Raw genomic sequence first — 45,068 nt, 5'->3', positions numbered from 1 at the left:
CCAGCCCCGACACCAGCTCCTCACGACCGCCACCGACCACCACCGCCCGGTGCTCGAACACCGACCGCGTCGCCGCCAACGACCACGCCACACCCACCGGATCCACCGACGACCGCGCCGACACCCACTCCCGAAGCCGATCCGCCTGAGCCGCCAACGCCTCCGACGACTGCGCCGACACCGGCCACGCCACCGGCCCGGCCGGCTCCAGCACCGCCACCGCCCCGGCCTCACCGGCCGGCTCGTCCAGGGCGTCCGCCTCCTCGGCGACCGCGGCCGGCGCCTCCTCCAGGATGACGTGCACGTTGGTACCGCTCATCCCGAAGCCGGACACACCGGCCCGGCGGACGTGCTCGCCGGTGGGCCACGCCACCGGCTCGGTCAGCAGCCGCACCTCGCCCGCCGACCAGTCCACGTGCGGGGTCGGCTCGTCCACGTGCAGCGTCTGCGGGAGCTGCTCGTTCTGCAGCGCCAGCACCATCTTCATCACCCCGGCCACACCGGCCGCGGCCTGGGTGTGCCCGATGTTCGACTTCACCGAGCCCAGCCACAGCGGCCGGCCCTCCGGCCGGTCCTGGCCGTAGGTGGCGATCAGCGCCTGTGCCTCGATCGGGTCGCCCAGCGTGGTCGCCGAACCGTGCGCCTCGACCACGTCCACGTCGGCGGGCGACACCCGGGCGCTGGCCAGCGCCGCGCGGATCACCCGCTGCTGGGAGGGGCCGTTGGGGGCGGTCAGACCGTTGGACGCGCCGTCCTGGTTGATCGCCGAACCGCGGATCACCGCGAGCACCTTGTGCCCGTTGCGCCGCGCGTCCGACAGCCGCTCCACCACGAGCATGCCCGCGCCCTCGGCGAAGCCGGAGCCGTCGGCCGCCGCGGCGAAGGACTTGCAGTGCCCGTCCATCGAGATGCCGCCGGCCTTGGCGAAGGCCACGAACACCCCGGGGGTGGCGGTGACGGTGGCCCCGCCGGCCAGGGCGAGCGAGCACTCACCGGAACGCAGCGCCTGGGCGGCCAGGTGCAGCGCCACCAGCGAGGAGGAGCACGCCGTGTCCACCGTGACCGCCGGGCCCTCCAGGCCGAAGGTGTAGGACAGCCGGCCCGAGAGCACGCTGGTCGCGTTCCCGGTCACCAGGTGGCCCTCGACGACCTCGGTGCCCTCCAGTTGGACGTCGGTCGCGTACCGGGAGCTGTAGCCGCCGACGAAGGCGCCGGTCTGGCTGCCGCGCAGCGTCGCGGGGTCGATCCCGGCCCGCTCGAACGCCTCCCAGGAGGTCTCCAGCAGCAGCCGCTGCTGCGGGTCCATCGCCAGCGCCTCACGCGGCGAGATGCCGAAGAACCCCGCGTCGAAGGCGCTGGCGTCCTGGACGAAGCCGCCGGCCTGGGTGTACGACTCGCCGTGCGGGTCGGTGTCCGGGTAGAGGCTCTCCAAGTCCCAGCCGCGGTCGCGCGGGAACGGGCCGATCGCGTCCGAGCCCGAGGCCAGCAGGCGCCACAGCTCCTCCGGGCTGGCCGCGCCGCCGGGGAAGCGGCAGGCCATGCCGACGATCGCGATGGGCTCGTCCGCGGCGCCGGTGGCCACCGGCGCCGCGGGTGCCGCGACGGCGGGCAGGTCGCCCGCCAGCTCGCCGCGCAGCAGCGTGGCGAGCGCGGTCGGGGTGGGGTAGTCGAAGACCAGCGTCGCGGGCAGCCGCAGGCCGGTCTCGGCGTTCAGGCGGTTGCGCAGCTCGACGGCGGTCAGCGAGTCGAAGCCGACGTCGGTGAACGGGCGGCCGGTGTCGATCGCGTCCGCCGAGGCGTGCCCCAGCGTGGCGGCGACATGGGCGAGGACGAGGTCCAGCAGCACCCGGTCCCGCTCGGGGCCGGAGACCGCCGCGAGCCGGCGCCGGAGCGCCTCGGCCGCGTCGGCGCCGGTGCCGGTGGCGGCGGCCGAGACGGCCGTGCGCCGGACGGACACCCCGGCCAGCGTGCGCCACAGCGGCGGGACGTCCGCGCTGCCGGCGGCCTGCGCCCGCAGCGCCGCCAGATCGAGGCGGGCGGGCATCAGCACCGCCTCGTCCCGGGCCAGCGCCACGTCCAGGACGACCAGGCCGTCCTCGGCGCCGAGCGGGACGAAGCCGCGGTCGATCCGCGACAGCGAGGTCCGGTCCAGGTTCCGGCCGATGCCCGCCTCGTGCATCCACGGGCCGAGCTGCAGCGACATCCCCGCGAGGCCGGCGGCCCGGCGGTACCCGGCCAGGGCGTCCAGGAAGGAGTTCGACGCCACGTAGCTGGCCTGGCCGGCCGCGCCGAAGGTGGAGGCCGCGGACGAGAACAGGACGAAGCGCTCCAGGTCCAGCCCGGCCGTCAGCTCGTGCAGGTTCCAGGCCGCGTCGACCTTCGGCCGCATGACGGCCGTCAGCCGCTCCGGCGTCAGCGACGCGATCACGCCGTCGTCGACGACGCCCGCCGAGTGGACCACGGAGCCCAGCGGGTTCTCGGCCGGGATCCGGTCCAGCACCTCGGCCAGCGCGTCCCGGTCAGCCGCGTCGCACGCGACGATCCGGACCCAGACGCCCAGCTCCGCCAGCTCGGCCGCCAGCGCGGCGGCTCCGGCGGCGGCCGGGCCGGAGCGGCTGGTCAGCACTACACCACCGGCCCGGCCGGTCGCCACCAGGTGCTTGGCGACCAGCCCGCCCAGCGTCCCGGTGCCGCCCGTCACCAGCAGCGAACGCGCCGCCGGGTCGGCCACCGGGTCGGCCGGCCAGATGACCGGCTCCAGCTCGCCCGAGGGGCGGGTCAGGCGCCGGCCGTAGGCGGCCTCGCCGCGGATCGCCAGCTCGGGCTCGTCGCCGCCGACCACGGTGGTCAGCAGCGCGCTTCGGGCGCCGTCCTCGACGGCCGGGAGGTCGGCCAGGACCAGCCGGCCCGGGTTCTCGGCCTGGGCGGACCGCAGCAGCCCCCGTACGGAGGCCGCCGCCAGGTCCGTCACCGCCTCGCCGCCGGCGTCCACGGCGCCCCGGGTGACGACCACCAACCGCGCGGTGTCCAGGCGTGGTTCGTCCAGCCACTCGCGCACCAGCCGCAGTGCCTCGGCACCGGCCCGGCGCACCGTGTCCGGGAGGCCGGCGCCCTGGTCCGCGTCCCCGCCGAGCAGGGCGTCCGCGCACAGCAGGACGGTGCCGGGAGCGGCCTCGCCCGTCTCGACGGCGGCGGCCAGCTCGGCGATGCCGGCGAAGGCGCGCACCGGCACAGCGGCGGCGCCCAGCTCGTCGACCAGCCCGAAGCGGTCGGCGCCGATCAGCGCCCACTCGCCGGCCGGGGCGGCGCCGGCGGGCACCTCGGTCCACTCCTGGACGAACAGCGAGTCGTTCAACTCGTTCTGCGCGGAGCGCAGCTGGTCCATCGCGACGAGTCGCTTCACCAGCGACCCCACCGACACCACGGGTGCGCCGGTGGCGTCCGCGGCGGTCAGCGACACACCGCCCTGGGCGTCCTGGCGCAGCCGCACCCGCAGCACCGACGCGCCACCGGCGTGCAGCTCGACGCCGGTCCACGCGAACGGCATCGGCACCTGGCCCGGCTCGGCCTCGACGACCGGCTCCGCCAGCAGCGAGGCGTGCAGGGCGGCGTCGAGCAGCGCCGGGTGCAGGCCGAACGCGCCGGCCTCGGCCGCCGCCTCCTCGGGCAGCGCCACCTCGGCGAAGACGTCCTCGCCCCGGCGCCAGGCGGCCCGCAGGCCGTGGAACGTCGGGCCGTACACCTCGGCGAGGTGCACCGCGTACACGTCGGTGATGTCCACCGGTGCGGCGTCCTTCGGCGGCCACACCAGGAAGTCCTCGTCGGTCCGCCCGGCCGCGGTGGCGGGGGCGACCACACCGCTCGCGTGCAGGACCCAGGCCTGCGGGGCGGCCGTCTCCTCGGGGCGGGAGAACACCTCGACCCCGCGGCGGCCCTCGGCGTCGGGCGCGGCCACGACCACCTGGAGCTGGACCCCGCCGCGGTCGGCGGGCAGCACCAGCGGTGCGTGCAGCGTCAGTTCCTCCAGCAGGCCGCAGCCCACCTGGTCACCGGCGCGCACCGCGAGCTCCACGAAGCCGGTGCCGGGCAGCAGGACGACGCCGCCGACGGCGTGGTCGGCCAGCCAGGCGTGCGTGCGCAGCGACACCCGGCCCATGCACACCAGGCCCGCGCCACCGGCCAGTTCCACCACCGCGCCGAGCATGGGGTGGCCCACCGCGCCCAGGCCGAGCGACAGCGCGTCGCCGCCTCCCGGGCGCGCGGAGCGCAGCTCGCCCAGCGTGCCCTTGGGCCAGAACCGTTCGTGCTGGAAGGCGTAGGTCGGCAGGTCCACTCCCGGTCCGGCCGGGAGCACGGCGGCCCAGTCGACGGCCGCGCCGCTGACGAAGGCCTCGGCGAAGGAGGTGACCAGGCGGGTCGCACCGCCGTCGTCACGGCGCAGGGTGCCGCAGACGGCGGCGGGCACCGCGCCCGGCCCGGCCTCCTGGGTGACCTCCTCCAGCGACTCCGTCATCGCGCCGAGCAGCACCGGGTGCGGGGAGACCTCGACGAACACCCGGTGCCCCTGGCCGGCGAGCGTGCGCACCGCCCGGTCGAAGTGCACCGTGGCGCGCAGGCTGCCGTACCAGTAGGCGGCGTCCAACTCCTCACCGGTGAGCGTCTCCCCGGTCATCGCGGACACCATCGGGATCCGGCCCGGGCGCGGTTCCACCGCGGCCAGCACGGACGTGATCTCCGCTTCCAGCCGCTCGACCTGCGCACTGTGCGAGGCGTAGTCCACCGCGACCATCCGGGCGCGCACGCCCTCGGCCTCGAACTCCGCCTTCAGCTCCTCCAGCGCCTCGGGCTCGCCCGAAACCACCACCGCCGACGGCCCGTTGACGGCCGCCAGCGCCAGCCGCTCACCGAACCGGGCGATCCGCTCCTCGACCACCGCGGCACTCCGGCTCACCGACAGCATCCCGCCGAGCCCGGCCAGCACCTTCAACGACTTCGAACGCAGCACCACCACCCGGGCGCCGTCCTCCAGCGACAGCATCCCCGCCACGGTCGCCGCGGCGATCTCGCCCTGCGAGTGGCCGACCACCGCCTCGGGCGCCACCCCGGCGGCCTCCCAGACCGCCGCCAGCGAGACCATCACGGCCCACAGCGCGGGCTGGACGACATCCGCCGCCTTCAGCTCCGGCGCGCCCTCGGCGCCCGCCAGGACCTCACCCAGCGACCAGTCCACATACGGCGCCAGCGCCGCCTCGCACTCCGCGAGGCGCGCCGCGAACACCGGGCTCGACCGCGCCAACTCCTGGCCCATGCCGAGCCACTGCGAACCCTGACCGGGGAAGACGAAGACCGGCCGCGCGTCGGCCCGGGCCACGCCCGCGACGACGGCGCCGCTGGGCACGCCGTCGGCCAGGCTCTCCAGCCCGGCCGCCAGCTCCTCGCGGTCCCCGCCCACGACCACGGCGCGGTGCTCGAAGGTCGCGCGCATGGTCGCCAGCGACCACGCCACGTTCGCGGGCTCCGCCTCCGGCCGCGCCGCCACCCAGTCCCGCAGCCGGCCGGCCTGCGCCGCCAGCCCCTCGGCCGAGCGGCCCGACACCGGCCAGGCGCCGGCGCCCGAGACGACCCGCGGCGCGGCCTCCACCGGCTCGGCCGCGTCCTCCTCGGCGGGTGCCTCCTCCAGGATCAGGTGGGCGTTGGTGCCGCTGCCGCCGAAGGACGACACGCCCGCGCGGCGGACCCGCTCGCCGGCCGGCCACGGGACGGACTCGGTCAGCAGCTCCACCTCACCGGCGGACCAGTCGACGTGCGGGGTGGGCTCGTTGACGTGCAGCGTCCGCGGCAACCGGCCGTTGCGCAGCGCCATCACCATCTTGATCACGCCGGCCACCCCGGAGGCGGCCTGGGTGTGTCCGAGGTTGGACTTCACCGACCCCAGCCAGAGCGGCTGCCCGCCGCCGCGCTCCTGGCCGTACGTCGCCAGCAGCGCCTGGGCCTCGATCGGGTCGCCGAGCTTGGTGCCCGTGCCGTGGGCCTCCACCGCGTCGATGTCGGCGGCGGACAGCCGGGAGCTCTCCAGCGCGGCGCGGATCACCCGCTGCTGCGAGGGGCCGTTGGGGGCGGTCAGACCGTTGGACGCGCCGTCCTGGTTGATCGCCGAGCCACGGATCACCGCGAGCACCTTGTGCCCGTTGCGGCGCGCGTCGGAGAGCTTCTCCACGACGAGCATGCCGGTGCCCTCGGCCCAGCCGGTGCCGTTCGCGTCGTCGGAGAAGGCGCGGCAGCGGCCGTCCACCGACAGGCCCTGCTGGCGGGAGAACTCGACGAACATGCCGGGCTGCGCCAGCACGGTCACACCGCCGGCGAGTGCCATCGAGCACTCCCCGGCGCGGATCGCCTGGCAGGCCAGGTGCAGCGCGACCAGCGAGGAGGAGCACGCCGTGTCCACCGTGACGGCGGGGCCCTCCAGGCCCATGACGTAGGAGACCCGGCCGGAGAGCACGGCGGTCAGGTTGCCGGTCATCATGTGGCCTTCCAGCCCGGCCGTGCCCCCTTCCGCCAGCTCCAGGTTCACCAGGTAGTTCGAGGTGAAACCACCGACGAAGACGCCCGTCCGGCTGCCCTTCAGCGTTCCCGCGTCGATTCCCGCGCGCTCCAGCGCCTCCCAGGCGACTTCGAGCAGCAGGCGCTGCTGCGGGTCCATCGCGACGGCTTCCCGCGGGCTGATCCCGAAGAACGCGGCGTCGAATCCGCTGGCGTCCTTCACGAAGGCCCCGGACTGGGTGTACGACCGGCCGGACTTCTCCGGGTCCGGGTCGTAGATGCTCTCCAGGTCCCAGCCGCGGTCGGTGGGGAACTCGCCCACCGCGTCACCGCCGGCCGCCAGCAGCTCCCAGAGGTCCTCCGGGGTCTCCACGTTGCCCGGGTAGCGGCACGCCATGCCGACGATCGCCAGCGGCTCGTACTCGCCGGCCTCCAGCTTGTGCAGGCGCTTGCGCGTCTCCTGGAGCTCGGCCGCGGTCTTCTTGAGGTAGTCGAAGAGTTTCTCTTGGTTATCCACAGTGACCCCTTACCAAAACATGCCGTCAATTAGCGCGAAGTAACTAGTTGGACAGACCAAGTTCCTTGTCGAGAAACTCAAACACCTGGTCGGGTGTCGCCGATTCGAGTTCAACCTCGCCGCTGCCGGATTCCGCTTCGCCCTGCTTCTCGATCCACTTCGACAGAATGCTCTGCAGCCGCCTCGTGATTCGCTCGCTCGTGTCCTGGTCGGGTGCCGGACCGGACAGGCTGGATTCGAGCCGGTCGAGGTCGTCGAGCACCGGCACCGAGTCCGCCTCGTCCGGGGCGAGTTCGGTGCGCAGCCAGGCGGCCACCGCCACCGGGGTGGGGTAGTCGAAAATCAACGTAGCGGGCACCCGCAGTCCGGTCGCGGTGTTCAACCGGTTGCGGATCTCCACCGCGGTCAGCGAGTCGAACCCGAGGTCCTTGAAGGCCTGCTGGGCCTGGACGCCGTCCGCCGACACGTGGCCCAGGACCACGGCCGCCTCGGCCCGTACGAGGTCCGACAGCAGCCGCTCCTGCTCGGCCCGGTCCAGGCCCGCCAGCCGCCGGCCCAGCTCGCCCTCCCCCGCGCCGGCCGCCTCGGCGGGCCGGGCGGCGGCGGCGGTGGCGATCCGGCGGACCTCCGGCAGGTCCCGCACCAGCGGGGCCTTCGGCAGGTCCACCGCGGTCTGCGCCAGCAGGGCCCAGTCCACGTCCATCACCGTCACCACGGCGTCGGGGCCGCGCAGCGACTCGTCCAGGGCCCGGACCGCCAGCTGCGGGTCCATCGCCGACATCGGGAGCTTCTTCATCCGCTCCCGGATCGCCTCCTTGGACTCCGCCAGGCCGCCGCCGCCCCACTGACCCCAGGCCACCGACAGACCGGTCAGCCCGCGGGCCCGCCGGTTCTCGGCCAGGGCGTCGAGGTGGGCGTTGGCGGCCGCGTAGTTGCCCTGCCCGGCGGAGCCGAGGGTCGACGCCGCGGAGGAGAACAGCACGAAGGCGTCCAGGTCCAGGTCGGCGGTCAGCTCGTCGAGGTGGGCGGCGCTCGCGGCCTTGGCGGCCAGCACCGTCTCCAGTCGGGCCGGGGTGAGGCGGTCGACCACGCCGTCGTCCAGGACGGCGGCGGTGTGCAGCACCGAGGACAGCGCCGGACCGGTCTTCCCGATCCGGTCCACCAGCCCGGCCAGCGCCGCGCGGTCGCTCACGTCGCAGGAGACGACGTCCACCGCGGTGCCGCGCTCCGCCAGTTCGGCGACCGTGGCCGCGACCCCGGCGGCCGCCGGGCCGGAACGGCCCGTCAGCACGACGCGCGGCGCGCCCCCTTCGGCCAGCCAGCGGGCCACGTGCCCGGCGATGGCGCCGGTGCCGCCGGTGATCAGCACGCTGCCGCGCGGGGTCCAGCGGTCCTCACCGGCCCGCACCCCGGCGGCCCGGCTCATCCGGCGGCCCAGCATCCCGGCCGGGCGGATGGCGACCTGGTCCTCGCCGCAGCCGGCGAGCACCGCGACCAGCCGGGCGCCGGCCCGGTCGTCCAGCACCTCGGGCAGGTCGATCAGACCGCCCCAGCGGTCCGGGTGCTCCAGGCCGACGACCCGGCCGAGGCCCCAGACCTGTGCCTGCGCCGGAGCGGTCGGCAGCTCGCCGGGCGTGGCCGCGACCGCGCCGCGGGTGGCCGGCCAGAGCGGTGCCTCGATCCCGGCGTCGCCGAGCGCCTGGATGAGGGTCAGGGTGGCGGCCAGCCCGCCGGTCACCACCGGGTGGTCCGGCAGCGGTGTCCCGTCCAGCGCCAGCAGCGACAGCACGCCGGTCACGCCGGACGGCTCCGCGCCCGCCTCCCGGAGCGCCCGGGCGAGCAGCGCGGACAGGACGGCACGGTCCGTCGTCCCGGCCGGGACCTCGACCGGCACGACCTCGGCCCCCCGCACACCCAGCGCGACCGCGCAGCCCTGCGCCAGGTCGCCGGCGGTGTCCGCCTCGGGCACCGCGACGAGCCAGGTGCCGGTGAGCACGCCCGGGTCGGGCTCGGCGACCGGTGCCCAGCCCATCCGGTAGCGCCAGCTCGCGGTGGTCGAGCGGTCCAGGTCGTGGCGCCGCCACGTCGTCAGCGCGGGCAGCAGTTCGCCGAGCAGCTCGCGTCCGTCCTCGATCGCCAGGGTGTCCGCGAGCTGCTCCAGGTCGCCGCCCTCGACGGCCGCCCAGAACGCGGACTCGGCCGGTGTGGCCGCCCCGTCCCGGCCGGTGGCCGGGCCGCCCGCCGGCAGCGCCGACGGGACCTTCGGCCAGAAGCGGTCGTGCCGGAAGGCGTACGTCGGCAGGTCCACCCGCCGGCCGGCCGGGAGGACGGCCGTCCAGTCGACGGCCGCGCCGTTCACGAAGGCCTCGGCGAGCGAGGTCAGCAGGCGCTGGGCGCCGCCGTCGTCACGCCGCAGGGTGCCGCAGACGGCGGCGGGCACGGCGGCCGCGCCCGCCTGCTGCGCGACCTCCTCCAGGGACTCGGTCATCGCGCCGAGCAGCACCGGGTGCGGGGAGACCTCGACGAACACCCGGTGCCCCTGACCGGCGAGCGTGCGCACCGCCCGGTCGAAGTGCACCGTGGCGCGCAGGCTGCCGTACCAGTAGGCGGCGTCCAACTCCTCACCGGTCAGCGTCTCCCCGGTCATCGCGGACACCATCGGGATCCGGCCCGGGCGCGGTTCCACCGCGGCCAGCACGGACGTGATCTCCGCTTCCAGCCGCTCGACCTGCGCACTGTGCGACGCGTAGTCCACCGCGACCATCCGGGCGCGCACGCCCTCGGCCTCGAACTCCGCCTTCAGCTCCTCCAGGGCCTCGGGCTCGCCCGAAACCACCACCGCGGACGGCCCGTTGACGGCCGCCAGCGCCAGCCGCTCACCGAACCGGGCGATCCGCTCCTCGACCACCGCGGCACTCCGGCTCACCGACAACATCCCGCCGAGCCCGGCCAGCACCTTCAACGACCGCGAGCGCAGCGCCACGACGCGGGCGCCGTCCTCCAGCGACAGCATCCCCGCCACGGTCGCCGCGGCGATCTCGCCCTGCGAGTGGCCGACCACCGCCTCGGGCGCCACCCCGGCGGCCTCCCAGACCGCCGCCAGCGAGACCATCACCGCCCACAACGCCGGCTGGACGACATCCGCCGCCTTCAACTCCGGCGCGCCCTCGGCGCCCGCCAGGACCTCACCCAGCGACCAGTCCACATACGGCGCCAGCGCCGCCTCGCACTCCGCCAACCGTGCCGCGAACACCGGGTTCACCGCGGCCAGTTCACGGCCCATCCCGACCCACTGCGAGCCCTGGCCGGGGAAGGCGAACACCGGCCGCGCGTCGGCCCGGGCCACCCCCGACACCACCGACCCCGCGGACACGCCCGCCGCCAGGCTCTCCAGCCCGGCCGCCAGCTCCGCGCCGTCCCCGCCCACGACCACGGCCCGGTGCTCGAACAGCGACCGGGTCGCGACCAGCGACCAGGCCAGATCGGCCGGCTCCGCCCCGGGCCGGGCGGCCACCCACTCGCGCAGCCGGCCCGCCTGGCCCGCCAGCGCCTTGGGCGAGCGGCCCGACAGCACCCACGCGCCGGCCCCGGACGGCGCCGGCGCCGCGGGCTCGACGGCGTCGGCCGCCCCGGCCGCCGGTGCCTCCTCCAGGATGATGTGCGCGTTGGTGCCGCTGATCCCGAACGAGGAGACGCCCGCCCGGCGCGGCCGCCCGTTCGCCCGCCACGGCACCGGCTCGGTGAGCAGCCGCACGTGCCCGGCCGACCAGTCGATGTGCGGAGACGGCTCGTCCACGTGCAGCGTCCGCGGCAGTTCCTCGTGCTGGAGCGCCAGCAGCATCTTCATCACCCCGGCCACCCCGGCGGCCGCCTGGGTGTGCCCGAGGTTGGACTTCACCGACCCCAGCCAGACCGGACGGTCCTCGGGGCGGTCCTGCCCGTAGGTCGCCAGCAGCGCCTGGGCCTCGATCGGGTCGCCGAGCTTGGTGCCCGTGCCGTGCGACTCGACCGCGTCCACGTCGGCGGCCGTCAGCCCGCCACTGGCCAGCGCGGCCCGGATCACCCGCTGCTGCGAAGGCCCGTTGGGGGCGGTGAGGCCGTTGGACGCGCCGTCCTGGTTGATCGCCGAACCGCGCACCACCGCGAGCACCGGGTGCCCGTTGCGGCGCGCGTCGGACAACCGCTCCACCACGAGCATGCCGACGCCCTCGGCCATGCCCATCCCGTCGGCGGACGCGGCGAACGCCTTGGACCGGCCGTCCACGGCCAGCCCGCGCGCCTGGGAGAAGGCGATGAAGCCGTCCGGGGCCGCCATGACGGTGATGCCGCCCGCGAGCGCGAGCGAGCACTCCCCCGCCCGGACCGACTGGCAGGCCAGGTGCAGCGCCACCAGCGACGAGGAGCACGCCGTGTCCATCGTGACGGCGGGCCCCTCCAGGCCGAAGGTGTAGGACAGCCGGCCCGAGAGCACGCTGGTCGCGTTCCCGGTCATCACATGCCCGTCGATGCCCTCGAACTCGGACTCGCCTTCGAGGCTCATCCCGGCGTACCCAGACCCGTAGCCGCCGACGAAGGCGCCGGTCAGGCTGCCGCGCAGGGCGGCCGGGTCGATCCCGGCCCGCTCGAAGGCCTCCCAGGACACTTCGAGGAGCAGCCGCTGCTGCGGGTCCATCGCCAGCGCCTCGCGCGGCGAGATCCCGAAGAACGCCGGGTCGAAGCCGCTGACGTCCCGGACGAAGCCGCCCTCGCGGGTGTAGGACGTCCCGGCGTGCTCGGTGTCCGGGTCGTACAGGGCGTCGAGGTCCCAGCCGCGGTCCTGCGGGAACGGGCCGATCGCGTCCCGGCCCGAGGCCAGCAGCTCCCACAGCTCCTCCGGGCCGGCGGCGCCGCCGGGGAACCGGCAGGCCATGCCGACGATCGCGATCGGCTCGTCCGCCACCGCGGCGGACGGCCGGACCGTCGGGGCCGCGGCGGGCAGGCCGCCCGCGAGCTCGCCGCGCAGCAGCGCGGCCAGCGCGACGGGGGTGGGGTGGTCGAAGACCAGCGTGGCCGGCAGCCGCAGCCCGGTCTCGGTCCGCAGCCGGTTCCGGAGCTCCACCGCGGTCAGCGAGTCGAAGCCCAGGTCGGTGAAGGCCCGGGTGGGCTCGACCGCCTCGGCGGAGGCGTGCCCGAGCACTGCGGCCACGTGCGCCCGGACCAGGTCCAGCAGCGCCCGGTCACGGTCCTGGCCGGAGAGCCCGGCCAGCCGATGCCGCAGCGCCTCGCCGGCCTCGGCCCCGGTCCCGGCCGCGGCGGCGGCCCGCCGGACCCGGCCACCGGCCAGCGCCCGCCACAGCGGCGGGACGTCCCCGCTGCGGGCGGCCCGCGCCCGCAGGTCCGCCAGGTCCAGCCGGGCCGGCACCAGGACGGCCTCGCCGCGGGTGAGCGCCTCGTCCAGCACGGCCAGGCCCTCGTCCGCGCCCAGCGCCGCGACCCCGGACCGGCTGATCCGGGTCAGCAGCCGCTCGCCCAGCTCCCGGCCGATGCCCGCCTCGTGCACCCAGGGGCCCCAGGCCAGCGACAGGCCCGCCAGGCCGGCGGCCCGGCGGTACCCGGCCAGCGCGTCCAGGAAGGAGTTGGCGGCGACGTAGTTGCCCTGCCCCGGTGCGCCGAAGACGGCGGCGGCCGAGGAGAACAGGACGAAGTGCGCCAGGTCCAGGTCCCGGGTGAGTTCGTGCAGGTGCCAGGCGGCATCGACCTTCGGCCGCATGACCGCCGCCAGCCGGTCGGCGGTGAGGGTGCCGATCACGCCGTCGTCGATGATCCCGGCGGCGTGGAAGACGGAGCCCAGCGGGCGGTCGGCCGGGATCGTGGCCAGCAGCGCGGCCAGCGCGTCCCGGTCCGCCACGTCGCACGCCACGATCCGGACCGGGGCGCCCAGCTGCGCCAGCTCGGCCGCCAGTGCGGCCACGCCGGGGGCGGCGGGGCCCGAACGGCTGGTCAGCACGACGCCGTTGACCTGCCCGGTCACCACCAGGTGCCGGGCCACCAGGCCGCCCAGGGTGCCCGTCCCACCGGTCACCAGGAGCGTCCGCGGGCCGTCGGCCGCGCGGCCCGCGAGGCGTTCAACCGCTGCTCCAGCGCCGGACGGACGGCCCAGCCGCCGGCCCAGCACGGCCGTGTCACGGAGGGCCAGCTCCGGTTCGCCGGTGGCGAGGGCGCCCGGGAGAACGGTGATCCGCTCGGCCGTACCGGTGGCGGGCAGGTCCACCAGGACCAGCCGGCCGGGGTTCTCCGACTGCGCCGAGCGCAGCAGACCCCGGACGGCGGCGGCGGCCAGGTCGGCCACGGCCTCGCCCTCCCCGGCGGCCACGCCGCCCCGGGTGACGACCACCAGCCGGGCGTTCTCCAGGCGCTCCTCGGCCAGCCACTCCTGGGCCAGCGCCAGCGCGTCGGCGGTGCGGCGGCGGGCGGCCCCGGCCACGTCGCCGTCCTCGGCCTCCTCGGCCCCCGCACAGACCAGCACGACCTGCGGCTCGGCCTCGGCCGCCTCGGCCGGACCGGTGAAGGACCGGACCGGCACACCGGCCGCGGCCAGCGCCTCGACCAGACCGAACCGGTCGGCGCCGATCAGCGCCCAGTCCCCGGTCGGCACCTCGGCCACCGGGACCTCGGCCACCGGGGCCCACTCCTCCACGAACAGCGCGTCCGACACCCCGCTGTCGGCGGCCCGCAGCTGCGCGGCCGACACCGGCCGGCTGACCAGCGACTCCACCGACACCACCGGGGAGCCCGCCGGGTCCACGGCCGTCAGCGCCAGCGCGCCCCGGGCGTCCCGCCGCAGCCGCGCCCGCAGGACGGTCGCCCCGCTCGCGTGCAGCTCGACGCCCGTCCAGGCGAACGGCATCCGGACCTCGCCCGGCCCGCCGTCCGCGTCCGCCGGGGCCGTGTCCTCCAGCAGCGCGGCGTGCAGGGCCGCGTCGAGCAGCGCCGGGTGCAGCCCGAACGCACCCGCCTCGCGCGCCACCGGCTCCGGCAGCGCCACCTCGGCGAAGACGTCCTCACCGCGCCGCCAGGCGGCCCGCAGCCCGTGGAACGCCGGACCGTACACCTCCGCCAGCCGGACGGCGTACACCTCGCCGACGTCGAGCGCGGTCGCGCCCTCCGGCGGCCAGACCGACAGCTCCCCGGGGGCCGGCCGCTCCGCCGGGGCCGGGGCCACCGCTCCGCTCGCGTGCCGCGTCCAGTCCTGCTGCGGGTCGGACACGTCGGGGCGGGAGAACACCTCGACCGCGCGGCGACCCTCGGAGTCCGCGTCGGCCAGCACCACCTGGACCTGGACCCCGCCGCCGTCGGCGGGCAGGACCAGCGGGGCCTGGAGCGTCAGTTCCTCCAGGAGGCCGCAGCCCACCTGGTCACCGGCCCGGACCACCAGCTCGACGAAGCCGGTCCCCGGCAGCAGCACCGTCCCGCCCACCGTGTGGTCGGCCAGCCAGGGGTGGGTGCGCACGGAGAGCCGCCCGGTGCAGACCAGGCCCGCGCCGCCGGCCAGTTCGACCGCCGCGCCCAGCAGCGGATGGTCCACCGCGCCCAGGCCCAGCGACGCCGCGTCCCGGCCCGCACCCACCGGCGACAGGGGCAGCATCCCCTGCGGCCAGTACCGCTCGCGCTGGAAGGCGTACGTCGGCAGCTCGACCCGCTCGGCGGCGGGGAGGACGGTGCGCCAGTCCACCGGAGCGCCCTGCACGAAGGCCTCGGCGAGCGAGGTGACCAGCCGGGTCACGCCGCCCTCGTCACGGCGCAGCGTGCCGCAGACCGCGGCGGGCACGATGCCCGGGCCGGCCTCCTGGGCGACCTCTTCGAGCGTGTCGTTCATCGCGCCCAGCAGCACCGGGTGCGGAGTCACCTCGACGAACAGCTGGTGCCCCTGACCCGCCAGCGTGCGCACCGCGCGGTCGAAGTGCACCGTCGCCCGCAGGCTGCCGTACCAGTATGCGGCGTCCAGCTCCTCACCGGTCAGCGTCTCACCGGTCATCGCGGACACCATCGGCACCCGGCCCCGACGCGGAGCCACCGCCGCGAGAACCTCGGTGATCTCCGCTTCGAGGCGGTCCACCTGCGCCGAGTGCGAGGCGTAGTCCACCGCGACCATCCGAGCCCGGACGCCCTCCGCCTCGAACTCCGCCTTCAACTCATCCAGCGCCTCGGGCTCACCCGAAACCACCACCGCCGACGGCCCGTTGACAGCCGCCAGCGACAGCCGCTCACCGAACCGGGCGATCCGCTCCTCGACCACGGCCGCCGACCGGCTCACCGACAACATGCCGCCCAGGCCCGCCAGGACCTTCAGCGACCGCGAACGCAGCGCCACCACCCGGGCGCCGTCCTCCAAGGAGAGCATCCCGGCCACCGTGGCTGCCGCGATCTCGCCCTGCGAATGCCCCACCACCGCAGCAGGCGTGACACCGGCGGCCTCCCAGACCGCCGCCAGCGACACCATCACCGCCCACAACGCCGGCTGGACGACATCCGCCGCCTTCAACTCCGGCACACCCGCCAGGACATCGGCCAGCGACCAGTCCACATACGGCGCCAGCGCCGCCTCGCACTCCGCCAACCGCGCCGCGAACACCGGGCTCGACAGGGCCAGTTCACGGCCCATCCCCACCCACTGCGAACCCTGCCCCGCGAACGCGAACACCACCCGCGCACCCGGCCGCGCCACACCCGACACCACCGACCCCGACGGCACACCGGCCGCCAGACTCTGCAGGCCCGCGACCAGCTCCGCGCGGTCGGTACCGACCACCACCGACCGGCGCTCGAAGGCCGACCGCGTCGTCGCCAGCGACCACGCCATCTCTGCCGGCTCCACCGACGGCCGCACCGACACCCACGCGTGCAGCCGCTCCGCCTGCGCCGTCAGCCCCTCGGCCGACTGGCCCGACACCAGCCAGGCACCGGCCCCTGACACCACCGGCGCCACGGCCTCGACCACCTCGGCGGCCTCGACGACCGCCGGCGCCTCCTCGACGATGACGTGCGCGTTGGTCCCGCTCATCCCGAACGAGGAGACCGCCGCCCGGCGCGGCCGCTCCCCCACCGGCCACGGCACCGACTCGGCCAGCAGCCGCACCTCACCCATCGACCAGTCCACGTGCGAGGAGGGCTCGTCCGCGTGCAGCGTCTTCGGCAGCTCCTCGTACTGCAGGGCGAGGATCATCTTGATCACGCCCGCCACGCCGGCGGCCGCCTGGGTGTGCCCGATGTTGGACTTCACCGAGCCGAGCAGCAACGGCCGCCCCTCCGGCCGCTCCCGGCCGTAGGTGGCCAGCAGCGCCTGCGCCTCGATCGGGTCGCCCAGCGTGGTCCCCGTCCCGTGCGCCTCCACCACGTCCACGTCCGCGGCGGTCAGCCGGCCACTGGCCAGCGCCGCCCGGATCACCCGCTGCTGCGACGGACCGTTCGGCGCCGTCAGACCGTTGGACGCGCCGTCCTGGTTCACCGCCGAGCCGCGCAGCACCGCGAGCACCTTGTGCCCGTTGCGGCGCGCGTCCGACAGGCGCTCGACCACGAGCATGCCCGCGCCCTCGGCCCAGCCGGTCCCGTCGGCGTCCTCGGAGAACGCCCGGCAGCGGCCGTCGGCCGACAGCCCCTGCTGCCGCGAGAAGTCGATGAACATGCCGGGCGTGGCCATCACCGTGGCACCACCGGCCAGCGCGAGCGTGCACTCGCCCGAGCGCAGCGCCTGGGCCGCCAGGTGCAGTGCGACCAGCGAGGACGAGCACGCGGTGTCGATGGTCACCGCCGGGCCCTCCAGGCCCAGCACGTAGGAGACCCGGCCGGACAGCACGCTGGTCGCGTTCCCGGTCAGCAGGTGGCCCTCGACACCGGCCCCGCCCTCACCCGCCAGGGTGAAGCCGTACCCGGACGCGTAGCCGCCGGCGAAGACGCCCGTCGCACTGCCGTGCAGCGCCGCCGGGTCGATGCCCGCCCGCTCCAGCGCCTCCCAGGAGGTCTCCAGCAGCAGCCGCTGCTGCGGGTCCATCGCCAGCGCCTCGCGCGGCGAGATCCCGAAGAACCCGGCGTCGAACTCCGTGGCGTCCCGCACGAAGGCGCCCTGCGCCACGTACGAGGTGCCCTCGCGTTCGCCGTCCGGGTCGTAGACACCGTCCAGGTCCCAGCCGCGGTCGGTCGGGAAGGCGCCCACCGCGTCACCGCCCGAGACCAGCAGCTCCCAGAACTCCTCGGGGCTGCCGGCCCCGCCCGGGAAGCGGCAGGCCATGCCCACGATCGCCAGCGGTTCGTCCACGGCCGCGGCCGCCACGAGGACCGGCCCCGGTCCGGCCGCGTCCCCGGTCAGTTCGCCCCGCAGGTAGCCGGCCAGCAGCAGCGGGGTGGGGTAGTCGAAGACCAGGGTGGCGGGCAGCCGGATGCCGGTCGCCACGCCCAGCCGGTTGCGCAGTTCGACGGCGGTCAGCGAGTCGAAGCCCAGGTCCTTGAACGACCGCCGGTCCTCGACCGCGTCCGCGGAGGCGTGCCCGAGCACGACGGCCACCTCGGCCCGGACGATGTCGGTGAGCGCCCGCTCCTGCTCGGCCCGGGTGAGCCCGGCCAGTCGCCGGGGCAGTTCACCCTCGGTCCGGGTGCCGTCCCCGCTCCCGGCGCCCCGGGCGGTCAGCCGGCGGACCTCCGGCAGCTCGCGGAAGAGCGGTGCCTCCCGCAGGTCCGCCGTGCCCTGCGCGGACGCCAGCTGGGCCCAGTCGACGTCCATCACGGTGACGACGGCGTCCGGCCCCTCCAGTGCCCCGCCCAGGGCGCGGGCGGCGAGCTGCGGGTCCAGCGGCGGCATCGGGCCGCGCTCGACCCGCGCCCGGGCCGCCGCGCTGGACTCGGCGAACCCGCCGCCGCCCCAGGCGCCCCACGCGACCGACAGGCCCGGCAGGCCGCGGCCGCGGCGGTTCTCGGCGAGGGCGTCCAGGTAGGCGTTGGCCGCCGCGTAGTTGCCCTGACCGGCGGCGCCCAGCGTGGACGCGGCCGAGGAGAACAGCACGAAGGCGTCGAGATCGAGGTCCGCGGTCAACTCGTCGAGCAGCAGCGCGCCTTCGGCCTTCACCCCGAGCACGGACGCCAGGCGCGCTGCCGAGAGGCGGTCGACCACGCCGTCGTCCAGCACCGCGGCGGTGTGCAGCACCGAGGACAGCGCCGGACCGGTCTCCCCGATCCGGGCCAGCAGCCCGGTCAGCGCCGACCGGTCGCCGACGTCGCACGCCACGACGTCCACTCCCGTACCCCGGGCGGCCAGTTCGGCGGCCGTGGCCGCGACCCCGGCGGCCGCGGGGCCGGAGCGGCTGGTCAGCACCAGCCGCTCGGCTCCGCGCTCGGCCAGCCACCGCGACACGTGCCCGGCGATGGCGCCGGTACCGCCGGTGATCAGCACGCTGCCGCGCGGCGACCAGCGGTCCCGGTCGCGAGTCTGCCCGGCCCGCTTGAGCCGGCGGCCGAGGATCCCGTCGGCCCGGATCGCGACCTCGTTCTCCTCGGCACCGGCCAGCACCGCGACCAGCCGGGCACCGGCCCGGTCGTCCAGCACCTCGGGCAGGTCGATCAACCCGCCCCAGCGCTCGGGGTGTTCCAGACCGACGACCCGGCCGAGCCCCCAGACCTGCGCCTGCACCGGGTGGGGCAGCGCCTCGCCCGGACCGGCGGCCACGGCTCCGCGCGTCGCCGGCCAGTGCGGCGCGCCGATCCCGGCGTCGCCCAGCGCCTGGACGAGCGCCAGCGTGGCCGCCAGCCCGGCGGTCACCCCCGGGTGGTCCGGCACGCGCGTCTCGTCCAGGGCCAGCAGTGACAGCACACCGGAGACGGCGGAAGGCTCGACCGCCGCGGCCAGCAGCGCGGCCACCTCGGCCCGGTCCACGGCCCCGGCCGGGACCTCGACCACGACGACCTCCGCACCACGGGCGGCCAGCGCGGCCGCGCACGGCTGCTCGCCCGCGCCGGCCGGCACCACCACCAGCCACGTCCCCGACAGCACCCGCGCGTCGGGCTCCGCCACGGCCGACCAGGCCGTCCGGTAGCGCCAGTCCGTGGTCACCAGGCGGTCCAGCTCGCGGCGCCGCCAGGACGCCAGCGCCGGCAGGACCTCGGCGAGCTGCCGCTGGTCCTCGATGGCCAGCGTGTCGGCGATGCTCGCCAGGTCCCCGTCCTCGACGGCCGCCCAGAACCGCGCCTCCCCCGCCGTTCCCGCACCGTCGCCGCCGCCCGCCGCCGGCGGCGTGAGCGGCACCACGCCCTCCGGCCAGAAGCGCTGCTGACGGAAGGCATAGGTGGGCAGCTCGACAGGCTTCCCGGCCGGCAGAACCGAACTCCAGTTCACCGGCACGCCGTGCACGAAGGCGCGGGCGAGACCCGTGACGAAACTCGCGACGCCCTCCGCGTCACGGCGCTGGAGGGGGACGAACACGGGCTCGTCCCCGTCGATCCCCGCCACCGCGTCCGGGCCGAGTGAGGAGAGCGACCCGTCCGGGCCGACCTCGACGAACACCGAGACACCCTGGCGGGCCAGCGTCGCCACCGCATCCGCGAAGCGCACCGCCTGGCGGGTCTGCGCCGGCCAGTAGCCCGCCTCGGGCTCGGTGACCAGCTCACCGGTGAGCGCGCCCGCCCACAGCACAGCCGGCCGGTGGTACTCCAACCCATCCGCCACGGCCGTGAGTTCCTCCAGCACCGGGTCCATCGCCGGGGAGTGGAAGGCGTGCGAGACCCGCAGCCGCCGCACCCGGCGACCCCGCTCCCGCCACAGCTCCACCACCTCATCGACGGCCTCGACCGAGCCGGAGACCACCACCGACTCCGGCCCGTTCACCGCGGCGATCACCACCCCGGGCACCAGCTCGGCCAGCACCTCGGCCTCCGGCGCGTTCACCGCCGCCATCGCCCCGCCCGCCGGCAGCGCCTGCATCAACCGCGCCCGCGCCGCCACCAGCCGCACCGCGTCCGGCAGCGCCAGCACCCCGGCCACATACGCGGCCGCGACCTCACCCACCGAATGACCCACCACCGCGTCCGGCGTCACACCCGCGGCCTCCAGCACCGCCGCGACGCCCACCTCGAAGGCGAACAGCCCGGCCTGCGCGTACAGCGTCTGCTGCGCCAGCGCCTCGTCCACACCCTCGGCGCCGAGCACGACGTCCCGGACCGAGACGCCCAACTCCAGCTCCAGCAGCCCGCACACCCGGTCGAAGCTCTCGGCGAAGACCGTGCTCGCCGTGTACAGACCCCGACCCATGCCGACCCACTGCGAACCCTGACCGGCGAAGACCAGACCCACCCGGGCACCCGGCCGCGCCACGCCCGACACCACCGCGGCCGAGGAGACCCCGGCGGCCAGGCTTTCGATGCCACCGACCAGTTCGGCCCGCTCGGTGCCCACCACCACGGCCCGGTGCTCGAACGCCGAACGCGTCGCCGCCAGCGACCACGCCACGTCCACCGGCGCCAGCTCCGGACGCGCCACCGTCCAGGCGCGCAGCCGGCCTGCCTGCGCCGTCAGACTCTCGGCCGTCCGGCCCGACACCAGCCACGCACCGGCACCCGCCAGCACCGGTGCCACGGCCTCGGCCCGGGCCGTCTCGGGAGCCGGCGCCTCCTCCACGATGACGTGCGCGTTGGTGCCGCTGATCCCGAACGAGGAGACCGCCGCCCGGCGCGGCCGCTCCCCGGCGGGCCACGGCACCGGCGCCGTCAGCAGCTCGATCTGACCGGCCGTCCAGTCCACGTGCGAGGACGGCACCTCGGCGTGCAGGGTCTTCGGCAGCTCCTCGTGCTGCATCGCCAGCACCATCTTGATCACGCCCGCCACCCCGGCGGCCGCCTGGGTGTGCCCGATGTTGGACTTCACCGAGCCCAGCCACAACGGCCGGCCCTCCGGCCGCTCCCGGCCGTAGGTGGCCAGCAGCGCCTGCGCCTCGATCGGGTCACCCAGCGTGGTCCCCGTGCCGTGCGCCTCCACCACGTCCACGTCGGCGGCCGACAGCCGCGCGTTCGCCAGCGCGGCGCGGATCACCCGCCGTTGCGAAGGCCCGTTCGGCGCGGTCAGACCGTTCGACGCGCCGTCCTGGTTCACCGCCGAGCCGCGCAGCACCGCGAGCACCCGGTGCCCGTTGCGGCGCGCGTCCGACAGCCGCTCCACGACGAGCATGCCCACGCCCTCGGCCCAGCCCGTGCCGTCCGCGTCCTCGGAGAACGCCCGGCACCGGCCGTCCGCCGACAGCCCCTGCTGCCGCGAGAACTCCACGAAGGTCCCCGGCGACACCAGGACGGTGACACCGCCGGCCAGGGCCAGCGTGCACTCGCCCGAGCGCAGCGCCTGGGCCGCCAGGTGCAGTGCGACCAGCGAGGACGAGCAGGCGGTGTCGATGGTCACCGCCGGGCCCTCCAGGCCCAGTGCGTAGGAGACCCGGCCGGACAGCACGCTGGTCGCGTTGCCGGTCATCAGGTGGCCCTCGACGCCGGACCCGGCCTCGGCGGACCAGGAGACCCCGATCCCGTAGTTGGACGCGAAGCCGCCCGCGAACACCCCGGTCGCGCTCTCCCGCAGGGTCGCCGGGTCGATGCCCGCCCGCTCCAGCGCCTCCCACGAGGTCTCCAGCAGGAGCCGTTGCTGCGGGTCCATCGCCATGGCCTCGCGCGGTGAGATGCCGAAGAACCCGGCGTCGAACCGGGTCGCGTTCCGCAGGAACGCCCCCTGCGCCACGTACGAGGTGCCCTCGCGCTCGCCGTCCGGGTCGTAGACGCCGTCCAGGTCCCAGCCGCGGTCGGTCGGGAAGGCGCCCACCGCGTCACCGCCCGAGGCCAGCAGCTCCCAGAACTCCTCGGGGGTGTCCGCACCCCCCGGGAAGCGGCACGCCATTCCGACGATCGCCACCGGCTCCGCCGTCTGCTCCTGCACCTCGCGCAGTCGGGCGCGGGCGTCCTGGGCGTCTGCGATGGCCCGCTTCAGGTAACTACGGAGCTTGTCCTCGTCGGACACGGTCATCTCCCAGCAATGGTGTTTTTCGGCAGAGTCAGGGGCGGGCTGCCCCGCACGGCGTGTGCGGGGCAGCCCGGGTTCGAACGGAGCCCGTCAGGGCCTGGCAGGCGTCACTCCAGTTCGTCGACGAGAGCGAACAGCTCGTCGTCGGTCGCTTCCCGGAGTTCCGCTTCGCGCCGTTCCTTGCTCTTGTCGGCGGCCTGGTCACCGATGGCGTCCAGCAGCCGGCGCAGCCGGTCGGTGGCCTCCTCCCGCACCTGGTCCGCCATCGACCCGGTGCGGAGGGCGGCTTCGAGCCGGTCGAGCTCCGCGAGGACCGGCACCGACACCGCTTCGTCCGAGACAACCTCGGTTCGCAGCCACGCGGCAAGGGCGTTCGGGGTGGGGTAGTCGAACACCAGCGTGGCGGGCAGCCGGAGCCCCGTCACACCGTTCAGCCGGTTGCGCAGTTCGACCGAGGTCAGCGAGTCGAAGCCGAGGTCCTTGAACGCGCGCCGGTCCTCGACCGCGTCGGCCGAGGCGTGCCCCAGCACGACGGCCACCTCGGCCCGCACCACCTCGGTGAGCACCCGCTCCTGCTCGGCCCGGCCGAGCCCGGCCAGCTGCCGGGCCAGTCCGCCCTCCTCGCGGACCGCGCCGCCGCTCGCACCCGCCGCGGCCAGCCGGCGGATCTCGGGCAGGTCCCGCACCAGCGGCATCTCCCGCGGGTCCACCGGGCCCGGCGAGGCCACCAGCTCGGCCCAGTTGACGTCCATCACCGTGACCACGGCGTCCGGGCCGTCCAGCGACTCGCCCAGCGCGCGCACCGCGAGCTGCGGGTCCATCGCCGGCATCGGGGCCCGCTCGACCCTCGCCCGGACCACCTTGCTGGACCCGGCCATTCCGCCACCGGCCCAGGCACCCCAGGCGACGGTGAGCGCGGCCAGGCCGCGACTGCGGCGGTTCTCCGCCAGGGCGTCCAGGAAGGCGTTCGCCGCCGCGTAGTTGCCCTGCCCGGCGGCGCCCAGCGTGGACGCGGCCGAGGAGAACAGCACGAAGGCGTCCAGGTCGAGATCGGCCGTGAGCTCGTCCAGGTGGACCGCGCTCGCCGCCTTCGCGGCCAGCACCGTCTCCAGCCGCTCCACCGACAGCCGGTCCACGACACCGTCGTCCAGGACGGCGGCCGTGTGCAGCACCGAGGACAGCGCCGGACCGGTCTTCCCCGTCCACTCCACCAGCCCGGCCAGCGCCGAGCGGTCGGTCACGTCGCAGGACACCACGTCGACGTCCATGCCCCGGGCGGCGAGGTCCGCGACCGTCGCCGCGACCCCGGCGGCCGCCGGACCGGAACGACCGGTCAGCACCAGCCGCTCCGCCTCGCGGCCGGCCAGCCACCGCGACACGTGCCCGGCGATGGCGCCGGTGCCGCCGGTGATCAGCACGCTTCCGCGCGGTGTCCACCGGGCGGTGCCGCGGGGCTGGGCGGCCCGGGTGAGCCGGCGGCCGAGGATCCCGGCCGTCCGGATCGCGACCTGGTTCTCGCCGCAGCCGGCGAGCACCGCGACCAGTCGCGCACCCGCCCGCTCGTCGACGGTCTCCGGCAGGTCGACCAACCCGCCCCAGCGGTCGGGCTGTTCCAGGCCGACGACCCGGCCCAGCCCCCAGACCTGCGCCTGCACCGGGTGGGCCAGCGCCTCACCCGGACCGGCCGCCACGGCGCCGCGCGTCGCCAGCCAGAGCGGCGCGCCGATCCGGGCGTCGCCCAGGGCCTGGACCAGCGCCAGGGTGGCGGCCAGACCGCCGGTCACCGCGGGGTGGCCGGGCACCGGCGTCTCGTCGAGCGCCAGCAGCGACAGCACGCCCGCCACCGCCGACGGCTCGACCGCCGCGCCCAGCAGCCCGGCCACCTCGGCCCGGTCCACGGCACCCGCCGGGACCTCGACCGTGACGACCTCGGCACCACGGTCGGCGAGCGCGGCAGCGCACGCCTGCTCGGCCGCTCCGGCCGGCACGACCACCAGCCAGGTGCCGGACAGCACCCGGGCGTCGGGCTCGGCGATCGCCGCCCAGCCGCCGCGGTAGCGCCAGTTCGCGGTCATCGACCGGTCCTGCTCCCGGCGCCGCCAGGACGCCAGCGCCGGCAGCACCTCGCCGAGCCGGTGCTGGTCCTCGATGGCCAGCGTGTCGGCGATGCTCGCCAGGTCGCCGTCCTCGACGGCCGCCCAGAACCGGGCCTCCGCCTCGGTGCTCGTACCGTCCCCGCCGACCGCCGGCGCGGCCGTCGGCAGTGAGAGGACGCCCTCCGGCCAGAACCGCTGGTGCCGGAACGCGTAGGTGGGCAGCTCGACCGGCGTACCGGCCGGCAGCACCGAACTCCACTCCACCGCAGCGCCGTTGACGAAGGCCTGGGCGAGACCGCCCAGCAGGCCGGTCACCCCCTGCTCGTCGCGCCGCTGGAGCGGGACGAACACGGCCTCGTCACCGTCGACGCCTGCCACCGCGTCCGGGCCCAGCGAGGAGAGCGACCCGTCCGGACCGACCTCGACGAACACCGAGACACCCTGGCGGGCCAGCGTCGCCACCGCATCGGCGAAGCGCACCGCTCCCCGCGTCTGCGCCGGCCAGTAGCCCGCCTCGGGCTCGGCGACCAGTTCACCGGTGAGCGCGCCCGCCCACATCAGGTTCGGCCGGTGGTGCTCCAACCCGGTCGCGACGGCGGTGAGTTCGTCGATCACCGGGTCCATCGCCGGGGAGTGGAAGGCGTGCGACACCCGCAGTCGCCGCACCCGGCGACCCCGCTCCCGCCACAGCTCCACCACCTGATCGACGGCCTCGACCTCACCCGAAACCACCACGGACTCCGGGCCGTTGACCGCCGCGATCACCACACCGGGCACCAGCTCCGCCAGCACCTCGGCCTCCGGGACGTTGACCGCCGCCATCGCCCCGCCCGCCGGCAGCGCCTGCATCAACCGCGCCCGCGCCGCCACCAGCCGCACCGCGTCCGGCAGCGACAGCACCCCGGCCACATACGCGGCCGCGACCTCACCCACCGAATGACCGACCACCGCGTCCGGCGTCAGACCGGCGGCCTCCAGCACCGCCGCGACAGCGACCTCGAAGGCGAACAGGCCCGTCTGGGCGTACAGCGTCTGCTGCGCCAGCGCCTCGTCGACGCCCTCGGCGCCCAGGACCACGTCCCGGACCGAGACACCCAACTCCAACTCCAGCAGCCCGGACACCCGGTCGAAGACCTCGGCGAACACGGCGCTGCCCTCGTAGAGCCCCCGGCCCATCCCGACCCACTGCGAACCCTGACCCGCGAAGACCAGACCCACCCGGGCACCCGGCCGCGCCACACCCGACACCACCGAGGCCGACGAGGCCCCGGTGGCCAGGCTCCCCAGCCCCGCCATCAGCTCGCCGCGCTCGGCTCCGAGCACCACGGCCCGGTGCTCGAACGCCGAACGCGTCGCCGCCAGCGACCACGCGACATCCGCCAGGTCCACCGACGGCCGCGCCACCATCCACTCGCGCAGCCGACCCGCCTGGGCCGTCAGCCCCTCGGCCGTCCGGCCCGACACCAGCCACGCACCGGCGTCCGAGAGAACCGGCTCTGACACCGTCTCGGTAGCCTCGACGGCCGCCGGTGCCTCCTCGACGATGACGTGCGCGTTGGTACCGCTCATCCCGAAGGCCGACACACCCGCACGACGCGGACGCCCGTCCGACGGCCACGGCACCGGCTCCGTCAGCAGGCTGACCTCACCCGCCGACCAGTCCACGTGCGAGGACGGCACCTCGGCGTGCAGCGTCCGCGGCAGCTCCTCGTGCTGGAGGGCGAGGATCATCTTGATCACGCCCGCCACACCGGCGGCCGCCTGGGTGTGCCCGATGTTGGACTTCACCGAGCCGAGCAGCAACGGCCGCCCCTCCGGCCGCTCCTGGCCGTAGGTGGCCAGCAGCGCCTGCGCCTCGATCGGGTCGCCCAGCGTGGTCCCCGTCCCGTGCGCCTCGACCACGTCGACGTCGGCGGCGGTCAGCCGGCCACTGGCCAGCGCCGCCCGGATCACCCGCTGCTGCGACGGACCGTTGGGCGCCGTCAGACCGTTGGACGCGCCGTCCTGGTTGACGGCGGAGCCGCGCAGCACCGCGAGCACCTTGTGCCCGTTGCGGCGCGCGTCCGACAGGCGCTCGACCACGAGCATGCCCGCGCCCTCGGCCCAGCCGGTCCCGTCGGCGTCCTCGGAGAAGGCCCGGCAGCGGCCGTCCGCCGCCAGACCCTGCTGCCGCGAGAAGTCGATGAACGTCCCCGGCGTCGCCATCACGGTGACACCGCCGGCCAGCGCGAGCGAGCACTCGCCCGAGCGCACCGCCTGCGCGGCCAGGTGCAGCGCCACCAGCGACGAGGAGCACGCCGTGTCCACCGTCACCGCCGGGCCCTCCAGACCCAGCACGTAGGAGACCCGGCCGGACAGCACACTCGTCGCGTTCCCGGTCATCACGTGGCCCTCGGAGCCGGAGTCGCCCTGGCTCGCCAGCGTCACCCCGAAGCCGTAGCCCGAGGCGAAGCCGCCGGCGAACACACCGGTCGACGATCCCCGCAGTGAGGCCGGATCGATGCCCGCCCGCTCCAGCGCCTCCCACGAGGTCTCCAGGAGCTGCCGCTGCTGCGGGTCCATCGCCAGCGCCTCGCGCGGCGAGATCCCGAAGAAGCCCGCGTCGAACTCGGCCGCGTCCCGCAGGAAGGCACCCGACCGGGTGTAGGACGTCCCCGCGTTGCCGCGCTCCGGGTCGTAGAAGCCCTCCAGGTCCCAGCCGCGGTCGGTCGGGAAGGCGCCCACCGCGTCGCCGCCCGAGGCGAGCAGCCGCCAGAACTCCTCCGGGCTGCCCGCACCCCCCGGGAAGCGGCAGGCCATCCCGACGATCGCCAGCGGCTCGTCCGCCGCCGCGACCGCCACGGCGGTGGACACCGGAGCGGCGGAGTCCGCCACCCTCCCGGTCAGCTCGCCGCGCAGGAACTCGGCGAGGACCACCGGGGTCGGGTAGTCGAACACCAGCGTGGCGGGCAGCCGGATGCCGGTCGCCACGCCCAGGCGGTTGCGCAGCTCGACCGCGGTCAGCGAGTCGAAGCCCAGGTCCTTGAAGGCGCGCCGGTCCTCGACCGCGTCGACCGAGGCGTGCCCCAGCACGACCGCGACCTCGGCCCGCACCACCTCGGTGAGCACCCGCTCCTGCTCGGCCCGGGCGAGCCCGGCCAGCCGGTGGGCCAACTCTCCCTCGGCGTGGACCACGGCCGCCGCGCTCCCGCCGGCCGAGGCCAGCTGCCGGATCTCCGGCAGGTCCCGGACGAGCGGGCGCTTCGGCAGGTCCGCCGCGCCCGGCCCGGACGCCAGCAGCGCCCAGTCCACGTCCATCACCGTCACCAGGGCGTCCGGGCCCTCCAGGGCCTCGCCCAGGGCGCGGGCGGCGAGCTGCGGGTCCATCGCCGGCATCGGGCCGCGCTTGACCCGGGCCTGCACCACGCTGCTGGACTCCGCCATGCCACCGCCGGCCCAGGCACCCCAGGCGACGGTGAGCGCGGCCAGCCCCCGGCCCCGGCGGTTCTCCGCCAGGGCGTCCAGGTAGGCGTTCGCCGCCGCGTAGTTGCCCTGACCGGCGGCGCCGATCGTCGAGGACACCGAGGAGAAGAGTACGAAGGCGTCCAGGTCCAGGTCCGCGGTGAGCTCGTCCAGGTGGGCCGCGCTCAACGCCTTCGCGGCCAGCACCGTCTCCAGTCGCTCGACCGAGAGCCGGTCCACGACACCGTCGTCCAGCACCGCCGCGGTGTGCAGCACCGAGGACAGCGCCGGACCGGTCCCGCCGATCCAGCTCACCAGCCCGGCCAGCGCCGAGCGGTCGGTCACGTCGCAGGCGACGACGTCGACCGCGGAGCCGGCCGTCGCGAGCTCGGCGGCGAGCGCCGCCGCCCCCCTCGCGGCGGGGCCGGAACGGCTGGTCAGCACCTGGCGGGGCGCGTCGCGACCGGCCAGCCACCGGGCGACGTGCCCGGCGATGGCGCCGGTGCCGCCGGTGATCAGCACGCTTCCGCGCGGTGCCCAGCGGTCCTTGCCGCGGAGCTGGGCGGCCCGGGTGAGCCGGCGGCCGAGGATCCCGGCCGTCCGGATCGCGATCTCGTTCTCGCCGCAGCCGGCCAGCACGGCGACCAGTCGCGCACCCGCCCGCTCGTCGACGGTCTCCGGCAGGTCGACCAACCCGCCCCAGCGGTCCGGCTGTTCCAGGCCGACGACCCGGCCCAGCCCCCAGACCTGCGCCTGCACCGGGTGGGCCAGCGCCTCACCCGGACCGGCCGCCACGGCGCCGCGCGTCGCCAGCCAGAGCGGCGCGCCGATCCGGGCGTCGCCCAGGGCCTGGACCAGCGCCAGGGTGGCGGCCAGACCGCCGGTCACCGCGGGGTGGCCGGGCACCGGCGTCTCGTCGAGCGCCAGCAGCGACAGCACACCCGCCACCGCCGACGGCTCGACCGCCGCGCCCAGCAGCCCGGCCACCTCGGCCCGGTCCACGGCACCCGCCGGGACCTCGACCACGACCACCTCCGCGCCCCGCGCCGCGAGCGCGGCAGCGCACGCCTGCTCGGTCGCACCGGCCGGCACCACCGCCAGCCACGTCCCCGACAGCACGCCGGAGTCGGGCTCGGCGACGGCCGACCAGGCGGTCCGGTAACGCCAGTTGGCGGTCAGCGAGCGGTCCTGCTCCCGGCGCCGCCAGGACGCCAGGGCCGGCAGCACCTCGTTGAACGGACGCCCGCCGTCGAAGGCCAGCGTGTCGGCCAGCTGCGTGAGGTCCCCGCCCTCGACGGCCGCCCAGAACCGGGCCTCCGCCTCGGTGCTCGTACCGTCCCCACCGGCGACCGGCAGGGCCAGGATGCCCTCCGGCCAGAACCGCTGGTGCCGGAACGCGTAGGTGGGCAGCTCGACCGGCGTACCGGTCGGCAGCACCGAACTCCACTCCACCCCGGCGCCGTTGACGAAGGCCTGGGCGAGACCGCCCAGCAGGCCGGTCACCCCCTGCTCGTCGCGCCGCTGGAGCGGGACGAAGACGGGCTCCTCGCTCCCGATACCGGCCACGGCGTCGGGGCCCAGCGAGGAGAGCGATCCGTCGGGGCCGACCTCGATGAACACCGAGACGCCCTCGCGGGCCAGCGCGGCGACCGCGTCGGCGAAGCGCACCGCCTGGCGGGTCTGCGCCGGCCAGTAGCCCGCCTCGGGCTCGGTGACCAGTTCACCGGTGAGCGCGCCCGCCCACATCATGTTCGGGCGGTGGTACTCCAACCCGGCCGAGACGGCGGTGAGTTCGTCGATCACCGAGTCCATCGCCGGGGAGTGGAAGGCGTGCGAGACCCGCAGCCGCCGCACCCGGCGACCCCGCTCCCGCCACAGCTCCACCACCTGATCGACGGCCTCGACCTCACCCGAAACCACCACGGACTCCGGGCCGTTGACCGCCGCGATCACCACACCGGGCACCAGCTCGGCCAGCACCTCGGCCTCCGAGACGTTGACCGCAGCCATCGCCCCGCCCGCCGGCAGCGCCTGCATCAACCGCGCCCGCGCCGCCACCAGCCGCGAGGCCTCGGACAGCGACAGCACCCCGGCCACATACGCGGCCGCGACCTCGCCCACCGAATGACCCACCACCGCGTCCGGCGTCACGCCCGCGGCCTCCAGCACCGCCGCGACAGCGACCTCGAAGGCGAACAGCCCGGCCTGCGCGTACAGCGTCTGCTGCGCCAGCGCCTCGTCCACACCCTCGGCGCCGAGCACGACGTCCCGGACCGAGACGCCCAACTCCAACTCCAGCAGCCCGGACACCCGGTCGAAGACCTCGGCGAAGACCGCGCTGCCCTCGTAGAGGCCCCGGCCCATGCCGACCCACTGCGAGCCCTGACCGGCGAAGACCAGACCCACCCGGGCATCCGCCCGCGCCACACCCGACACCACCGACCCCGAAGAGGCCCCGGTGGCCAGGCTCCCCAGCCCCGCCATCAGCTCGTCGCGCCCGACCCCGAGCACCACGGCCCGGTGCTCGAACGCCGACCGGGTCGCCGCCAGCGACCACGCGACATCCACCGGCGCCAGGTCGGAGCGCACCGACATCCATTCGCGCAGGCGGCCCGCCTGGGCCGTCAGCCCCTCGGCCGACCGGCCCGAGACGATCCACGCACCGGCACCCGACACCACCGGAGCCGACACCGTCGCGGAAGCCTCGACGGCAGCCGGCGCCTCCTCGACGATGACGTGCGCGTTGGTCCCGCTGATCCCGAAGGCCGACACACCCGCTCGGCGCGGACGCCCGTCGGACGGCCACGGCACCGACTCGGTCAGCAGCCTGACGTCACCGGCCGTCCAGTCCACGTGCGAGGACGGCACCTCGGCGTGCAGCGTCCGCGGCAGCCGCTCGTTCTGCAGCGCCAGCACCATCTTGATCACGCCCGCCACACCGGCGGCCGCCTGGGTGTGCCCGATGTTGGACTTCACCGACCCCAGCCACAGCGGCTGCCCGCCGGCCCGCTCCTGGCCGTAGGTGGCCAGCAGCGCCTGCGCCTCGATCGGGTCGCCCAGCGTCGTACCGGTGCCGTGCGCCTCGACCACGTCGACGTCGGCGGCGGTCAGCCGGCCACTGGCCAGCGCCGCCCGGATCACCCGCTGCTGCGACGGACCGTTCGGCGCGGACAGGCCGTTGGAGGCGCCGTCCTGGTTGATCGCCGAACCGCGGATCACCGCGAGCACCTTGTGGCCCTTGCGCTGCGCGTCCGACAGCCGCTCCACCACCAGCACGCCGGCGCCCTCGGCCCAGCCCGTCCCGTTGGCGTCCTCGGAGAACGCCCGGCACCGGCCGTCCGTCGCCAGACCCTGCTGGCGCGAGAACTCGACGAAGGAGAACGGCGTCGCCATCACGGTGACACCGCCGGCCAGCGCGAGCGAGCACTCGCCCGAGCGCACCGCCTGGGCCGCCAGGTGCAGCGCCACCAGCGAGGACGAGCACGCGGTGTCCACGGTCACCGCCGGGCCCTCCAGGCCCAGCACGTAGGAGACCCGGCCGGACAGCACGCTCGTCGAGTTTCCGGTCATCAGGTGGCCCTCGACGCCCGAGGAGTCCTGGCCCGTCAACGCCATGCCGATGGCGTAGCCGGACCCGAAGCCGCCGGCGAACACACCGGTCGACGATCCCCGCAGCGAGGCCGGGTCGATGCCCGCCCGCTCCAGCGCCTCCCACGAGGTCTCCAGCATCAGTCGCTGCTGCGGGTCCATCGCCAGCGCCTCGCGCGGCGAGATCCCGAAGAAGCCCGCGTCGAACTCGGCCGCGTCCCGCAGGAACGCGCCCGACTGGGTGGACGACGTCCCCGCCGTCCCGCCGTCCGGGTCGAAGAAGCCGTCGAGGTCCCAGCCGCGGTCGGTCGGGAAGCCGCCCACCGCGTCGCCGCCCGAGGCCAGCAGTTGCCAGAACTCCTCCGGAGTGCCCGCACCGCCGGGGAAGCGGCAGGCCATCCCGACGATCGCCAGCGGCTCGTCCACCACCGGGGCCACCACGGCGGCCACCGGGGCGGGAGTCCCGCCCGTCTGCTCCCCGACCAGCTCGCCGCGCAGGAACTCCGCCATGGCGACCGGGGTGGGGTAGTCGAACACCAGCGTGGCGGGCAGCCGCAGCCTGGTCGCCGCGTTCAGCTGGTTGCGCAGCTCGACCGCGGTCAGCGAGTCGAAGCCCAGGTCCTTGAACGCCTGCCTGGCCTGCACCATCTCCGCCGAGGAGTGGCCCAGCACGGCAGCGGCCTGTGCCCGGACCATGTCGGTGAGCACCCGGTCCTGCTCGGCCCGGCCCAACCCGGCGAGCCGATGGGCCAGTTCGCCGTCGTTGCGGGTGGTGTCCGCGGCGCCCGCCCGGTCGGCGGCCAGCCGGCGGATCTCGGGCATGTCACGCACCAGCGGCATGTCCAGCACGTCGGCCGTGCCCGGCGCGGTGCCGAGCTGCCGCCAGTCGACGTCCATCACCGTGACGACGGGCTCCGGGCCGTCCAGCGACTCGGCCAGCGCCCGGACGGCCAGCTGCGGGTCCATCGGCGGCATCGGGATCCGGCGCATCCGCGACCGGATCGCCTCGTTGGACTCCGCGAGTCCGCCGCCGCCCCACAGGCCCCAGGCCACCGCGAGACCGGCCAGGCCGCGGTTGCGGCGGTTCTCCGCCAGGGCGTCGAGGAAGGCGTTCGCCGCCGCGTAGTTGCCCTGCCCGGGCCCGCCCAGCGTGGACGCGGCCGAGGAGAACAGCACGAAGGCGTCCAGGTCCAGGCCGGCGGTGAGCTCGTCCAGGTGGACCGCGCTCGCCGCCTTGGCGGCCAGCACCGTCTCCAGCCGCTCCACCGACAGCCGGTCGACCACGCCGTCGTCCAGGACGGCGGCCGTGTGGAACACCGAGGACAGCGCCGGTCCGGTCCCGCCGATCCAGTCGACCAGCCCGGCCAGCGCCGAGCGGTCGGCCACGTCGCAGGACACCACGTCGACGTCCATGCCCCGGGCGGCGAGGTCCGCGACCGTCGCCGCGACCCCGGTGGCCGCCGGACCGGAACGACCGGTCAGCACCAGCCGCCCGGCACCGAGGCCGGCCAGCCACCGCGACACGTGCCCGGCGATGGCGCCGGTGCCGCCGGTGATCAGTACGCTGCCGCGCGGCGCCCAGCTCCGCTCGGAGCCGCGCTGCGGGACCCGCGACAGCCGGCGGCCGAGGATCCCGGCCGTCCGGATCGCGATCTGCTCCTCGCCGCAGCCGGCCAGCACCGCGACCAGCCGCACACCCGCACGCTCGTCCAGCACCTCGGGCAGGTCGACCAACCCGCCCCAGCGCTCCGGGTGTTCCAGGCCGACGACCCGGCCCAGCCCCCAGACCTGCGCCTGCACCGGACTGGCCAGGGCCTCCCCCGGACCGGCCGCCACGGCGCCGCGCGTCGCCAGCCAGAGCGGCGCGCCGATCCCGGCGTCGCCCAGCGCCTGGACGAGCGCCAGCGTCCCGGCCAGACCACCGGCCACCACCGGGAACTCCGCGACCGGCGCCTCGTCCAGCGCCAGCAGCGACAGCACACCCGCCACCGCCGACGGCTCGACCGCGCCGGCCAGCAGCGCGGCCACCTCGGCCCGGTCCACGGCACCCGCCGGGACCTCGACCACGACCACCTCCGCGCCACGCGCCGCCAGCGCGGCAGCGCACGCCTGCTCGCCCGCACCGGCCGGCACCGCCAGCACCCACGTGCCGGACAGCACCCGGGCATCGGGCTCGGCGATCGCCGCCCAGTTCACCCGGTAGCGCCAGCCGGCCGTCACCGACCGGTCCTGCTCCCGGCGCCGCCAGGACGCCAGGGCCGGCAGCACCTCGTTGAACGGACGACCGCCGTCGAAGGCCAGCGTGTCGGCCAGCTGCGTGAGGTCCCCGCCCTCGACGGCCGCCCAGAACCGGGCCTCCGCCGCCGTGCTCGCCCCGTCCCCACCGAGGACCGGTCCGGCCGCCGGCAGCGCCAGGGCGCCCTGCGGCCAGTACCGCTGGTGGCGGAAGGCATAGGTGGGCAGCTCGACCCGCTCGGCCTCGGTCAGCACTTCGCGCCAGTTGACGGTCGCGCCCTGGACGAAGGCCTCGGCGAGCGAAACCAGCAGGCGCTGGGCGCCGCCGTCGTCGCGGCGCAGCGTGCCGCAGACGGCGGCCGTCACGGCGCCCGGCCCGGCCGCCTGGGCGACCTCCTCCAGGGTGTCGTTCATCGCACCGAGCAGCACCGGGTGCGGCGTGGACTCGACGAAGACCTGGTAGCCCTGACCGGCCAGGGTGCGCACCGCGCGGTCGAAGTGGACCGTGGCGCGCAGGCTGCCGTACCAGTAGGCGGGGTCCAGCTCCTCGCCGGTGAGCGTCTCGCCGGTCATCGCCGAGACCATCGGGATCCGGCCCCGGCGCGGCGCGATACCGGCCAGGACCTCGGTGATCTCCGCTTCGAGGCGGTCCACCTGCGCCGAGTGCGAGGCGTAGTCCACCGCGACCATCCGGGCGCGCACGCCCTCCGCCTCGAACTCCGCCTTCAACTCCTCCAGGGCCTCGGGCTCACCCGAAACCACCACCGCCGACGGCCCGTTGACCGCCGCCAGCGACAGCCGCTCACCGAAGCGCGCGATCCGCTCCTCGACCACCGCGGCACTCCGGCTCACCGACAGCATCCCGCCGAGCCCGGCCAGCACCTTCAACGACCGCGAACGCAGCGCCACCACCCGGGCGCCGTCCTCCAGCGACAGCATCCCGGCCACCGTCGCCGCCGCGATCTCACCCTGCGAGTGACCGACCACGGCGTCCGGCGTGACGCCCGCGGCTTCCCAGACCGCCGCCAGCGACACCATCACCGCCCACAGGGCGGGCTGGACGACATCCGCCGCCTCCAGTGCGGGGGCACCCTCGGCACCCGCCAGGACGTCGCTCAGCGACCACTCGACGTACGGCGCCAGCGCCGCCTCGCACTCCGCGAGGCGCGCCGCGAACACCGGTCTGCACGAAGCGAGTTCACGCCCCATGCCGACCCACTGCGAACCCTGACCGGCGAAGGCGAAGACCACCCGCGCACCCGGGCGGGCCACACCCGACACCACCGCACCCGACGGCGCACCGGCGGCCAGGCTCTGCAGGCCCGCGACCAGCTCCGCGCGGTCAGTACCGACCACCACCGACCGGTGCTCGAAGACCGACCGCGTCGTCGCCAGCGACCAGGCCACCTCGGCCGGCACCTGGTCCGGCCGCGCCGCGACCCACTCCCGCAGCCGGCCCGCCTGGGCGGTCAGCCCCTCGGCCGTCCGGCCAGAGACCAGCCACGCGGCCGGCCCGTCCAGCTCCACCACCGCGGCGGACCGGACGTCCTCGGCCGGCCCGTCCACGGTCTCCACCGCTTCGGGCTCCTCGGCCGGGGCCTCCTCCACGATGACGTGCACATTGGTGCCGCTGATGCCGAAGGCCGACACACCGGCCCGGCGCACCCGCTCCCCGGTCGGCCACGGCACCGGCTCGTTCAGCAGCCTGATGTCACCGGCCTCCCAGTCCACGTGCGAGGAGGGCACGTCCGCGTAGAGCGTCCGCGGCAGCTGCTCGTGCTGGAGCGCCAGCACCATCTTCATCACCCCGGCGACACCGGCGGCCGCCTGGGTGTGTCCGAGGTTCGACTTCACCGAGCCCAGCCAGAGCGACCCGCGGTCGCCGCGCTCCTGGCCGTAGGTGGCCAGCAGCGCCTGCGCCTCGATCGGGTCGCCCAGCGTGGTGCCCGTGCCGTGCGCCTCCACCACGTCCACATCGGCCGTGGAGAGCCGGGAGTTGGCCAGCGCGGCGCGGATCACCCGCTGCTGCGAGGGGCCGTTCGGCGCGGTCAGACCGTTGGACGCGCCGTCCTGGTTGATCGCCGAGCCGCGCAGCACCGCGAGCACCGGGTGCCCGTTGCGCCGGGCGTCGGAGAGCCGCTCGACCACGAGCATGCCCGCGCCCTCGGCCATGCCCATGCCGTCGGCCGCGTCCGAGAACGCCTTGGAGCGCCCGTCCTCCGCGAGACCGCGGGCGTGCGAGAACGCGCGGAAGCCGTCCGGGCTCGCCATGATCGTGACGCCGCCGGCCAGCGCCAGCGTGCACTCGCCCTGGCGCAGCGCCTGGGCCGCCAGGTGCAGGGCCACCAGCGAGGACGAGCAGGCCGTGTCGATGGTCACCGCCGGGCCCTCCAGGCCCAGCACGTAGGAGACCCGGCCGGACAGCACGCTGGCCGCGTTCCCGGTCATCAGGTGCGCCCCGAGGCTCTCCACCTCCTCCTCGTCGGCCATCGTGACGGCCAGGTACGAGGAGCCGTAACCGCCGACGAACGCGCCGGTCTGGCTGCCGCGCAGCGTCGCGGGGTCGATGCCGGACCGCTCCAGCGCCTCCCACGAGGTCTCCAGCAGCAGCCGCTGCTGCGGGTCCATCGCCAGCGCCTCGCGGGGGCTGATCCCGAAGAAGCCGGCGTCGAAGCCGCTGGCCTCCTGGACGAACCCGCCGACCTGCGTGTACGAGGTCCCGACGTTGTCCACGTCCGGGTTGTAGAGGGAGTCGAGGTCCCAGCCGCGGTCGGTCGGGAAGGTCGACAGCCCGTCCGTGCCGGTGGCCAGCATCTGCCACAGCTCCTCCGGGCTGGTCGCGCCGCCCGGGAAGCGGCAGGCCATGCCGACGATCGCGACCGGCTCGTCCATGGCGAGCGCCGCCGTCGCCGCGGGACCGCCGAGGTCCACGACGTCGGACAGGTCGCCGGCGAGTTGTTCGCGCAGCAGCGCGGCGAGCGCGACCGGGTTGGGGTAGTCGAAGACCAGGGTGGCGGGCAGCCGCAGCCCGGTCGCCGGGTTCATCCGGTTGCGGAACTCGACCGCGATCAGCGAGTCGAAGCCCAGGTCGGTGAACGGACGGCCGGCCTCGATCGCGTCGCCCGAGGCGTGTCCGAGCACCGCCGCGGCGTGGGTGCGCACCAGGTCCAGCAGCACCCGGTCGCGTTCGGTGCCCGGCAGCCCGGCCAGCTGCTGGCGCAGCACGTCCGCGGCGCCGGCGCCGGTCGCCCCGGCGGCCGAGGTGACGGCCGCCCGGCGCGGGATGAAGTCGTCCGCGAGCACCTGCCAGAGCGGCGGGATGCCGGTGGCGGCCGCCTGCGCCCGCAGGCCGGCCTTGTCCAGCCGGGCCGGGACCAGGACGGACTCGGCCCGCTCCAGGGCGAGGTCCAGCAGGACCAGACCCTCCTGCTCGTTCAGCGCGGCGAGGCCCGAACCGGTCATCCGGCGGAGCATCACCTCGTCCAGGCCGCGGCCGATACCGGCCTCGGGCATCCACGGGCCCCAGGCGAGCGCGGTGCCCGCCAGTCCGGCGGCCCGCCGGGCGCCCGCCAGCGCGTCCAGGAAGGCGTTGGCCGCCGCGTAGTTGGCCTGGCCCGCACCACCGAACGCGGCCGCGACCGAGGAGAACAGCACGAAGTGGTCGAGGTCCAGGCCCTGGGTCAGCTCGTGCAGGTGCCAGGCCGCGTCCACCTTGGGACGCATGACCGCCGACACGCGCTCGGCGCTCAGCGAGTCGACCATGCCGTCGTCGATGATGCCCGCGGCGTGGAACACGGAGCCCAGCGGGCAGTCGGCCGGCAGCGAGTCCAGCACCCCGGCCAGCGCGTCCCGGTCGGCCACGTCGCACGCGACCACCCGGACCCACCCGCCCAGCTCGGCCACCTCCGCGGCCAGCGCGGCCACCCCGGCGGCGCCCGGGCCGGAGCGGCTGAGCAGCACGGCCCCGCCGGCCCGTCCGGTGGCCACCATGTGCTTGGCGACCACACCGCCGAGCGTTCCGGTGCCACCGGTGACGAGCACCGTCCGCGGGTCCTGGTCGGCCGGCCGCTCCGCCGCCGTCCGGTCGGGGACCACCAGGTCGCCCTTCGGGCGGGTCAGGCGCCGGCCGTAGCCCTTCCGCTCCCGGACGGCCACCTCGGGCTCTCCGCTGCCCAGCGCGGCCGGCAGCGCGGCCACCTCGCCGTCACCGCCGTCCGCGGGGAGGTCGGCCAGGACGAACCGGCCGGGGTTCTCCAGCTGGGCCGAGCGCAGCAGGCCCCAGACCGCGCCCACGGCCGGGTCCGCCACCGCGTCGCCGGCCTGCACGGCCACGCCGCCACGGGTGACGACCACCAGCTGCGCGGGCTCCAGCTCGGCCGCGGCCAGCCAGTCCTGCGCCAGCTCCAGTGCCTCGCCGGCGACCTGACGGGCGGCCACGGCCGTCCCGTCGACGCCCTCGCCGCTCACGCAGGCGATCACCACGCGGGGCGAGACCTCCCCCTCGGCGGTGGCGGCGGCCAGTTGGGCGATGCCGGGGTAGCCGTGCACCGGGATCCCGGCGGCGGCCAGCTGCTCGGCCACGGCGAAGCGGTCGGCGCCGACCAGCGCCCACGGCCCCTCCTGCACCGCGCCCTGCGGCAGCGGCGCCCACTCCACGGTGAACAGCGCGTCGCGGATCCAGTCGTCGGCGCTCTGCAGCTGCTCCGGCGAGACCGGGCGGGTGATCAGCGAGTCCACCGTCACCACCGGCCGGCCCGTGGCGTCGGCCGCGGTCAGCGTCAGGCTGCCCTGGGCGTCCCGGCGCAGCCGGGCCCGCAGGACCGGCGCCCCGGCGGCGTGCAGCGCGACGCCCGTCCAGGCGAACGGCATCCGGATCTGGCCCTGCTGGGCGTCGCCGGACTCCTGTGCCTCGGCCGCCTCGGCCACCACGCCCGCGAGCAGCGCCGCGTCCAGCAGGACCGGGTGCAGCCCGTACGAGGCCGGGTCCCCGGCCTCCTCCGGCAGGGCCACCTCGGCGAAGATGTCCTCGCCGCGGCGCCAGACGGCCTGCAGGCCCTGGAACGCCGGTCCGTAGATGTCGGCCAGGTGCACGGTGTACAGGTCGCTGATGTCGAGCGCCTCGGCCCCGCGCGGCGGCCAGACCGTGAGGTCCTCCTCCGGTTCGGCGGCGGCCGGGGCGGGAGCGATCACCGCGGCGGCGTGCTTCACCCAGACCTGCTCCTCCTCGGGGCGGTCGGGGCGGGAGAACACGTCCACCTGGCGCCGGCCCTCGGCGTCGGCCGCGGTCACCACCACCTGGACCTGGACACCGGCGCCGTCCGCGGGCAGCACCAGCGGCGACTGGAGGGTCAGCTCCTCCAGCAGCGAGCAGCCCACCTGGTGGCCGGCGCTCACCACCATCTCGACGAAGCCGGTGCCGGGCAGCAGCACCACGCCGCCGACCGCGTGGTCGGCGAGCCAGGCGTGCGTGCGCAGCGACAGCCGTCCGGTGCACACCAGTTCGGCGTCGCCGGCGAGTTCGACCACGGCGCGCAGCAGCGGGTGGGTGACGGCGCCCAGGCCCAGCGAGGCCGGGTCGCCGCTCCCGGCCCTGGCCGCGCCGGGCAGCGCGAGCATGCCCTTCGGCCAGTACCGCTCGTGGCGGAAGGCGTAGGTGGGCAGTTCCACCTGGTCGGCGGCGGGCAGCACCCGCGCCCAGTCGACGGGCACCCCGGCCACGAAGGCCTCGGCGAGCGAGGTGAGCAGGCGCAGCGCCCCGCCGTCGTCCCGGCGCAGGGTGCCGCAGACCCGCCCGGCCTGGACGGCCGGGCCGGCGTCGACGGCGGCCTCCTCCAGGGTGTCGGTGATCGGCGCGATCAGCACCGGGTGCGGGGAGACCTCGATGAACACCTGGTGGCCGAGGCCGGCCAGGGTCCGCACGGCCCGCTCGAACCGGACGGTGGCCCGCAGGCTCGCGTACCAGTACCCGGCGCCCAGCTCCTCGCCGGTCAGCATCTCGCCGGTGACCGCCGAGATCATCGGGATCCGCCCGGCGCGCGGCGTCACCCCGGCCAGCAGGGAGGTGATCTCCTCCTCCAGCCGCTCCACCTGCGCGCAGTGCGAGGCGTAGTCGACCGCGACCATCCGCTCGCGCACGCCGTCGGCCTTCAGCTCCTCCTGGAGCTCCCGCAGGGCGGCCGCCTCGCCGGAGACCACCACCGCCGAGGGGCCGTTGACGCAGGCCAGCGAGAGCCGGCCCGCCCAGCGTCCGAGCCGCTCCTCCACCCGGGCGGCCGGCTCGGTCACCGACAGCATCCCGCCGATGCCGGTGATCGCCCGCAGCGCCCGGGACCGCAACGCGACGACCTTGGCCGCGTCCTCCAGGCTCAGCATGCCCGCGACGGTGGCCGCGGCGATCTCGCCCTGCGAGTGGCCCACCACCGCTTCGGGGGTCACGCCGGCGGCCTCCCAGACCGCCGCCAGCGAGACCATGACCGCCCACAGCACGGGCTGCACGACATCGGCCGCCTCCAGCGCGGGCGCGCCCTCGGCGCCGGCCAGCACGTCGGCGAGCGACCAGTCCACGTACGGCGCCAGCGCCGCCGCGCACTCGGCCAGCCGCGCGGCGAACACCGGGCTGCCGGCCGCCAGTTCGGTGGCCATGCCGAGCCACTGCGAGCCCTGGCCCGGGAAGACGAAGACCGCCCGCGCGCTCGCGTGCGCCACCCCCGCGACGACCGAGGCGGTCTGCTGACCGCCGGCCAACTGGCCCAGGCCGCCCATGAGTCCGGCCCGGTCGGTGCCCAGCACCACGGCCCGGTGCTCGAAGGCCGCGCGCGTGGTCACCAGTGACCGCGCCACCGCGGCCGGCTCCAGGGCCGGTCGCGCGGCGATCCAGTCGCGCAGCCGGTCCGCCTGGGCGACCAGCCCGTCCGCCGAGCGGCCCGACACCAGCCACGCCTCGGCGCCCGACACCAGCGGTGCCACGACCTCCGCGACGACCGGCGCCCCGCCCTCCGGGGCGCCGGGTTCGGCCGGGGCGCCGGCGTCGACGGCCTCCGCCGGCTCGGTCTCCTCGGCCGGGGCCTCCTCGATGATGACGTGCGCGTTGGTGCCGCTGACGCCGAACGAGGAGACGCCACCGCGGCGCACCCGCTCGCCGGCGGGCCAGGACTCGGCCTCGTTCAGCAGCCTGACGTCACCCGCCGACCAGTCGATGTGCGGCGACGGCTCCTGCGCGTGCAGGGTCTGCGGCATCCGCTGGTTCTGCAGCGCCAGCACCATCTTGATGACGCCCGCGACGCCGGCCGCGGCCTGGGTGTGCCCGATGTTGGACTTCACCGAGCCGAGGAAGACCGGACGGTCCTCCGGGCGGCCCTGGCCGTAGGTGGCGATCACCGCCTGGGCCTCGATCGGGTCGCCCAGCGTGGTGCCCGTGCCGTGCGCCTCGACCACGTCCACGTCGGCGGCCGACAGCCGGGAGTTGGCCAGCGCCGCGCGGATCACCCGCTGCTGCGAGGGGCCGTTCGGCGCGGCCAGGCCGTTGGACGCGCCGTCCTGGTTGATCGCCGAGCCGCGGATCACCGCGAGCACCGGGTGCCCGTTGCGCCGGGCGTCGGACAGCTTCTCCAGGACGACCATGCCCGCGCCCTCGGCGATGCCCATGCCGTCGGCCTCCGCCGAGAACGCCTTGCAGCGTCCGTCGTGGGCCAGCCCGAGCTGCTTGGAGAACTGGGTGAACATGATCGGGATGGCGGTCACCGTGACGCCGCCGGCCAGGGCCAGCGTGCACTCGCCCGAGCGCACCGCCTGGGCGGCCAGGTGCAGCGCCACCAGGGACGACGAGCAGGCGGTGTCCACCGTCACCGCCGGGCCCTCCAGGCCCAGCGAGTACGACACCCGGCCGGAGATGACGCTGGTCGACGTCCCGGTCATCAGGTGGACGTCCAGGTCCTCGTCCGTGCCGAAGCCGTAGCCGGACAGCGCGGCGCCGGCGAACACACCGGTCAGCGAGCCGCGCAGCGAGGTCGGGTCGATGCCCGCCCGCTCCAGCGCCTCCCAGCAGACCTCCAGCAGCACGCGCTGCTGCGGGTCCATCGCCACCGCTTCCCGCGGGCTGACACCGAAGAACCCCGCGTCGAATCCGCTGGCGTCCGCGATGAACCCGGCCTCGCGCACCTGCGATATGCCGTCCGGGTCCTCCGCGTAGAGCTCCTCGATGTTCCAGCCGCGGTCGGTCGGAATTCCGGCGACCCCGTCCCGGCCGGTGGAGAGCAGATTCCAGAAGTCCTCCGGAGCCTGGATTCCACCGGGGTACCGGCAGCCGATTCCGACGATCGCTATCGGTTCGTGGCTGCGTTCCTCCACCTCACGCAGTCGCTGACGCGTGTTGTAGAGATCGGTCGTCACCCATTTGAGGTAGTCGCGGAGAGTCTCTTCGTTCGCCATCGGATCTCACCATTCCAGTCTGTGAAACGCATGCCTGCCATCCGCGCACACGGACAACCACTTACCTGCCGAGTTCCTTGTGGATGAACTCGAATATCTCGTCGTCCGTCGCGGACCCGATCTTCTCCGCGACCGCCTGGGTTTCCGTGGGAGCACCAACCTCCATCCACTGGGAAAGGAGCTCCTGCAGGCGATCGGTGATCAATTGATGCGTCTTCTCGTCCGGCGCCGCCCCGGTCAGCACCGACCCGAGCCGGTCGACCTCCTCCACCAGGGACACCGGACCGGACCCGTCCCGGAACTCCTCGTTCCAGAGGTACTCGGCCAGCACCGCCGGGGTGGGGCAGTCGAACAGCAGCGTGGCCGGCAGCTGCAGGCCGGTGGCGGCGCCGAGCCGGTTGCGCAGCTCCACCGAGGTCAGCGAGTCGAAGCCCAGGTCGCTGAAGGCCCGGGTGGCCTCGACGGCCTCGGGGGACGCGTAGTCGAGCACCGCGGCCGCCTGCGCCTGGACCAGCTTGACCAGCGTCCGGTTCTGCTCGGCCCGGGTCAGGCCCGCCAGTTGCTCCCGCAGGGACGCGCCCGCGTCCGGGTCGGCGGCCGCACCGGCCCCCGCCCCGGCCAGCGCCGCGACGACCTCGGGCAGCCCCTCGATCAGCGGGCTGCGCCGGCGCAGCGTGAACGGCGGGGCGAACCGCGCCCAGTCCACGTCGGCGATCGTGACGGAGCCCTCGCGGCCGTCCAGGATCTGGGCCAGCGCCTGGACGGCGTGGTCCTGGTCCATGACCATCAGGCCGCCCCGGGCCATCCAGGCGCCGGTGTCGGCGTCGGTCATCCCGCCGCCGCCCCACGGCCCCCAGGCCACCGAGGTGGCGGGCAGACCCTGCGCCCGGCGGTGCTCGGCCAGGCCGTCCAGGAAGGTGTTGGCCGCGGCGTAGGCGGGCTGGACGCTGCTGCCCCAGGTCGCCGAGATCGACGAGAAGAGCACGAACGCGTCCAGGTCCAGCCCCCTGGTCAGCTCGTCCAGGTGCACGGCTCCCCCGGCCTTGGCGGCCAGTACGGCGGCCGTCTCGGCCAGGTCGGTGTCCTCGACCGTGGTGGCCTGTCCGAGGCCCGCGGTGTGCATCACCGCGGACAGCGCGGGGCCGGTCGCGGCGACCCGGTCGAGCAGCCCGGCCAGCCCGGACCGGTCGCTCACGTCGCACGCGACGACGTCCACCCGGCTGCCCCGGGCGGCCAGTTCGGCCGCCTGTGCGGCGACCCCGGCGGCGCCGGCGCCGGACCTGCTGGTCAGCACGAGCCGCTGCGCGCCCCGACCGGCCAGCCAGCGGGCCACGTGCCCGCCGATCGCGCCCGTGCCTCCGGTGACCAGGACGGTCCCGGTCGGCGTCCACGGCCGCTCCGCCGGGCGGGGGTGCGGGGCGCGGGTCAGCCGCCGGGCCAGGATCCCGGCCGGACGGATCGCGACCTGGTCCTCGCCGCAGCCGGCCAGCACCGCGGCCAGCCGTCCCGCCGCCTGCTCGTCGACCGTCCCGGGGAGGTCGATCGACCCGCCCCAGCGGTCCGGGTGTTCCAGGGCGACGACCCGCCCCAGACCCCACACCTGCGTCTGCACCGGGCTCGCCGGTCCGGTGCCCGGCCCACCGGCCACCGCACCGGACGTGACCACCCAGAGCGGCGCGTCCACCTCGGCGGAGCCCAGCGCCTGCACCAGGCTCAGCGTCGCGGCGAGGCCCCGGGGCACCACCGGGTGCTCCGGCACCGGCGTCTCGTCCAGGCCCAGCAGCGACAGCACCCCGGCGAAGCCGGACTCCGGCCGCACCGCGCGGATCCGCTCGGCCAGTTGCTTCCGGTCGGCCTCGGCCGTGACCTCCAGGACGACGGGCTCGGCGCCGCGGGAGGACAGCGCGGCCACGCAGCCCTGGGCCACATCGCCGTCGGTCTCCCCGGCGGGGAGCACCACCAGCCACCGGCCGGACAGCCGGGCGGGAGCGGGGTCGGCGACCGGCGCCCAGGTGACGCGGTAGCGCCAGTTCTCCGTGACCGAGCGGTCCTGCTCCCGGCGGCGCCAGGTCGCCAGGGCGGGCAGCACGGTGCTGAGCTGCTGCTGGTCCTCGATCGCCAGGGTGTCCGCGAGCCGGGCCAGGTCGCCGCCCTCGACGGCGGCCCAGAACTGCGCTTCCGCCGCCGTGCTCGCACCGTCGCCACCGACGGGGGACGCCGTCGCAGCGGCCTGGAGCCAGTAGTGCTGGTGCTGGAAGGCGTAGGTCGGCAGCTCCAGCGCCTCGGCGGCGGGCAGCACAGTCTTCCAGTCCACCGACAGGCCGCCGACGTAGGCCTGGGCGAGTGAGGTGAGGAGGCGGGTGGCGCCCGCGTTGTCGCGCTCCAGCGTGCCCACCGTCAGGACGTCGGCGACACCGGCGTCCTCGGCCGTCTCCGCCACCGCCGCCGTCAGCACCGGATGGGTCGACACCTCCACGAACGAGCCGTAACCGCCGCCCAGCAGCGTGCGGACGGCCTCCTCGAAGCGGACCATCCGCCGCAGGTTCGCGAACCAGTAGGCGGCGTCCACCTCCGTACCGGACAACCACTCGCCCGTCACCGTCGAGATCATCGGGACACGACCCGCCCGCGGCACGATCCCGGCCAGCTCCGCCGCCAGCACCGCCTCCAACGGCTCCACCGCCGGCGAATGCGCCACGAAGTCCGTCGCCGGAATCCGCCACCGCAGCACCTTGCGCGACGCCAACTCACGCTCGAACTCCGACAACGCCTCCGGCTCACCCGACACCACCACCGCAGCCGGGCCATTCACCGCCGCCACCGACAGGCGCTCGCCCCAACCCTCGACGATCTCCCGCACCGCCCGCGACGGCATCACCACCGACACCATCGAACCCTGCACCGACAAACTCGTCAGCGCCCGAGCCCGCACCGCCACCACCCGCGCGCCGTCCTCCAGGGACAGCATCCCCGCCACCGTCGCCGCCGCGATCTCACCCTGCGAATGACCCACCACCGCATCCGGCGTCACCCCGGCGGCCTCCCACACCGCCGCCAGCGACACCATCACCGCCCACAACACCGGCTGCACCACATCAGCCGCGTCCAGACCAGGCGCACCCTCGGCACCCGCCAGAACCTCACTCAACGACCACGGCACATACGGCGCCAGCGCCGCCCCACACTCCGCCAACCGCGCCGCGAACAC

The 45,068-nt window shown here is 75.7% G+C and carries 4 protein-coding genes and 2 pseudogenes; all 6 read right to left on the bottom strand.

Annotated elements, in window-relative coordinates; genetic code table 11:
• On the bottom strand, positions 1-3,385 hold a 3,385-nt coding region (locus tag ACZ34W_RS33005; protein WP_465609406.1), incomplete at its 3' end, for a type I polyketide synthase.
• Positions 3,386-3,463: 78 nt separating this feature from the next.
• Positions 3,464-5,308: pseudogene (locus ACZ34W_RS33000) on the bottom strand (acyltransferase domain-containing protein); the annotation flags it as partial.
• A gap of 150 nt (positions 5,309-5,458) precedes the next feature.
• Positions 5,459-7,057: pseudogene (locus ACZ34W_RS32995) on the bottom strand (type I polyketide synthase); the annotation flags it as partial.
• Positions 7,058-7,100: 43 nt separating this feature from the next.
• On the bottom strand, positions 7,101-22,070 hold the full coding sequence (locus ACZ34W_RS32990; protein ID WP_465609404.1) for a type I polyketide synthase: 14,970 nt from the start codon (positions 22,068-22,070) through the stop codon (positions 7,101-7,103).
• A 110-nt stretch (positions 22,071-22,180) separates the two neighbouring features.
• On the bottom strand, positions 22,181-41,860 hold the full coding sequence (locus ACZ34W_RS32985; protein ID WP_465609402.1) for a type I polyketide synthase: 19,680 nt from the start codon (positions 41,858-41,860) through the stop codon (positions 22,181-22,183).
• Positions 41,861-41,921: 61 nt separating this feature from the next.
• Positions 41,922-45,068 (bottom strand): SDR family NAD(P)-dependent oxidoreductase, encoded by a 3,147-nt coding sequence (locus ACZ34W_RS32980; protein ID WP_465609400.1) that lies wholly within the window; start codon positions 45,066-45,068, stop codon positions 41,922-41,924.

Source organism: Kitasatospora sp. NPDC022856, assembly GCF_055561235.1.
The sequence above is the reverse complement of the archived record's forward strand: the minus strand, read 5'-3'. Positions and strand labels throughout refer to the sequence as shown.

Coding starts and splice junctions, on each gene's coding strand:
- ACZ34W_RS32985 (WP_465609402.1), bottom strand. CDS start 41,860: ATGGCGAACGAAGAGACTCTCCGCGACTACCTCAAATGGGTGACGACC.